Here is a 56,746-nt window from a genome sequence, read left to right as displayed (position 1 = left end):
GAGAACGAACCGGGCGCGTTATCGCGCGTCGTCGGGCTCTTTTCGGCACGCGGCTATAACATCGAAACGCTGACGGTGGCGCCGACCGAAGACAGTTCGCTGTCGCGGCTGACCATCGTCTCCATTGGCTCGGACGACGTGATCGAACAGATCACGAAGCACCTGAACCGCCTGATCGAGGTGGTGAAAGTGGTCGACCTGACAGAGGGCGCCCACATCGAGCGCGAGCTGATGCTCATCAAGGTAAGGGCGGTCGGCAAGGAACGCGAAGAAATGAAGCGCATGGCGGATATCTTCCGCGGCCGCATCATCGACGTGACCGAGAAGACCTACACGATGGAACTGACGGGCGCGTCCGACAAGCTCGACGCGTTCATCCAGGCGCTCGACGCCACGGCGATCCTCGAAACGGTTCGCACGGGCAGCTCAGGCATCGGCCGGGGCGAGCGGATTCTCAAGGTCTGACGCCTTTCCAGTCAAAACGAAGCAAAGTAGCGCAACCAAATTCAACGCACGATCAAGGAACCACCATGAAAGTTTTCTACGACAAGGACGCCGACCTCTCCCTCATCAAGGGCAAGCAAGTCACCATCATCGGTTATGGCTCGCAAGGCCATGCACACGCGCTCAACCTGAAGGAAAGCGGCGTGAACGTGACGGTCGGCCTGCGTAAGGGCGGCGCATCGTGGAGCAAGGCCGAGAACGCGGGCCTCAAGGTGAAGGAAGTGGCCGAAGCCGTGAAGGGCGCGGACGTGGTCATGATGCTGCTGCCGGACGAGCAGATCGCTGAAGTCTACAAGAACGAAGTGCATGACAACGCCAAGCAGGGCGCGGCGCTCGCGTTCGCGCACGGCTTCAACGTGCACTACGGTCAGGTGATCCCGCGCGCCGATCTGGACGTCATCATGATCGCGCCGAAGGCGCCGGGCCACACCGTGCGCAACACGTACACGCAAGGCGGCGGCGTGCCGCACCTGGTCGCCGTGGCGCAGGACAAGTCCGGCTCCGCGCGCGACGTGGCGCTGTCGTATGCGGTGGCGAACGGCGGCGGCCGCGCGGGCATCATCGAAACGAACTTCCGTGAAGAAACCGAAACGGACCTGTTCGGCGAGCAGGCCGTGCTGTGCGGCGGTACCGTCGACCTGATCAAGGCCGGCTTCGAAACGCTGGTGGAAGCCGGCTACGCGCCGGAAATGGCGTACTTCGAGTGCCTGCACGAACTGAAACTGATCGTCGACCTGATCTACGAAGGCGGCATCGCCAACATGAACTACTCGATCTCGAACAACGCCGAATATGGCGAATACGTGACGGGTCCGCGCATCGTCACGGAAGAGACGAAGAAGGCGATGAAGGCCGTGCTGAAGGACATCCAGACGGGCGAATACGCGAAGAGCTTCATCATCGAGAACCGCGCCGGTGCGCCGACGCTGCAATCGCGCCGCCGTCTGACTTCGGAGCATCAGATCGAGCAAGTCGGCGAGAAGCTGCGCGCGATGATGCCGTGGATCGCGAAGAACAAGCTCGTCGACCAGTCGAAGAACTAAATCTTTCGCTAGTCACGCTTTTTGCTGCATCGAAAGCCGCCCGGATGCCCTGTGCGCCGGGCGGCTTTTGCTATCCTACGGTTTTTATAAAACACAGAACTCGTTCATGAACTATCCTCATCCGATCATTGCCCGCGAAGGCTGGCCGTTCATCGCCATCGCGGCTGTCGTCGCCATCCTCGTTCAGGCGATCGGCGGCTTTGGCTTCGCCTGGATCTTCTGGCTGATCGTGATTTTCGTCGTCCAGTTCTTCCGCGATCCGGCCCGCCCGATTCCGACCCAGCCCAACGCGGTGCTGTGTCCGGCGGATGGCCGCATCGTCGCGGTCGAAACCGCGCACGATCCGTACGTGGGCCGCGAAGCGCTCAAGATCAGCGTGTTCATGAACGTGTTCAACGTACACTCGCAGCGCTCGCCGGTGGACGGCGCCATCACGAAGGTGCAGTACTTTCCGGGCGCGTATTTGAACGCAGCCGTCGATAAAGCGTCGACCGAGAACGAGCGCAACGCGGTCGTGCTGCAGACGGCGGGCGGGCATACCGTGACGTCGGTGCAGATCGCGGGCCTCATCGCGCGACGCATTCTCTGCTACGTGCATGTGGGCGAGCCGCTCACGCGCGGCCAGCGCTACGGCTTCATTCGCTTCGGCTCGCGTGTCGACGTGTATCTGCCGGTTGGCAGCCGGCCGCGCGTGTCGATCGGCGAGAAGGTTTCGGCTTCGTCGACGATCCTCGCCGAATTCGCGGAATAACGCGGAGGATTCGATGGCGGCATTCAAACCGCGCCGTAATCGCGCGAACGCGACGCCTCCGCGCGCGTTCCGCCGCAACAAGGCCGCGCAGGACGTCGGCGCCGTGGAGACGCGGCGCGCGAAGCGGCAGCAGTTCCTCAGAAAACGCGGCATTTACCTGCTGCCCAACGCGTTCACCACGGCCGCGCTTTTTTGCGGCTTCTTCGCCGTCGTTCAGGCGATGAACGTGCGTTTCGAGATCGCGGCCATCGCCATTTTCGTCGCGATGGTGCTCGATGGCATGGACGGACGCGTCGCGCGCATGACGCACACGCAGAGCGCGTTCGGCGAGCAGTTCGACAGCCTTTCGGACATGGTGTCGTTCGGCGTCGCGCCGGCGCTCGTCATGTACGAATGGGTGTTGAAGGATCTCGGGCGCTGGGGCTGGCTCGCCGCGTTCGTCTACTGCTCGGGCGCGGCGCTGCGGCTCGCGCGCTTCAATACGAACGTCGGCGTGGTCGACAAGCGGTACTTCCAGGGCTTGCCGTCACCGGCCGCGGCTGCGCTGATCGCCGGTTTCGTCTGGCTCGCGACCGACAATCGCGTGCCGCTCAAGCTCGTGTGGCTGCCGTGGGTCGCGTTTGCGCTGACCATCTACGCCGGCGTGACGATGGTATCGAACGCGCCGTTCTACAGCGGCAAGGCGCTCGACGTGCGCTATCGCGTGCCGTTCGCGGGCGTGTTGCTGATCGTGGTGGCGTTCGTGCTGGTGTCGTCGGATCCGCCGGTCATGCTGTTCTGCCTGTTCGTGCTGTACGGCTTCTCGGGCTATATCTGGTGGGGCTATCTCGCGATCCGCGGACGGCCGAATCCCGCGCGCAGTTCGCAGCGGGAACACTAGGCCTCGACGCTTTCAAACAAAAAAGGCGGCAACCGATGAGGTTCGCCGCCTTTTTGCTTTTTGCGCGCCGATCAACCCGCGACCAGCGTGCCGTTCTGAATATGCACGCGCTCGCCTTGCTGGAACGGCGGCGGATTCTTGTACGTGAAGGTCCGAGTCTTGCCGTTTTCCATCCGCACGTGCACCGAGTAATCGGTTTCGCTGCGGATATGCTTTTCGACCGAATTGCCGGCCAGACCGCCGCCGAGCGCGCCGAGCAGCGTCATCGCCGTGCGCCCGCCGCCACGGCCGAACTGATTGCCAACGACGCCGCCCGCCACCGCGCCGCCGACCGCGCCGATGCCGGTGCCGTGGCCTTCATGCTTGACGGCTGAAATCGACTCGACGGTGCCGCACGTCGAGCAATACGCCGGATGCTGCGGCGGTTGCTGCGCATACGATGGCTGCGCGGGTCGTGGCTGCGCCGGGGCCGGTTGCGCCTGCTGCTGTGCCGCTTGCTGTTGCTGGGCGGCTTGTTGCTGCGCCGCCTGCTGTTGAGCGGCGGCTTGCTGCTGCGCCGGGCTCGGCGCGGCGGAATCGACTACTGGCTGCTGCGCGACCGCCGCCGTCTGTGTCTGCGGGTTTTGCGAGGAATTGCTCGATGCCCTCGGGAACAGTCCCGTCATCGCGGCGGTAGCCACGAGGCTCGCGACGATGACTGCGCCCGCCGACGTGGCGATGAGCGGATGCAGACGCCGCTGCGGCGGCTGAGCGCTGCCGGAAGAGGGTGACGTGCTGAGTTTGCTGGTTCCGTTATCCATTATCGAACCTCCGTTTCGAGGCGAACTGCCGCTACCGATGTCGGCAATCACGCCCATTCTCGGGGAAGCGCCGACTTTCCGCTTTTTCGGCGTGTAACAAATTCGCGGAGATTGTCTCTTTCGATGAAAGCAGGAGCAATGCCAATCGCGATGGCTCGCGGCTGTGCGCCCTTCCGGGCCGAATACGGCTTGAAATTTTTACCAGCGGTTACAACAACGATCGTTCCATCGAAAAAAAAACGCGCCTCGAAAGGCGCGCTTTTTTCGCTGAAAACCGAGGCGAAAGCTCAGTCCTCGCGACGCAGATGCGGGAACAGAATCACGTCGCGAATACTCGGGCTGTCGGTCAGCAGCATCACCAGACGGTCGATGCCGATGCCGCAACCGCCCGTCGGCGGCATGCCGTATTCGAGCGCGCGGATGTAATCGGCGTCGAAGTACATCGCTTCTTCGTCGCCGGCGTCCTTCTGGTCGACCTGCTTCTGGAAGCGCGCGGCCTGATCCTCCGGATCGTTCAGCTCCGAGAAGCCGTTGGCGATTTCGCGGCCCGTGATAAAGAGCTCGAAACGCTCGGTGATGCCCGGCACCGAATCCGACGCACGCGCGAGCGGCGACACTTCGATCGGATAATCGACAATGTACGTCGGCTCCCACAATTGCGATTCCGCCGTCTCTTCGAACAGCGCGAGCTGCAGCGAACCGAGACCGGCGTTGAGGAACGCGGGCTGCGTCGTATCCACACCGAACTTCTTCAGTTCCGTGCGCAGGAAAGCGGCATCGGACAACTGCGCGTCGGTGTATTGCGGCGCGTACTTCTGAATCGCCTGATTGATCGTCAGACGATGGAACGGCTTGCTCAAATCAAGCTCGCGCCCCTGATACGTGATGGTGGCGGTGCCGAGCGCATCGATCGCGGCCTGGCGGATCAGTTGCTCGGTGAAGTCCATCAGCCAGCGGTAATCGGTGTACGCGGCGTAGAACTCCATCATCGTGAACTCCGGATTGTGACGCGGCGACACGCCTTCGTTCCGGAAGTTACGGTTGATCTCGAACACGCGCTCGAAACCGCCGACGATCAGCCGCTTCAGATACAGCTCGGGCGCGATGCGCAGGAACATTTGCATGTCGAGCGCGTTGTGATGCGTGGTGAACGGCTTGGCCGCCGCGCCGCCGGGAATGGGGTGGAGCATCGGCGTTTCGACTTCCATGAAGCTCGCCTGCGCCATGAAATTGCGGATCGACGTGACGGCTTTCGTGCGCGCCATGAAGGTCTTGCGCGATTCCGGCGTGACGATCAGATCGACATAGCGCTGGCGATAGCGCGTTTCCTGATCGGCGAGGCCGTGGAACTTGTCCGGCAGCGGACGCAGCGCCTTCGAGAGCAGACGCAACTCCGTGCAGCGCACCGACAGCTCGCCCTTGTTCGTGCGGAACAGCACGCCCTTGGCGGCGACGATATCGCCCAGATCCCACTTCTTGAATGCGTCGTAGGTTTCGGCGCCGACGTCCGCGGGCGTCACGAAGAACTGGATCTGGCCGCTGCCATCCTGAACCGTCGCGAAGCTCGCCTTGCCCATCACGCGCTTCAACATCATCCGGCCGGCGATCGCGACGGGCAGGGGATTCGCTTCGAGCGCGTCTTTATCCGTTTCGGCGTAGTCGCTCTGCAGCGCGGCGGCCTGATGCGTCGGGCGGAAGTCGTTCGGATAGGCGATGCCTTGCTCGCGCAACGCGCGCAGCTTGTCGCGTCGCTCGGCGATGATCTGGTTCTCTTCCAGTTCGGGAGCGGCGCCCGGTTGAATCGGTTCGGTCATGATGATTGTGGCTTTTTGATGCGAGGCGGGCTGAATTGAAAACGCGGATATCGAAGTCGATACCCGCGTCGGCGAATTAAACGCCCTGTTTCAGACTCGCGCTGATGAAGTCGTCGAGGTCGCCGTCGAGCACGGCGCGCGTGTTGCTCATTTCCACGTTGGTGCGCAAGTCCTTCACGCGGCTCTGGTCGAGCACGTAGGAGCGGATCTGATGGCCCCAGCCCACGTCGGTCTTGCTCGATTCGAGCTTGTCTTGCTCGGCCTGACGCTTGCGCATCTCGAATTCGTAGAGACGCGCCTTGAGCATTTGCATGGCTTCCGCGCGATTGCGGTGCTGTGAGCGGTCGTTCTGGCACTGCACGACGATGCCCGTCGGCGCGTGCGTGAGTCGCACGGCGGAGTCGGTCTTGTTGATGTGCTGGCCGCCCGCGCCGGATGCGCGATACGTGTCCGTGCGGATATCGGCGGGATTGATCTCGATCTCGATCGAATCGTCGATTTCCGGATACACGAACACCGACGAAAACGACGTGTGACGCCCACCCGACGAGTCGAACGGCGACTTGCGCACGAGGCGGTGAATGCCGGTTTCGGTGCGCAGATAGCCGTATGCGTATTCGCCCTCGACCTTGATCGTCGCGCTCTTGATGCCCGCGACGTCGCCTTCGGACTCTTCGAGCACTTCGGTCTTGAAGCCCTTGCGTTCGCAGTAGCGCAGGTACTGGCGCAGCAGCATGGACGCCCAGTCGCACGCTTCGGTGCCGCCCGCGCCCGCCTGGATGTCGATGAAGCAGTTGTTCGGGTCGGCCGGGTTCGAGAACATCCGGCGGAATTCCATGTCTTCGACGCGCAGGCGCAGCGCATCCGCATCGGATTCGGATGCGACGAGCGTGTCCTCGTCGTTTTCCTCGCGCGCCATGCCGAACAGTTCGTCCGCGTCGCGCAGGTCGTTGTCGAGGGCGGTGAGTGCGGAGACCACGCCGTCGAGCAGCTTCTTTTCGCGACCGAGCGCCTGGGCGTTCTTCGAGTCGTTCCAGACGTTCGGGTCTTCGAGTTCCTTATTGACTTCGGCTAGACGCGCGGACTTGGCGTCGTAGTCAAAGATACCCCCGTAGCTCGCCCGCGCGGCGGCGCAGGTCGGCCAGAAGGCTTTCGATCGCGTTGAGACGTTCCGCTTCCATTGTCGATCTTCGGCTTCGTAAAAAGATGAAATTATAGCCGATCGACAGGGTTTCCCCGGCCTTCGGGGTGCGCGGCGGGCCGCTCAGCCCGCGTGCTCCACGATCAGCTGCACCCGCGCGACGCCGTTCCACGAATCGCTGACGAGCCGGTACGCGACGGTCGCGCGCGGCGGCAGCGGATCGACGTGGTTGAACCAGATCGCGTTGAAACGCTGCCGCCCGCGCAACAGTGACAGCTTCAGATGCTTGTCCTTCACGAGCGCCTGCGACGCGACTTCGAACTCGCCGGAGAAGGTCGGCGCGGGAAAGCCCTGTCCCCAGACGGCGGCGTCGAGCATTTCGACGAATTGCGGCGTGAAGTACGCGTCTTCGAGTTCGCCATCGGTTTCGACGGTGCGCGACAGCGCTTCGGCCGTCAGCCATTCGCGCCCGATCGCTTCGAACGCGGCGGTGAAGCGCGGGATGTCGGCGGTGGAAAGCGTCAGGCCCGCGGCCATTGCGTGTCCGCCGAACTTGTGGATGAGGCCGGGCTCGCGTTTGGCGATCAGATCGACGGCGTCGCGCAGATGAAAGCCCGGAATGGAGCGGCCGGAGCCCTTGCTGAGCGTGCCGCTGTCGTCGGCGTGCGCGAACGTGAACGATGGCCGATGAAACCGCTCCTTCAGCCGCCCCGCGACAATGCCGATCACGCCCTGATGCCAGCTCGCGTCGTAGAGCGTGAGCGTGGCGCGCTCGCCCGGATCGATCGTCTGCAATTCGGCGAGCGCCTGCTGCTGCATGCCGGCTTCGATTTCGCGACGCTCGCGGTTCATCGAATCGAGTTGCTGCGCGAGCTCCCAGGCGCGGCCGACATCGTCGGTCGTCAGGCATTCGATGCCGAGCGACATGTCCGACAGCCGTCCCGCCGCGTTGAGGCGCGGCCCGAGTGCAAAGCCGAGATCGAAACCCGACGCCGCGCGCGCATCGCGGCCGGCGGCGCGAAAGAGCGCGGCGATGCCCGGCTGCATGCGGCCCGAGCGAATCCGCTTCAGGCCTTGCGCGACAAGAATGCGGTTGTTGCAGTCGAGCTTCACGACATCGGCGACGGTGCCGAGCGCGACGAGATCGAGCAGGCCATCGAGACGCGGCTCGGGTGTGCCATCGGCATAAGCGCCGCGCCGCCGCAACTCCGCGCGCAACGCGAGCAGCACGTAGAACATGACGCCGACGCCCGCGATGCACTTGCTCGGAAACGCGCAGCCCGGCTGATTCGGATTGACGATCGCGCGCGCGGCGGGCAACTCGTCGCCGGGCAGGTGATGATCGGTGACGAGCACGTCGATGCCGAGCGCGTTCGCCGCCGCGACGCCATCGACGCTCGCGATGCCGTTATCGACCGTGATGAGCAGATCCGGCAGGCCGCTCTTCGAACGCGACGCCAGCTCGACGATTTCCGGCGTCAGCCCGTAGCCGTATTCGAAGCGGTTCGGAACCAGATAGTCGATGTTCGCGCCGAACATCCGCAGCCCGCGCACGGCGACGGCGCATGCGGTCGCGCCGTCGCAATCGTAGTCCGCGACGACGAGCATGCGCTGTCCCGAGACGAGCGCATCGGCGAGCACGACGGCGGCGGCGTCGCAGCCTTTCAGGCCGGCGGGCGCGTGCAGGCGCTTGAATTCGGTTTCGACTTCATCGGGAGAAGTCACGCCGCGCGATGCGTAAAGACGCGCGATGACGGGATGCAGGCCGTGGCGCATCAGCGCTTCGGCATCGGCGGGAGAAGAAGCGCGCGTAACGATTCGCGTCATTGCAAAGTGCCTTATTCGATGAAGAGCGCCGCGATCGGACGGCGCCGCCAGAACTTGCGCAGATCGGCGCGCGTGACCGAGAGCGTGACCGAGCCGGTATCGCCGCAAAGCGTGAGACTCAGGCGGCCGAGCGAGCCGTCGAGAAGCGCCTGCAGCGCGGGCGCGAACCACGCGTTTTCCAGCGCCTTGAGCGCATCGTTCCAGCGCGCCCAATCCTGTTCGATGAACGGCGCGGAGAACGCATCGAGCTCGACGAGCGTCGCGTCCTGCGCGTCGTCTATCGAGAGCGATGCAAACGACGCCGGCGGCATCGACGGCTTCACGCCGGAAGCGAGCGCGAGACCGCGCGTCGCGGCCGCATCGGACATCACGCGCGCGAACGGGCTTTGCACGGGCCGCATCGCGCCTTGTCCGTGGAGCCAGATCGAATTGATCGCAGGCAGGCCGCGCGATTCGCGTTCCAGATTCAGCGGATGTTCGAACCATGCCATCTGCACTTCGTTCTGCAGCTTCATCCACGCGCGCGAGCGATCGCCGGTGCGGGCCTCGTGCGGCAGCCAGATTTCGATGTTGCGCCCGGTCGCGCGCAACGGCGATGCGCCCGCGAGCGCGCCCAGCGCTTCACCCGACACGTACCAGCGTAATGGCGTCGGCGCTTGCAGCGTCACGCCGAGCGCTTCGATCACCGGCCGCGCGGTCTGGAGCAGGGCGCGCGCTTCTTCCGTGTGCACGCCGAGCGTGTCGGGATCGATCAATACGAGATGATCGTGCGCGATACGGACATGAACCGGCTCGATGCAGGCCCAGAGCGCATCGCCGGGCGTGCCGCCGTCGGCGAGCAGCATGAAGGGCGCGAGCGGGGCGTCGTCGGCATAGCGCTGATCGGCGGGCGTCACCGCGCCGAAGCGGCGCGCGATCCAGCGTTCGTGCGGCAGCGTGCGCTGAAAATCCTCTCCGATGACGCGTTCTTCGAGCGTGGCGCGGGCGAGCAGCTTTTCGAGCGCCGCGCTCTCCAGTCCGTGCAGGGCGGTGGCGGCGTCCGCGGCCGAAGGCAGGGCGAACGGCAACAGGAGATGGAGATGATGAACGGGCATGATGCTCGGCATTGTAGGGCAAAGCGCCTTCTCCGATCAGGCGCGGCGCGCCGTTCCCGCCTCGCGGACGAAGGCTGCCAGTGCGTGGCTTTCGCGACATATGGCAAACTTTCGCAAATTTGCTTCACCGGACTCAACAACGCTGGAACAGCAGCAGAAAGGAATCGCTTGAAACTTCCGTACGAATGGCAGATCGGCTGGCGCTACACGCGCGCCAGCAAACGCACCACGGGCAACGGCTTCATCTCCTTCATCGCGCTCGTTTCGATGGCGGGCATCGCGCTCGGCGTCGCCGCGCTGATCGTCGTGCTGTCGGTCATGAACGGCTTCCAGAAGGAAGTGCGCGACCGCATGCTGTCGGTGCTCGCGCACGTCGAAATCTTCTCGCCGACGGGCTCCATGCCCGACTGGCAACTGACCGCGCAGGAAGCGAAGCGCAATCCGGAAGTGATCGGCGCCGCGCCTTATGTCGAAGCGCAGGCGCTGCTCACGCGTCAGGGCGCCGTGAGCGGCGTCGCGCTGCGCGGCGTGGAGCCCACGCTCGAGCCGGAAGTGTCCGACATCGGCAAGGAAATGCGCGCGGGCAAGCTCACGGACCTGAAGCCGGGCGAGTTCGGCATCGTGCTCGGCAAGGATCTCGCGGCCAACCTCGGCGTGACGCGGGGCGACAAGATCACGCTCGTCGCGCCCGAAGGCACCATCACGCCGGCCGGCATGATGCCGCGCCTCAAGCAGTTCACCGTCGTCGGCGTTTTCGAGTCGGGGCACTACGAATACGATTCGACGCTCGCGCTCATCGAAATCCGCGATGCCGAAGCGCTCTTTCGCCTACCCGCGCCGACCGGCGTGCGCCTGCGCCTGAAGGACATGCAGCGCGCGCCCGAAGTCGCGCGCCAGCTCGCGGGCACGCTGTCGGGCGATCTGTACATTCGCGACTGGACGCAGCAGAACAAGACGTGGTTCTCCGCCGTGCAGATCGAGAAACGCATGATGTTCATCATCCTCACGCTGATCATCGCGGTAGCGGCGTTCAATCTCGTGTCGTCGCTCGTGATGACCGTCACCGACAAGCAGGCCGATATCGCCATTCTGCGCACGCTCGGCGCGCAGCCGGGCTCGATCATGAAGATATTCGTCGTGCAGGGCGTGACGATCGGCTTCATCGGCACGGCCCTCGGCGTGACGCTCGGCTGTCTGATCGCGTGGAGCATTCCATGGCTCGTGCCGATGATCGAGCATCTTTTCAACGTGCAGTTCCTGCCGTCCTCGGTGTATTTCATCAGCGAACTGCCGTCTGAGCTCGTGCCGGGCGATGTCGTCAAGATCGGCGTCATCGCATTTTTGTTGTCGTCGCTCGCCACGCTCTATCCGAGCTGGCGCGGCGCGAAGGTTCGTCCGGCGGAGGCGCTGCGCTATGAGTGATCTGATTCCGGCCAACAACATCGTGCTGCGGGCATCGGCGATTTCGAAGACGTTCGTGCAGGGCGGCTTCAACGTGCAGGTGCTCAACAACGCGCAACTCGACGTGATGAAGGGCGAAAAGCTCGCGATCGTCGGCGCATCGGGCTCGGGTAAAAGCACGCTGCTGCATGTGCTCGGCGGGCTCGACGAACCGAGCGCGGGCAAGGTCTCGCTGCTCGGCAAGCCGTTCACCGAACTGAAGGAAAAGGAACGCAACGAGCTGCGCAATCGCGCGCTCGGTTTCGTGTATCAGTTCCATCATCTGCTGCCGGAATTCACGGCGCTCGACAACGTCGCGATGCCGCTGCGCATCCGCCGCATGCCCGAGGAAGACGCGCGCAAGGAAGCGCTCGTCATGCTGGAGCGCGTGGGCATCGGGCATCGGGCGAAGCATCGGCCGGGCGAATTGTCGGGCGGCGAGCGTCAGCGCGTGGCGATCGCGCGGGCGCTCGTCACGCATCCCGCATGCGTGCTCGCCGACGAACCCACCGGCAATCTCGACGGCGGCACCGCCGATACCGTCTTCAACCTGATGCTGGAGCTGTCGCGCACGCTCGAGACGAGCTTCGTGATCGTCACGCACGATCCCGATCTCGCCGCGCGCTGCGACCGCATCCTGCGCCTGCGCGACGGCGTGCTGCACGAAGAGCCGGTCGTGCCGGTCTGAATCTTTCGCGACGCGCGGAGGCCGCCATGTGGATCGATACGCACTGTCATCTGGATGCCGGCGAATTCGATGCCGACCGCGATGCCGTCGCCGATGCCGCGCTCGATGCGCTCGTGACGCGCATCGTGATTCCGGGCGTCGGGCGCTTCAACTTCGACACGGTGCGGGCGCTGGCGCATCGCATCGAAGGCGGCGCGTACGCGCTCGGCATTCATCCGCTCTTCACGCCGGGCGCGCACGAAGACGACCTGCGCGCGCTGCGCGAGGAAATCGAAGCGAGCATGGACGATCCGCGCTTTGTGGGCATCGGCGAAATCGGGCTGGATTACTTCGTGCCGACGCTCGACGACGCCCGCCAGCAGTTCTTCTACAACGAGCAACTGAAGCTCGCGCGCGAGTTCGATCTGCCGGTCATCTGTCATGTGCGCAAGTCGCAGGACAAGGTGCTGAAGGGCTTGCGCGCGCGCGACATTCATCGCGGCATCGCGCATGCGTTCAACGGCAGTTTCCAGCAGGCCGAGGCGTTCATCGCGCAAGGCATGCATCTCGGCTTCGGCGGCAATCTCACGTTCGAGCGCGCGCTGCAGATCCGCCGGCTCGCGACGGAGCTGCCGCTCGACGCGATCGTGCTCGAAACCGATGCGCCCGACATCGCGCCGTCCTGGCGCTACAAGCAACGCAACACGCCGGACCAGGTCGCGCGCATCGCGCAAGTGCTCGCGCAACTGCGCGGCATCGACGAAAACGTGCTTTCCCTAGGCACAACGGCTAACGCTCACGCTGCGCTCCCACGGCTCGCGCTCGCCTCTTCATAATCGTTTCGATGGACGCATCGGCTGCATGCGTTCGCCGTGACGAGGAACGAAGAGGGAAGACGTGCGGGCGATTCTGCTGGGATTTGCATTGGGTGTCTGGTGGTTGCAGCAGCAGGCTCGCTTGCCGGATGTCATCGCGTGGTGCGCGTGCTGCACGGCGTTCGTCATCGCGATTGCGTCGGGCGCGATCGAGCCGCGTGCGCGCATCGCGAGCTTCGCGCTGGCTGCTTGCGCGCTGGGTTTCGCGTATGCGGCGATACGCGCGGATCTGCGGCTGCGCGAACAATTGCCAGCACGCTACGAGCAGCGCGACATCGAACTGACGGGTTTCGTGCGCGGCATGCCCGAGCGACGCGCCGACGGTACGCGCTTTCTCTTCGAAATCGAGGCCAACGGCGCGAAATTGCATGAGTTTCCGCGCGTCGTGCGCTTGCTTTGGATGTCGGGCGATCATGTTCCGAACCTGCACGCCGGCGAGCGATGGAGCTTGGTGGCGCGTTTGAAGCGTCCGCATGCCAACGCCAACTTCGGTCTGCGCGATGCCGAAGCAACGCTGCTCGAACGCGGCATTCGCGCGACGGGTTATGTATCGGCAGCACGCGAGCCGCGCCGTTTGCACGCCGATGCGTCGGGTCCGCGGCTGACGATCGACCGGCTGCGTGCGCGCGCACGCGAACGCATCGAGACCGTGCTCGGCGATGCGCCGCATCGCGGGATCATCGTCGCGCTCGCGGTGGGCGCGCAGGACGCCGTCAGCGATGCCGACTGGACCGTCATGCGCGCGACCGGCACGAGTCATCTCGTTGCGATATCGGGCTTGCATATCGGCTTCGTCGCGGGGCTGGCGGCGTTGATCGTCGGATTCGTGTGGAAGCGCGTGCGCTTGCGCGGCCTGAGCGCGCCGTTGATCGCGGCCACGCCGAAAGCGGCGGCCATCGGCGCGACCGTGTTCGCTGCGTGCTATGCCGCGCTCGCCGGTTTCAACGTGCCCGCGCAACGCACGCTGTGGATGCTGCTGGTCGTTGCGCTCGCGTTTTTCTTCGGACGACGGCCGTTGTCGTCGCTCGTGCTGCTTTGGGCGCTCGCGTTCGTGCTGATCGCGGATCCGTGGGCGGTGACAGCGCCGGGATTCTGGCTGTCGTTCTGCGCGGTGGCGGCGATTCTGCATGCGATCGCGTCGGCGGGACGTCGCGCGTCGCGGGCGCAAACGGAAGAACAGGACGACGTCGATCAATGGGATCGCGTCGATCCGAGCGAAGTCGGTCATCGTCCGCAACATGTCGCGAAGCGCAGGCCGCTCGCGATCGTCGCGCGGTTCGCCGCGCGCGTGCGGCGGTATATCGCGTCGAGCGCGCGTGTGCAGTACGCGGTGACGATCGCGCTCGCGCCGCTCACCGCCTACTGGTTCTCGCAGATTCCGCTGCTCGGTCCGCTCGCGAATGCGTTCGCCATCCCGTGGATCAGCGCGCTCGTGACGCCCGCGACGCTCGCCGGTCTCATGCTTCCCGCACCGCTCGATGCGCCGATGCTTCACGTCGCCCATGCCGCGTTGTCCGTGCTCTGCGACATGCTCGCGCGTCTCGCGAATGCCGCGCCCGCGTCGCTGTGGCTTTTGCCCCGGCCGGATGCGTTCGCGCTCGCGGCATCGTGCGTCGGCGTCGCATGGGCGCTCGCGCCGCGCGGCTGGCCGTTGCGCTTCGCCGCGCCGCTGACGTGGCTGCCGCTGCTCGCGCCCGCGATGCATCCCGCGCCGGTCGGCGCGTTTCGCGTCACCGCGCTCGATATCGGCCAGGGCTCGGCGCTCGTCGTCGAAACGGCGCGGCACACGTTGCTCTTCGACGCCGGTCCCGGTCCCGAATCGACGCATGCGGGCGAGCGGATCGTGGTGCCGTATCTGCAGGCTGCGGGCGTGCGCGCGCTCGATGCGCTCGTCATCAGCCATTCCGATTCGGATCACGCGGGCGGCGCGCCGGCGGTGCTGCAATCGATCGCCGTGCGGCAACTGCTCGCGTCGCTGCCCGCGCAGGACGCGTCGTGGTCCGATGCGCGCGCACGCGGCGCGCAGACGCTGCGTTGCGCGGCGGGGCAGCGCTGGACGTGGGACGGCGTCGAATTCCGAATGCTGTGGCCCGAGCCGGGACCGCTTTCGGGCAAGCCGAATCGGCAGTCGTGCGTGCTCAAGGTGACGAACGCGGCGGGACGCTCGGCGCTCTTCGCCGCCGATATCGAAGCGGACGTCGAACGCATGCTGATCGCGCGCGACGCGTCAGACCTGCGCGCCGATGTGCTCATCGTGCCGCATCACGGCAGCCGCACTTCGTCCACCGAGCCTTTCCTCGATTCTGTCGGGCCGTTGGCCGCGATATTTCAGGTAGGCTATCGCAACCGTTTTCATCATCCGCATCCGACCGTTTTCGCGCGCTACCGGATGCGCGACATCGTGCTTTCGCGCAGCGACGAAGACGGCGCGGCGCGTATCGAAATCGGTTCGCAGATTACGTTCGAGCGCTACCGGCAAAGCCACGCGCGCTACTGGATGGCGCGCTAAACGCTAAAAAAACAAGAGACACGCTTGAAAGACATCATCCATTTCTCGCACGCGAACGGTTTTCCCGCATCGACGTATCGCACGATGTTCGCGGAGCTTTCCGACGAATACGAAGTTCGCAGCATCGAGCGCATCGGTCATGACGCGCGCTTTCCCGTGACACGCGACTGGCCGTATCTCGTCGATCAGCTCATCGACGACATGAGCCGCTATCGGCGCGAAGCCGACGGCGATCATCCGAAGGTGTGGCTCGTCGGGCATTCGCTCGGCGGCTATCTGTCGCTGATGGCGGCGCTGAAGCGTCCGGAATGGGTGAAGGGCGTGGTGATGCTCGATTCGCCGGTGATCGCGGGCTGGAAGAGCGGACTCCTGCGCGTCACGCAATGGACCGGGCTGGACGAGCGCCTGTCGCCCGCCGCCGCGACGCGCAAGCGCCGCACGCAGTGGGCGAGCCGCGACGAGGCGTGGCGGCATTTCCTGTCGAAACCGGCGTTCGCGCGCTGGGACGAACGCATGCTGTCGGACTATATCGATTTCGGCATTCCGCAGACCCATGCGAACGGCGCACGCTCGCTCGCATTCGATCGCCATGTGGAATATCTGATCTATCGCACGCTGCCGCACACGCTCGGCGCGCGGCTCGCGCACGGCGCGCCGGTGCCCGTCGGTTTCATCGCGGGGACGCATTCGCGCGAAGTGCGCCAGGTCGGGCTCGGGATGACGCGGCGCATCGCGGGCGAGCACATCGAATGGATGGAAGGCAGCCATCTCTTTCCGATGGAGCGCCCGATCGACACCGCGCGCGCCGTGCAGCGGCTGCTCACGGCCATGCAGACGGCGCGCTGAAAAGGGCGCGAGCACGCGCGCGGGACTTGACGAACGGCCCGCGTCACGTTCCGCAAAAATGACGCCGAAATGCGCGGATTTGTAGCCAATATCCGCGCCGGGCGCGCTTCGTGGGAACCGGCCTTTACGGTATAATCCGTTTTTCCCGCGAGCATCTAGCGATGACCAAATATGTATTCGTCACCGGCGGCGTAGTTTCGTCCCTTGGCAAGGGTATTGCCGCCGCCTCTCTCGCCGCGATCCTCGAATCGCGCGGTCTCAAAGTCACTCTCCTCAAGCTCGATCCCTACATCAACGTCGACCCCGGCACGATGAGCCCGTTCCAGCACGGGGAAGTGTTCGTGACGGAAGACGGAGCGGAGACCGACCTCGACCTCGGCCATTACGAGCGCTTCATCAGCACGAAGATGCGCAAGGCCAATAACTTCACCACGGGCCAGATCTACGAATCGGTGATCCGCAAGGAACGCCGCGGCGAGTATCTCGGCAAGACGGTGCAGGTCATTCCGCATATCACCAACGAAATCCAGGCATTCGTGGAGCGCGGCGCCGCTGCGGCGACGTGCGGCCAGCCGGACGTGGCGATCGTGGAAATCGGCGGCACGGTGGGCGACATCGAATCGCTGCCGTTCCTCGAAGCCGCGCGTCAGATGAGCCTGCGCATGGGCCGCAACAGCGCGTGCTTCGTGCACCTCACGCTCGTGCCGTTCATCGCGACGGCGGGTGAACTCAAGACGAAGCCCACGCAGCACAGCGTGCAGAAGCTGCGCGAAATCGGTATCTATCCGAACGTGCTCCTGTGCCGCGCCGACCGCCGCATTCCCGACGACGAGCGCGCCAAGATTTCCATGTTCTCGAACGTGCCCGAAGACGCGGTCATTTCCGTTTGGGACGCGGACAGCATCTACAAGATTCCGCAGATGCTCAACGACCAGCACCTCGACGACATCATCTGTGAAGAGCTGAAGCTCGCGCCGCCGCCGGCCGATCTGGCGATGTGGTCGAACCTCGTCGAGAAGCTCGAAAATCCGAAGCACGAAGTGACCATCGGCATGGTCGGCAAGTACGTCGAACTCACCGAATCGTACAAGTCGCTGATCGAAGCGCTGCGTCACGCGGCCATCCATACGTCGACGAAGGTCAACATCGAGTACATCGATTCCGAGCAGATCGACGCCGAAGGCACCGACGCACTGAAGCACCTCGACGCCGTGCTGGTGCCGGGCGGTTTCGGCCGTCGCGGCACGGAAGGCAAGATCAAGGCGATCCGCTACGCACGCGAATCGAAGACGCCGTATCTCGGCATCTGCCTCGGCATGCAGCTCGCGGTGATCGAGTTCGCGCGCGATGTCGCCGGTCTCGCCGATGCGAATTCCACCGAGTTCGATCAGGACACGGGCAACCCGGTCGTCGCGCTCATCACGGAGTGGTACGACCGCGCGGGCCGCATCGAAAAGCGCAACGAAGAGTCGGATCTCGGCGGCACCATGCGCCTCGGCTCGCAGAAGTGCCCGATCAAGCCGGGAACGATGGCCGAGCGCATCTACGGCAGCGATGTGAACGAGCGTCATCGTCACCGTTATGAAGTCAATAACCGTTTCGTGCCCCAGCTCGAAGCCGGCGGGCTTATCATCAGCGCCCGTACGCCGAGCGAGGATCTGCCCGAGATGATGGAGTTGCCGCAGTCGCTGCACCCGTGGTTCGTCGGCGTGCAGTTCCACCCCGAATTCACGTCGACGCCGCGCGACGGGCATCCGCTCTTCAAGGCATTCGTCGATGCAGCGCGCGCGCACGCCGAAGGCAATGGCGTGAAGGCGCCGGCGAAAGCCACCGCGGGAGCGCAAGCATGAAGCTGTGTCATTTCGAAGCGGGCCTTGACAAGCCGTTCTTCCTGATCGCGGGCACGTGCGTCGTCGAGTCGGAGCAAATGACCATCGACGTCGCCGGCCGGCTGAAGGAAATCACGCAGAAGCTCGGCATTCCGTTCATCTACAAGTCGTCGTTCGACAAGGCGAACCGCAGTTCGGGCAAGTCGTATCGCGGTCCGGGCATGGACGAAGGCCTGCGCATTCTCGGCGAAGTGAAGAAGCAGCTCGGCGTGCCCGTTCTCACGGACGTGCACACCGAGGAAGAAATCGAAGCGGTCGCATCGGTCGTGGACGTGCTGCAAACGCCCGCGTTCCTCTGCCGTCAGACCGACTTCATCCACGCGTGCGCGCGCTCGGGCAAACCGGTCAATATCAAGAAGGGCCAGTTTCTCGCGCCGCACGACATGAAGAACGTGATCGACAAGGCGCGCGACGCCGCGCGTGAAGCGGGTCTGTCGGAAGACCGCTTCATGGCGTGCGAGCGCGGCGTGTCGTTCGGCTATAACAACCTCGTGTCCGACATGCGCTCGCTCGCGATCATGCGCGAAACCAACGCGCCGGTCGTCTTCGATGCCACCCATTCGGTGCAGTTGCCGGGCGGGCAGGGCACGAGCTCGGGCGGTCAGCGCGAATTCGTGCCGGTGCTGGCGCGTGCGGCGGTCGCGACGGGCGTGGCGGGCCTCTTCATGGAGACGCATCCGGACCCGGCCTGCGCGAAGTCCGACGGCCCGAACGCGGTGCCGCTGCATCACATGGAAGCGCTGCTTTCGACGCTCATCACGATCGATCGCGCGGTGAAAAGCGGTTCGTTCCTCGAGAACGACTTCAACTGAGCGTCGGCAGCAAAAAGTAGTACGGCGCGGGCGTCATCATGGGCGCCCGTGTTGCGAGATCAGGCCGTCCGGCGTCATCCGGGCAACGGAGGAGCGTGCAACGCATCGGGGCGGCATCCGCAACCGGCGGATGAGACGCCCGCTCCCCACGAAAGCGATGCGGACCGGATTCGATCCGGTCCCGAAACGACCGCTCTTTGCGCCGGAGCTGAACCCGGCGGTCATCGAATGGGTCTGAGCGGAGCCAGTGAAGCGTGTATCGAAGTGTAAAAACAGGCGGCGCGCTTCGTTGTGACTGACAGAATTCATCGTCATTTCTTGAGGAAACCATGAGTGCTATCGTAGATATCATCGGCCGCGAGATTCTCGATTCGCGAGGCAATCCGACCGTCGAATGCGACGTGTTGCTCGAGTCGGGCACGATGGGCCGCGCGGCGGTGCCTTCGGGCGCATCCACCGGCTCGCGCGAGGCCATCGAATTGCGCGACGGCGAAGCGGGCCGCTACGGCGGCAAGGGCGTGCTTAAGGCCGTCGAACACATCAACACCGAGATTTCCGAAGCCATCATGGGCCTCGACGCCTCGGAACAGGCTTTCCTCGACAAGACCCTGCTCGAACTCGACGGCACCGACAACAAGTCGCGTCTCGGCGCGAACGCGATGCTCGCGGTGTCGATGGCGGTCGCGAAGGCTGCCGCCGAAGAAGCCGGCCTGCCGCTGTACCGCTACTTCGGCGGCTCGGGCGCGATGCAGCTTCCGGTGCCGATGATGAACATCGTCAACGGCGGCGCGCACGCGAACAACAGCCTGGACATCCAGGAATTCATGATCGTCCCGGTGAGCCAGCCGACGTTCCGCGAAGCGCTGCGTTGCGGCGCGGAAGTGTTCCACGCGCTGAAGAAGATCCTGGCCGAGCGCGGCATGAGCACCGCGGTGGGCGACGAAGGCGGCTTCGCGCCGAACTTCGGCAGCAACGACGAGTGCCTGTCGACGATTCTGCAAGCCATCGAGAAGGCCGGTTATCGCGCCGGTGAAGATGTGCTGCTCGCGCTCGACTGCGCGGCGAGCGAGTTCTATCACGACGGCAAGTACCAACTGGCTGGCGAAGGCTTGCAACTGTCGTCGACCGAATTCGCGGATTACCTCGCCACGCTCGCCGACAAGTTCCCGATCGTGTCGATCGAAGACGGCATGCACGAGTCGGACTGGGAAGGCTGGAAGACGCTGACCGACAAGCTCGGCAAGAAGATCCAGCTCGTCGGCGACGATCTCTTCGTCACGAACACGCGCATTCTGAAGGAAGGCATCGAGAAGGGCATCGCGAACTCGATCCTCATCAAGATCAACCAGATCGGCACGCTGACGGAAACCTTCGCGGCGATCGAAATGGCCAAGCGCGCGGGCTACACGGCGGTCATCTCGCACCGCTCGGGCGAGACGGAAGATTCGACCATCGCGGACATCGCGGTCGGCCTGAACGCCGGCCAGATCAAGACCGGCTCGCTGTCGCGCAGCGATCGCATCTCGAAGTACAACCAGTTGCTGCGCATCGAGGAAGATCTCGGCGATATCGCCAGCTACCCGGGCAAGTCGGCGTTTTACAACTTGCGCTAAAGCTTTTGCCGCTTTAGTCGATAAGGACGCTTAGTGGTCTTTGAAGCGTCATCTTTTGAAGCCCGTCGCCCGGGGCAGCTTGCCGCCGGGCGGCGCTTATTTCGGCTACGTGAATGCGGCTCGTAACTGTCGTTCTGGTTCTTTTGCTGGTGCTGATCCAATACCCGCTCTGGTGGGGACATGGCGGCTGGCTGCGCGTGCATGAATTGCAGCAGCAGCTCGCGCAGCAGACGGACAAGAACACGAATCTGAGACTGCGCAACGAGCGCGTCCAGGGCGAAGTGCAGGACCTGCAAAACGGCACCGCCGCCGTGGAAGAGCGCGCGCGCTACGAGATGGGCATGGTGAAGGACAGCGAGGTGTTCGTGCAGTTCGTCTCGCCGAATTCGAACGCGCCCGTCAATTCCGCGAACGTGCCGGGCATGAACGGCTCGACGCGCGGTCAGGTTTCAGCGGCGCCGCTGCGCGTGGTGCCGAATCCCGTGTCGCGCTCGAAGCAGGAGTTGCGCGAGCTGGACAAGAAGGCGCAGAAGGAAAAAGCGGCCGAAGCGAAGAAAAAGCAGCAGGGCGCGGCGCAGTAAGACGCCGGCTGGTTGAGAGAAAAAATGGCGCGGTCACGACCGCGCCATTTTTGTATTTGGCAGACAAAGGCGGATGGCCGCCTCGCCTACCACGAAGTGCCGAATCCGATGCCGGTGCCCCAGTACGGGCCGCCCCAGCCGCCGCTCGAATAGCCGCCGTAGACCGACACCGGCGCGGGCGCGTAGAACTGCGACATCGTCTTCGCGGCGTTGCCAGCCGCGGCTGCCTGCTGCGATTCGTTGAGCGCCTGCTTGTCGATGGCGTTGTAGCGGTCCATCTCCTGCTGCGGCGTGAGCGTCTGTTGCGGCGCAGGCGATGTGTCGGGCAAGCGGCTATAGATCGGCGACGGGCCGGGCGGATCCATCATGCAGCCGGCGACGAGCGCGACCCCGGCCAGACACGGCAGCAATTTCCAGTTGAGTGTTGCGGTTTTCATTTTGCGACCTTCAGCGGGCCGGACATCTGTGCAGGAGTCCCATCATAGCTTGCGGAATCTGTCGTGAGAGCCGGGCCGAAAGCAGGCCGCAAGCGGCGCGCCGTGCTTCGAGCGCCACCGGCGCGCGTGGCGAAACCTCGACTGGACAAGGCTTGCGCGGCGTTTCAGTGGCGCCGGTCCGACGCCGGGCTCACACCTTGTGAGAGTTCGTTTGCGACAAAAAGTTGCGCAACGTCGACGGAGTCGAAGTCATAGCGCTGGTTGCAGAACTCGCAATGCACTTCGACATTGCCGCGCTCAACGATCACGCTGTCGACTTCCTCGCGGCCGAGCATCTTCAGCATGCCGCCGACCTTCTCGCGCGAACACGTGCACTGGAAGCGCGCCGCTGCCGGCTCGAAGTGCTGGACGTTTTCTTGCCAGAAAAGGCGCTTGAACACGGTATCCGGCTCTTCCTTCAGCAATTCCTCGTTCGAAAGCGTGCTGCCGAGATGGCAGACGCGCTGCCACGTATCGGCGTCGTGCTCGCCCGGATGCGGAACGATGCCGCCATCGCCCGGCAGCTTCTGCAGCAGCAGGCCGACGGCGCGGTCGGTATCGGCGGCGAGCCACAAGCGTGTGTCGAGCTGCTCGGAGTGATGCATGTAGTGCTCGAGCACTTCGGCCATCGACTTGAGCGCGCCATGCTCGTCCGACAGCGGCACGATGCCCTGATACGGTTGCTGCCCCGGCTTTTTGTCGGAGGGATCGAGCGTGATGACGCAGCGGCCGCGCCCGTGACGGTTCAGCAGGTCCGGCAGCGACATTTCGCTGTCGAGCTCGCTCTCGCCGCCATCGGCCAGCTTCGCCGTGGCGCGCAGCGACAGGTTCGAATTGCACTGCACGACCAGCATCTTCACGGGACCGTCGCCGTAGATCTGCATGATGAGCGTGCCGTCGAACTTGAGGTTCGCGGACAGCAGCGCGCATGCGGCCATCATTTCGCCGAGCACGTTGCGCACGGCCACGGGATACGAGCGGCGCGCGAGCACTTCCTGCCACGTATGACGCAACGAGACGATCTCGCCGCGCACTGGCGCCGCGTTGAACATGAATTTCTGCAACTGGTCGTTCACAACTCTTCCTTGGGTGTTGAGGCTGCTGCGCCGTCTCGTGCGGCGTCCGTTCAGCCGATACGCACGAGGTGCGCCTTGTAATATTCGCGACGGTCGGCATAACTCGCCGTGGCCGCACGCATGCGGGCGATATCCGCCTCGCCGATTTCCCGCACTGCCTTGGCGGGCGCGCCGAGAATCAGCGTATTGTCCGGAAACACCTTGCCTTCGGTGACGACGGCGCCCGCGCCAACCAGACAGTTGCGGCCGATCACCGCGCCATTCAAGACCACCGCCTGGATTCCGATCAGCGAGCCTTCCTTGATCGTGCAGCCGTGCAGCATTGCCTGATGGCCGACGGTGACATCGCTCTCGATCGTCAGAGGAAAACCCGGATCGGCGTGGAGTACCGCGCCTTCCTGCACGTTGCTGCCGCGTCCGACGACGATCGGCTCGTTGTCGCCGCGCAGCGCCGCGCCGGGCCAGACACTCGCGTTTTCCTCGAGCGTCACTCGGCCGATGATGGTCGCGGTGTCCGCGAGAAACACGCTTTCGTGGATGGTCGGGGCGTCGTCGCCGAGTTTGTAGATGGCCACATTGTCTCCTGAGGCGTGATGTCGTGAAGGTGGGACTACAATGCGCGCCTGCCGGTGAGGCGGCGCGCGCGCATTGTTGCGCGTTTTGAGGCGTCCGCCGGGATTACCATTTTAGCTGTTTGCCGTAAGCGTCCGCTGGAACGCAGTGTTCGACGCCCGTTTTCGAGACAGTCCGATGCACGACCTTGTCATTTCCCCGGATGCCGATGACTGCGCCCGCCGCGCAGCGCTCGCGGTCCTGCGCGAGCGCGATCCCGCGACGAAAGCCGCGCGCGCCCGCGCACTTTTCGATGCGGCGCGCGCCCAGCCGTCGCGGATCGATCCACGAGCCGAGTTCGCGGAACCCCGCGATCTGCCTGGCCGGCCCGAGCGTCCGGCGCTCGTGGAGCCATCGTCGCTGAAGCGTCGCAGCATGCAGTCGGATGCGGGGCGCGCCGTGCTGTTGCACGCGCTCGCGCACATCGAATTCAACGCGATCAATCTCGCGCTCGATGCCGTCTGGCGATTTCCGTCGATGCCGCAGGATTTTTATCTCGACTGGTTGAAGGTGGCGGCGGAGGAGGCGCATCACTTTTCGCTGCTGAGCGCGCGCCTCGCCGATTTCGGCCACGCTTACGGCGACTTCCCGGCGCACGATGGGCTGTGGGACATGGCGCAACGCACGCGCGGCGATGTGCTGGCGCGCATGGCGCTCGTGCCGCGGACACTGGAGGCGCGCGGGCTCGACGCATCGCCGCCGATCAGAAAGCGTCTCGCGCAGGCGGGCGATCACGCGTCCGCGGCGATCCTCGACGTCATCCTGCGCGATGAAATCGGCCATGTGTTGATCGGCAATCGCTGGTTCCGATTTCTGTGCGACGCGCGAAATCTGGACCCGCACACGACTTACGAACGCCTCGCCGCGCAATATCGCGCGCCGAAGCTGCGCGGCCCGTTCAATTTCGAAGCGCGCCGCGACGCCGGTTTCGACGAAGCCGAACTGCGCGCACTCGCCGGCCTCGACGATGCGAAGTAGGGCAGGTTCTTCGTCGCTATAATCGAACGATCATCCTTTTTTACTTCGAGACGACACCATGAAAGATTCGCGCTCCGAATTCGTCGACGCGCGCGGCGTGCGCCTGCACGTACGCCGCTGGGGCTCGCCCGACGCCCCGATGCTCTTCATGCTGCACGGCTGGATGGATATCGGCGCGTCGTTCCAGTTCGTCGTCGATGCACTCGCGGGCGACTGGCAAGTGCTCGCGCCCGATGCGCGCGGCTTCGGGCTCTCCGACTGGCCGGTCGCGCAGAAGGGCGGCGGCCATTACTACTTTCCCGACTATCTCTCCGATCTCGACGTGCTGTTCGACCATTACGCGCCGGGCGGTCAGGTGAACATCGTCGGCCACAGCATGGGCGCGAACGTCGCGCTGCTGTACGCGGGCGTGCGGCCCGCGCGCGTGCGCCGCGTGGTCGATCTCGAAGGCTTCGGATTGCCGGCGGCGCGCGCGTCGCAATCGCCGGGGCGCATTTCGCAATGGCTCGACGATCTGCGCGCGCCGCCCGCGCTGCGCAGCTACGCGAGCCTCGACGAAGTCGCCGACCGGCTGATCCGCACGAATCCGCGTCTGCCGCTCGCGCGTGCGCGCTATCTCGCGCAACACTGGTCCCGCGAGGAAGCGGATGGGCGCTTCCATCTGCTTGCCGATCCGGCGCACAAATTGCGCGGACCGACGCTGTATCGGCTCGACGAGGTGAGCGCGGCGTGGGCGCGCGTGGCGGCGCCCGTGCTGCACGTCGAGGCGAAGGATTCGCCGACGCTCGCGGCTTTCGCGGGCGAGACGCCCATCGCCGAATTCAAGACGCGCTTTCAGGCGTTTCCCGACTGGCGCGAGGAAATCGTCGACGAGGCCGGTCACATGATCCATCACGATCAGCCGGAGCGCGTCGCGGCGCTCGTCGAATCGTTCTGCGCGTGAGCGGCGCAGCACGGAACGAAGGAACTACATAATCGGCTTGTCGCGCCGATACAGTTAGAATGTGAGTGAAGCCCGATAAACGACGATGAACGCCGATCTGCATTGCCATTCCACCGTGTCCGACGGACAGTTTGCGCCCGCCGATGTCGCCGCGCGCGCGCACGCGAACGGCGTCACGCTATGGTCGCTGACGGATCACGATCAGCTCGGCGGGCAGGACGAAGCGAAGAAGGCCGCCGAGGCGCTCGGCATGCGCTATCTGCCCGGCGTCGAGATTTCGGTGACGTGGGCTTCGCGCACGGTGCATATCGTCGGCATGAACGTCGATCCGCATAACGATGCGCTGCGCAAGGGGCTCGAATCGACGCGCAACGGGCGCGCGGCGCGCGGCGTGGCGATCGGCGAGGCGCTCGCGGCAGTCGGCATTCCGGATTGCTACGAAGGCGCGCTGCGCTTCACCGACGATCCCGACATGATCTCGCGCACGCACTTCGCGCGGTATCTGGTGGAGGCGGGGTATGCGCAGTCCACGTCGGATGTGTTCGCGCGCTATCTCGGCGACGGCAAGCCGGGTTTCGTCGGGCATTGCTGGGCGAAGCTCGCGGACGCCGTGAAATGGATCAAGGATGCGGGCGGCGAGCCGATCATCGCGCATCCGGGCCGCTACGACTTCACGCCGGTCGAGTTCGCCGCGCTCTTCGATGAATTCATCGAGCTCGGCGGCCGGGCCATCGAAGTCGTGACGGGCAGCCATACGCCCGACCAGTACCGCGAATACGCCGATGTCGCGCGCCGCTATGGGTTCGAGGCATCGCGCGGCTCGGACTTCCACGGCGCGGGCGAAGGGCGCGTCGATCTCGGCCTGCTTCCGCCGTTGCCCGACGATCTCACGCCTGTCTGGGAGCGCTGGCTTTAGCGTTCCCGCGGCGCGCGTCTTTCTGTTCGCGCGCACGGTCTTTGCATCACCTGTGATTTTCCGCACGCGCATCGCGCAGGGCGCGCTCGCGCGCGAGACAAGAAGTCGCGCGCCGCTCGGCCCATCGCGATAACGATCGAAACAATAAGGCGTCGCCATGTCTCAATTCTTTCGCATTCATCCGGATAATCCGCAGCCGCGGCTCATCAATCAGGCCGTGCAGATCATCAAGGACGGCGGTCTCGTCGCGTTGCCGACCGATTCGAGCTACGCGCTCGGCTGCCATCTCGACGACAAGGACGCGGTCGAGCGATTGCGACGCGTGCGCGGCATCGACGACAAGCAGTTGCTCTCCCTGCTCGTGCGCGACCTCTCCGAGCTGTCCAATTTCGCCATGGTCGACAACCAGCAGTATCGGCTGATCAAGTCGGTGACGCCTGGGCCTTACGTTTTCGTGCTGCAGGCGACCAAGGAAGTGCCGCGGCGGCTTTCGCATCCGTCGCGCAAGACGATCGGGCTGCGCGTGCCCGATCACGCGATCACGCTCGCGTTGCTGGAGGCGCTCGGCGAACCGCTGCTTGCATCGACGCTGATCCTGCCGCCCGACACCGAGCCGCTCAACGACGCCGAGGAAATCCGCGAACGCCTCGAAAAACAGATCGAACTCGTGATCGATGCCGGCGCGTGTCCGGCGGAGCCGTCCACGGTGATCGATCTTTCTTCGGGGGAGCCAGTGCTCGTGCGCGCGGGGAGAGGCAGTCTCGAACCGTTCGGGCTCACGGCGTAAGCGCCGCGCAGTAGCGCACACGGGCATACGACCCGATTAAGCGTTTGCTCACACCATGGGCGAAATAGTGCGCGCCCGGCGCCGCCGTGCGTGTCTGATCCAACCTGCCTGCTTGTTACAATACCGCCCTATGGATGCTTCCCTGATACAGACCATCGCGGTCTACGCGCTCCCCGTGATTTTCGCGATCACGCTGCACGAGGCCGCGCATGGCTATGCCGCGCGACTGCTCGGCGACAACACGGCCTACGTTCTCGGCCGCGTTTCGATGAACCCGATGCGCCACATCGACCCGATCGGCACGATCGTCATTCCGATCGTCCTTTACTTCGTGACGAGCGGTGCGTTCATGTTCGGCTATGCGAAGCCCGTGCCCGTGGCGTTCGGCAACCTGCGCAATCCGCGCTGGGGCAGCCTGTGGGTCGCGGCGGCCGGGCCTGGCAGCAACTTCGCCCAGGCGATCGTCTGGGGCGTGATCTTCGTGCTGCTGCGGGCCTTTCACATCGACGAGCCGTTCTTCACGGGCATGGCTCAGGCGGGCATCAGCGTGAATCTCGTGCTCGGCGTGCTCAATCTCTTTCCGTTGCCGCCGCTCGACGGCGGCCGTGTCGTCATGGCGCTTCTGCCGGTGCGCGCGTCCATCGCGTTTTCGAAGCTCGAGCCGTACGGCTTCTTCATCGTGATGGCGCTCGTCGTGACCGGCGTGCTGACGCGCTTCTGGCTCGGGCCGCTCGTGAACGTCGGCTATACGGCGGTGTCGGCTATCTTGAATCCCCTCGCTTCACTATTCCCATAACATCATGTTCCCTGACCGTATCTTCTCCGGCATGCGGCCCACCGGGTCGCTGCACCTCGGCCACTATCACGGCGTGCTGAAAAACTGGGTGCGGCTGCAGTCCGAATATCCGTGCTTCTTCGCAGTGGTCGACTGGCACGCGCTCACGACGCACTACGAGACGCCCGAGGTCATCGAGAAAAACGTCTGGGAAGTGCTCATCGACTGGCTGGCGTCCGGCATCGACCCGGCACAGGCGACGCTCTTCATCCAGAGCCGCGTGCCCGAGCACGCCGAACTTTCGCTGCTGCTCGGCATGGGCACGCCGCTCGGCTGGCTCGAACGCGTGCCGACCTACAAGGAGCAGATCGAAAAGCTGCGCGAAAAGGATCTGTCGACGTACGGCTTCCTCGGCTATCCGGTGCTGATGGCGGCGGACATCCTGCTGTATCGCGCGTCGCTCGTGCCGGTGGGCGAGGATCAGGTGCCGCACGTGGAAATGACGCGCGAGATCGCGCGCCGCTTCAACTATCTCTATGGCAAGGAGCCGGATTTCGAGGAGAAGGCGCTCGAAGCGGCCAAGAAACTCGGCGGCAAGCGCTCGAAGCTGTATCACGAGCTGCGCGTCGCGTATCAGCAGGAAGGCGACGACGAAGCGCTCGAACAAGCGCGCGCGATGCTGCAGGAATCGCAAAGCCTGTCGATGAGCGATCGCGAGCGTCTGTTCGGCTATCTCGAAGGCGCGCGCAAGATCATTCTGGTCGAGCCACAGGTTCTCCTGACCGAAGCGTCGCGCATGCCGGGCCTCGACGGCCAGAAGATGTCGAAGTCGTACGGCAACACCATCGGCTTGCGTGAGGACGCGGCGACCATCGAGCAGAAAGTCCGCAAGATGCCGACCGACCCGGCGCGCGTGCGCCGCACCGATCCGGGCGATCCCGACAAGTGTCCGGTGTGGCAACTGCATCAGGTCTACACCGACGAGAACACGCACGAATGGGTGCAGAAGGGCTGCCGCAGCGCGGGCATCGGCTGCCTGGAGTGCAAGCAGCCGGTGATCGAAGGCATCCTGCGCGAGCAGCAGCCGATGCTGGAACGCGCGCAGAAGTACATGGACGATCCGTCGCTGTTGCGCGCGATCGTCGCGGACGGCTGCGACAAGGCGCGCAAGTTCGCGACCGAAACGATGCGCGACGTGCGCGAGGCCATGGGGCTGTCTTACAACTGATGGAAAGCGCGATCAGTCCGTGGGTCGCGCGCTGGGCGCATCTCGTCGCGCCCGGCGGCGCGGTCCTCGACGTCGCCGCGGGCAGCGGGCGCCACGCGCGCTGGTTCGCGGCGCGCGGTTTTTCCGTGCTGGCGGTCGATCGTGACGCGGACGCGCTCGCGTCGATGGCGGCGCTCGAAGGCATCGAAACGCTTGCCGCCGATCTGGAAAACGGCGCGCCGTGGCCGCTTTCGGACGATCGAAAGTTCGATGCCGTCGTCGTCACCAACTATCTGCATCGGCCGCTGTTCGGGCACTTCATCGACGCGCTCGCACCCGGCGGCGTGCTGATCTACGAAACGTTCGCGGCGGGCAACGGCAGTATCGGCAAGCCGTCGAATCCGGCGTTTCTGCTCGAACCCGGCGAACTGCTCGAAGCGGTGCGAGGGCGACTGCGCGTGATCGGCTACGAAGACGGGTTCGTCGATGACCCGCGCCCTGCCTACGTGCAGCGAATCTGTGCGGTTCGCGCACCGCAGTCAGCGGAAAACCCACTCACGATTAGTAACATACCCCCGGGTCCGCCACGTTACGCGCTCGGCGGCTAATCCGCTACAATCGCGTAATATCGCTTTTTGCGATTAAATTCACGATTAAATTCATAGAGTTTCATGACAAACGGAACACACGGCGGCATCCAGATCCGCGGCAGTATCCCTGCCATCGTCACACCGATGCACGAGGACGGTAGTCTCGATCTGCCGGCGTTTCGAAAACTGATCGACTGGCACGTCGAACAAGGCTCGAACGGACTCGTCGTGGTCGGCACCAGTGGCGAGTCGGCCACTTTGTCGGTCGAAGAACACATCCTGATGATCCAGACGGCCGTCGAGCATACGGCCAAGCGCTTTCCGATCATCGCGGGCGCGGGCGGCAATTCGACCGCCGAAGCCATCGAGCTCTCGAAGCAGGCCAAAAAGGTTGGCGCCGACGCCACGCTGCAAGTCGTTCCGTATTACAACAAGCCGACGCAGGAAGGCATGTATCGCCATTTCAAGGCGATCGCCGAAGCCGTCGATCTGCCGGTGCTGCTCTACAACGTGCCGGGCCGCACCGTTGCCGACATGAGCAACGAAACGATCCTGCGCCTCGCGGACGTGCCGGGCATCATCGGCGTCAAGGAAGCGACGGGCAACATCGATCGCGCTGCGCATCTGATCAAGCACGCGCCGGCGCATTTCAGCATCTTCAGCGGCGACGATCCCACGGCGATCGCGCTCATGCTGCTCGGCGGACACGGCAACATCTCGGTGACGGCCAACGTCGCGCCGAAGGAAATGAGCCAGCTTTGCCGCGCCGCGATCGAAGGCGATGCGATCACCGCGCGCCGCATCCATCTGAAGCTGCTGTCGCTGCACAAGCAACTCTTCTGCGAATCGAATCCGATTCCGGCCAAGTGGGCGCTGCAGGCGCTCGGCCGCATGGAAGGCGGCATCCGGCTGCCGCTCACGCCGCTCGACGCGCGCTATCACGACGTGGTGCGTGGCGCGTTGCGCGACGCCGGGCTCCTCGCCTGATCGCATGGGGCGGCGCGCCGAGTCACAAGGAATCGAAAGCCGCGCCGCCGCACACGATCGAAATGAACCACACCTTCAGTCATCAACCGCCGCTCATTGGCCTCGACATTGGCCTCGCTGAGCCGCTCGCCTAGAGCGGGTTCGGCGCGAGGCAATGCGCATCAGCAGCAAAGAAGGACCTCATGAAACGTTCCGCTCTTCTTACTCGTGCCAAACGCCTGGGCGTGCTGTCGCTCGGCGCCGGTGCGGTCTTCGCGCTCGCGGGTTGCGACACGCTCAACGACTGGCTCGCGCCGGATCGCGTCAACTACAAGGCTGCTGAAACCGCACCCTCGCTGGCCGTTCCGTCCGACCTGACCACGGCCGACATCAGCCAGCGTTATGCCGCGCCGCCCAAGATCAACTCGCTCGGCGGCGCCGCGGAGCGAGCGGTCACGCCGGCCGGCAACGCGACGCTCGGCGTGCCGAACGCGCAGGATCCGTTCGGCATGCACATCGAAAGCGATGGCGATCACCGCTGGCTCGTCGTCGATGGCCGTTCGCCGGACCAGGTCTGGGGACCGCTGAAGGAGTTCTGGGAAGAGAACGGCTTCACGCTCAAGACCGATGCCCCGCAGACGGGCATCATGGCGACGGACTGGGCCGAAAACCGCGCGAACATTCCGAACGACTGGTTCAGGAACAGCGTGGGCAAGCTGCTCGACTTCGCGTACTCGTCGGGTACGCGCGACATGTTCCGCACGCAGGTCGATCGCGCATCCGATGGCTCGACCGACATCTCCGTCACGCACAGCGCGATGGAAGAAGTGCTGACGGGGCAGGACAAGACGTCGTCGCGCTGGGAGGCGCGTCCGCGTAATCCGCAGCTCGAAGCCGCGGTGCTCACGAAGCTGATGCAGAAGTTCGGCCTGACCGAAAAGCAGTCGCAGCAGTTGATGGCGCAAGCGCGTCCGATCGGCGCGAAGGTCGCGGTCGACCCGAGCGCGGGCGGCTCCACGCTCGATCTCGCCGAGCCGTTCGATCGCGCCTGGCTGCGTGTGGGCCTCGCGCTCGATCGCACCAACTTCACGGTCGACAATCGCGATCGCGACAAGGGCATCTATTACGTCCATTTTTCGGACTCCATGGCGGAGCTGAAGAAGGATGGCCTCTTCGGCAAGTTCTTCTCGAGCAACACGCCGAAGCCGACGCGCCAGTTCCTCGTCAACGTGAGGCCGAAGGCCGACTCGGTCACGCAAGTCGGCGTCGTCGATGCGAACGGCCAGCCGGACACGTCGTCCGATGCGCAGCGCATCGTTTCCTTGCTGCACGCGCAGTTGAACTAACGACATCCTGAAGTGAAGACATCGTGAGATTCGCCAGTCTCGGCAGCGGCAGCGAGGGCAATGCATTGCTCGTCGAGGCATCGAGCGGTACGACGACGACGCGCGTGCTGCTCGATTGCGGATTCTCCGGCAAGGAGGTCGAGCGCCGTCTCGCGCGTCTGAACTGCCGTGCCGAAGATCTCGACGCCATCGTCATCACGCATGAGCACACGGACCATATCGGCAGCGCGCTGACGCTGGCGCGCCGCTGGTCGATTCCGCTGTACATGAGCTGGGGCACGGCGCGCGCGATCGGCGCCGATGAAGCCAAGGTCGAATTGAACGTGCTATGGGGCGATGAAAGCGTCGCCATCGGCGATCTGAGCGTGCTGCCGTACACCGTGCCTCACGATGCGCGTGAGCCGCTGCAATACGTGTTCTCCGACGGCGCGAGCCGGCTCGGCGTGTTGACGGATGTCGGCGTGTCGACGCCGCATATCACGAGCGTGCTGAGCGGCTGCGACGCGCTCGTGCTCGAATCCAATCACGATGTCGAGATGCTTGCCGCGAGCCGCTATCCGCCGATGCTCAAGGCGCGTATTGGCGGCACGCATGGACACCTGAATAACGAAGCGGCGGCGGCCATTCTCGCGTCGCTGGATCGCTCCAAGCTGCGCCATCTCGTGGCCGCGCATCTGAGTCAGCAAAACAATCTGCCGCACCTCGCGCAGGCGGCGCTTGCGTCCGTGTTGGGCGCGAGTGCGGTGGACGTCGTCGTCGCGACTCAGGCGGAAGGCTTCGACTGGCTCACGCTCTGAATCGAAGACGCCTTGCGCGCCGACCGACGCCGCAAGCAGATACAAAAGCAGATACAAAAAAACCGGCCCAAGGGCCGGTTTTTTCGTTGGCAGACCGCATGAAGCGGCCTGCGGCGTAGCGCTAGCCTTACTGGCTTGCGCCCGATGCCGGAGCGGCAGCCGAAGCGGCAGCGTCCGAAGCTGCGCCAGCAGCCGAAGCTGCGTCGCTTGCAGCGGCCGAAGCGCTCGATGCAGCAGCGTTTGCGTCCGAAGCAGCAGCAGCCGGAGCCGAAGCAGCCGACGTATCGCTTGCAGCGCTCGGAGCAGCCGTTTCGCTAGACTTGTTGCATGCAGCCAGAGCAACAGCAGCCAACAGGGATGCTACGAGGAGGGATTTCTTCATGATCACGTCCTTTTATGGTTAAAGGTAAGCAACAGCGCAAAGTACCGGTAATGTGTGCTCCAACACCGACCTGGGCCGCTGTGGAGACTCACAATTCTTTTTTATGTGAGACTTCCTACGGCTTGGCCGGAAATTATAGGCACTTTCGTAACGACCGTCGATAAATCAGGGGACGATACGTTGTCTTTCTCATACAAATTTTCATATTGCGGAACAGCAAATTTCTAGCATCTGCTGTATTCCGTGAAATCCTGTAAAGGCACGCCCGTCAAGGCAAAGCGCCCAAAAGAATCCAGCCCGCACGATACCATTCGTGTAGCAGCGCTGTCATTGTCGATTCGTCTGTAAGTGTTACAAAGCGTTTCGCCTCCAGAGACCGAGTATCGGCCAATTCAGGGAGCCACTTTTTCAGCTTCGACGACAAGACTTCCGCTTCGCCATTTACGAAATAAGAACGGGCGTTGTAGAGCAAAATGGTCTTTCTATCCAGCCTGACGCCTGTCTTTTTCGCTCGTTCTACAAATTTTTGCTCATTCAGCGCACGGTCGGGTGCATCGAACACGACGTTCGCTTTCGGCTCGCTCAGATAAGTACCCAGAAACTCCGCGATGTCCTTTTCGTTCCAGTTCACGTTCGCAAGTATCGCGCCAACGCGGTCGATCAGCAGCGCGGGCAGCGCCGCCGGATTCGACACCGGCTCCTGCGCCGGATCGCGATACCGCGCGTTGCCGCGAGCACCCTCCGATGCTTCACCGGCGCGCTCGGCGAGGTGATAGAGGAACTGAGCCGTGAGCTCGTGCGACGAGGGCGCGCGAAAGCCTATCGATGCCGTCATGCATTCGCCCTCGGCGATGCCGTCGTGTGCGATATGCGGCGGCAGATAAAGCATGTCGCCCGGCTCCAGCACCCATTCTTCCTCGGGCTCGAAGTGCTGTAAAACTTTCAACGGCAGTCCGGGTTTTAGCGAAAGGTCGCGCTGCGCGCCGATTCGCCAGCGCCGCTTGCCATGAACCTGAAGCAAGAACACGTCGTAAGAGTCGAAGTGCGGTCCGACGCCGCCGCCATCGGTCGCATAGGAGATCATCAGATCGTCGAGGCGCGCGTCCGGAATGAAGCGGAACCGGTTCATCAGCGCGTGTGCGCGGTCGTGATGCAGGTTCACGCCTTGCACGAGCAGCGTCCATTCACGCTTTTTGACCGATGGCAATTCGTCGGGCGCGAACGGTCCGTGCTCCAGATTCCACGCATTGCGAAAATGCGTGATGAGCCGCGCCTCGACGTCGTCGAGATCGGCAAGTTCGAACAGTTCGTCGCGTGCGAGCGGCGCCGCGATATCGGGAATCGCCTGCCGGATCAAGAGCGGTTTCTTCTGCCAGTAACGCCGCATGAACTGTCGCGGCGTACGGTTGCCCAACAGCGGTGTGAGTTCGTCCGGCAAAGGCGCGCGGGCATGCTCGGGAAGGCCGGAAACGGGGGACGGTGTTGCGTATGAGGGCCGCTTGGGCATCGTATAATCGAGGCTTGTATCTTGGAGGATCCAATGAAAATTGCGAAAGACACTGTCGTTTCGGTCGCTTACAAGCTATCGGATGCGCAAGGCAATCTGATCGAGGAGAGCGACGAGCCGATGGTCTATCTGCACGGCGGCTATGATGGCACGTTCCCCAAGATCGAGGAAGCGCTCGACGGTCACGAGGCGGGCTATGAAACGCTCATTCAACTCGAGCCGCAGGATGCATTCGGCGAGTACGATCCCGAGCTCGTGAAGGTCGAAGAGCGCAGCCGTTTTCCGGAGCCGCTGGAAGTCGGCATGCAGTTCGAAGGCACGCCCGAAGACGGCGATGACGATATCGACTCGCTCATCTACACCGTGACCGACGTCGCCGAAGACAAAGTGGTGCTCGACGGCAATCATCCGCTCGCCGGCATGGCGCTGCGTTTCGCGCTGTCGGTGCAGGAAGTGCGCACGGCGACGGACGACGAAATCGAACATCAACACGCGCACGGCGCGGACGGCCTGCATGTCGTCGATGACGACGAAGACGATGACGACGCACCGCCCAAGGACGCAGGTCCGACGCTGCACTGAGCGCGTCGGCCGATGAAGAAAGCGCAGCTACGGCTGCGCTTTTTTATTGCCCGTTCGTCGCGCCGGTCCCGTTCTGCACGCCCGACGCGGGCACGGGATAGATCGGCGGCAACGACTGCGGCGGCGTGAGGATCGGCGGCAGGTCGGATGCCGGCAGGGGCATCGACGGCGGCGCCGGCAGCGACTCGGGCAGGTCGTTACGCGGCAACGCGGGCGGCGCTGATGCGGGCATCGTCGGCTGAGGCGCGGGGTAAGGAGCCGGATACGATGCAGCCGGCGTCTCTGGTGGCGCGACCGGTTCACGCGTGCGCGTGTCCTTCACATCGCGCACGCGCAGACGAAACGGCGGATGCCACTGCGCATCGCTCTGCACTTCGAGCCATTGCGATTGCGGCTTCTTGAACGCAATCGCGACGCGCGTGAGATTCGTAACGATCAAGCCCTTGTCGTTGCGCAAAGGTTGATCGATGTGAAAGCCGTTCGGCTCGGGCGCATCCGTGCCGTGAATCACGATCACGGGCCCGCGAAAACTTTCGGCCGCTTTCACGAGGCTGCGTTTCAATTCGAAAAAGCCATCGCGCGGCTGGTTCGTGCGCGAGAAGCGCAGCCACGCGAAGCGCTCGCGCCGTTCGTAGCGCGAAAAATCGGGATCGCCCTGCAACAGGATGACGAGCGCGCGCATCTCGGAACGTCGCGCCGATTCCGCCGCGTGTTCGAGCCAGAATGTTGTCGCGACGGCGCGATCCTCGAACTCGCCGTTGCGCCCGCCCGCGGTCAGATAGTGATTGTTCGGACTCGGTGCATTCAGCCCGATGAACGCGACGCCTTGCGCCTGCCAGCGCACGATTTCCCGGAAGGTCCGAAAGCGCGCGACATCGCTTTCGCGCGAGAGCGTAAGCGGGTTCTGCCCGAGCGACCCGGCATCGGCGAAAAAGAGCTGGCGCACGAAGTCGAGCCGCTCGACCGGATCGTAGGCACCCGCATGCGCGAGTCCGCAATCCGCCCAGTCGTGCTGGCCGAGCAGCAGCACGAGCGGCGTGCGCGACGCGTCGAGCAGATCGTGCCGCGACTGATAGACGCTGTCGCGGCACGGTTCGGCGCCGTCCTTCAAATTGCCGTCGTAGACGATGAACGCGATGTTGGGGTCGCGCCCGATCGCGTCGAGCATGCGGCGCACGGGCGCTTCGTCGGCGGGGCGGGAAATGGCGCCGGACAGAACCGCGAAGCCGAGCGGCGCGCTGCCCTCGGCGCGCGCCTGCGCGATCGTGCCGCACGCGAGTGCGGCGCCGATCGCCATGACGCGCGTCAAACGTGTCGCGGCACGCGCAACGCGCGAAGTGTCACGCTCAACGCGAGGCATCCGGCGCAAGCTTCGCCAGTTCATGCAGTTCGTAGAGCAGATCGAGCGCCTCACGCGGCCGCAGATCGTTCGGATCGAGCGCGCGCAGTTTTTCCATCACCGGATGTTCGGGCGCTTCCTTCGCTGGCGCTTCATCTTCATAAGGCGTGTAAGGCTGGCTCGCGAACAGGTCGAATTGCGCGGCGGGCTGGCTGATCGACTGCTGCTCCAAATGGACGAGATGCTTGCGCGCCGCGCGGATCACGGCGCCTGGCACGCCGGCGAGCTGCGCGACCTGCAGACCGTAGCTCTGATTGGCCGGACCTTCGCTCACCGCGTGCAGGAACACGATGCCGTGATCGTGCTCCACCGCCGACAGATGCACGTTGGCCGCCTGCGCAAATTCCGCGGGCAACTGCGTGAGCTCGAAGTAATGCGTGGCGAAGAGCGTGTAGCAGGCGTTGTGCGTGAGCAGATGCCGCGCGATCGCCCATGCGAGCGCGAGGCCGTCGAAGGTCGACGTGCCGCGTCCGATCTCATCCATCAAGACAAGGCTCGACGCGGTCGCGTCGTTGAGAATCGCCGCTGCCTCCGTCATCTCGACCATGAAGGTCGAACGTCCGCCCGCGAGATCGTCGGCGGCGCCGATGCGCGTGAAGATGCGATCCAGCGCGCCGAAACGCGCGCGCTTTGCGGGCACGTAACTGCCGACGTGCGCCATCAGCGCGATCAGCGCGGTCTGACGCATGAAGGTCGATTTACCGCCCATGTTCGGGCCGGTGATGAGCAACAGCTTGCGGTCCTGGCTGAGACAACAGTCGTTGGCGATGAACTGCTCGACCTGCGCCTCGACGACCGGATGCCGGCCCTGTTCGATATCGATGCCCGCGTCGGCGCTGAATTCCGGTGCGACCCAGTCGAGCGCGCGGGCGCGTTCGGCAAACGCGCACAGCAGATCGAGTTCCGCGAGCGCGCTTGCGACGCGCTGACAATCCGCGATGAAGGGCAACAGGTTCTGCAAGAGCGCGTCGTACAGCGCGCGTTCGCGGGCGAGGGCGCGTTCCTGCGCGGAAAGCGCCTTGTCTTCGAACGCCTTCAGTTCGGGCGTAATGTAGCGCTCGGCGTTCTTGAGCGTCTGACGGCGGCGATAGTCGTCGGGCACCTTGTCGGTCTGCCCGCGCGTGACCTCGATATAGAAGCCGTGCACCTTGTTGTACTCGACACGCAGATTCGCGATGCCGGTGCGCGTGCGCTCGCGCGCTTCGAGATCGATCAGGAACTGATCGCAGTTCTCCGAAATATCGCGCAATTCGTCGAGATCGGGATCGTAGCCGCGCGCGATCACACCGCCGTCGCGAATCAGCGCGGCGGGTTCCGCTGCGATGGCGTTCGTCAGCAGATCGAGACATTCGTGCGGCGGTTCAAGCCCGGCGTCGATGCGCTCGAGCGCCGGCGCATGCGTGGCGACTGCGGCGACGAGGGCGCGCAGATCGGGCAGCGCGGCGAAGGTATCGCGCAGGCTCGACAGATCGCGCGGACGCGCCGACAGCAACGCGAGACGGCCCGTGATGCGCTCGATGTCCGAAATCTTGCGTAGCGCGCCGCGCAGCGTGTCGAGGCCGCCGCTCGTGGGCGCGTCGAGCAATGCGCCGATCGCCTGCTGGCGCGCCTGAGCGATCGACGCATCGCGCGGCGGATGATGCAGCCAGTGGCGCAACAGGCGGCTGCCCATCGTCGTACAGCAAGTGTCGAGCAGCGAGAACAGCGTCGGCGATTCGGTGCCGCGCAGTGTTTCGGTGAGTTCGAGATTGCGTCGCGTGGCCGGATCGAGCCCGATGTACTCCGATTCGTATTCGACTTTCAGACTGCGCACGTGGCGCAACTGCTGGCCTTGCGTGGCGGCGGCATAGAGCAGCAGCGCGCCGGCCGCACCGCACGCGCAGGTGAGCGTTTGCGCGCCGAAACCGTCGAGGCTCGCGACATCGAGTTGCTCTCGCAAGCGCTGCGTGCCCGAGCCGACGTCGAAGTGCCACGCCGGCACGCGCGTGGTCGCGCCGGGATGCGTCACGCCGAGCGACGCCTGAACGTCGGTGATCGAATCGGCGATGAGCGTTTCCGCCGGACGAATGCGCTCGAGCGCCGCGCTGACCTGATTCGGCGCGACTTCCGCGAGACGCAATGCGCCGCTCGCGAGATTGAGCCACGCGAGGCCGACGCTCGTCACCACGCCGCGACGGTTGTGCGCGGGGCAGAGCGCCAGCAGATAGACATCGCTCTTATCGGAGAGCAGGGCTGCGTCGGTGAGCGTGCCCGGTGTGACGACGCGCACGACCTTGCGCTCGACCGGACCTTTAGATGTCGCCGGATCGCCGATCTGCTCGCAGATCGCCACCGATTCGCCCAGCTTCACGAGCTTCGCGAGATATTGTTCGCATGCGTGATGCGGCACGCCCGCCATCCTGATCGGATTGCCGCCCGATGCGCCGCGCTGCGTGAGCGTGAGATCGAGCAGACGCGCGGCTTTCTCGGCGTCGTCGAAGAAAAGCTCGTAGAAATCGCCCATCCGGTAGAAAACGAGCGTGCCGGGATGCTCCGCCTTGATGCGCAGATACTGCTGCATCATCGGCGTGTGCTGCGACAGGTCCGCGAGCGGCGCGGCGGTGTCTGGTAAGGTGTCGGGAGTTGCCGTTTGAGTGCCCATCTTGCGTGCTTTGAAGGCCAGAATGACTAAACGGCCGGGCGCGACGTGCGCCGGCCGTCGTTCAGCCGATAGAGCAGGAGTTTAACCTGTCGCGAGATGACGGCGAGTCGGCCGAATGGCCAACGAGATGTGCCTAGTCGATATGCATTGCCCACGCGAACGCCGCCGCCGGCACGGGCGCGATGCCGTGCCGGCGGCGATTTCCGATGACGCCGGAGCGCGTCACGCGCGCCCGGCGAGATATCCGACGAGCAATGCGAGACCCGCCACCGCGCCGAGCGTGTGCCACGGCTTGTCGTGAACGAACTCGTCGGCGTAACCGGCTGCGTCGTTCAGTCTGCCGGTGAGCGCCGTGCCCGCGCCGTTCATCTGCGAACGGGCGGTCTTGAGGCGCGATTGCAGCTCCTTGCGCAGCTTGTCGGCATCGACGTCCCTTGCGCCGGAGATCGAGCTTTCCAGATCATCGAGCAGGCTGCGCAACTGGCTGCTCGCCGAATCGACCGCGTCGCTCGCACCGCGTACCGCGCGCTGGCCGACATCGGCTGCGCCATTGATCTTGCTGTCGAGCGTCGAACGTGTGAACAATCCCATTTCCATGCTCCTTTATTGACGTTTGCCGAGGAATGGATATCGCCGGGTCCTTCCGCGATGCGCCATGCGGATGCCCGCGATCGGCCGCGCCGGGCCGTACATGGCGTTACGACCCGACCCCGCCGCCGGCGTTCCTCCCATGGTTTCCTCGTGAGCCGGCGCCGGGGCATGAACCCAGAATACACCGTTCACCGTGGAGCAAGGTTCATTCCTCGACGAGCGCGACGAGATCGGTTTCGCGCTCGTTGTGCGTGTGGCGGCGCATCGCCAGCGCCATCATCAGGCACACGAAGACGCCGAACGCGACGATGATCCACTGCACCGGCACCTTCTCCGTCAACAGCAAGGCGTAAGCGCCGAGCATCGCGAGCACGGCGAGATTCTGGTTGAAGTTCTGCACCGCGATGGAATGTCCGGCCGACAGCAGCGTCGCGCCGCGATGCTGCAGGATCGCGTTCATCGGCACGATGAAAAAGCCCGACAGGCCGCCGAGCGCGATCATCAGCGGATAGGCCATCAGGATGTACGCCGGCGCGAAGAGCGGACCGATATGCACGCCCGCGCCGGCCGGAAAGAGGTCCTTGTTGTAGAACGCCATCGCGACCGCGACCGCGCCGATCAGCACGCCGACCGGCAGCACTTTCAGCGACTGGCGCAGCACGATCCACGCGGACGCCGCCGCCGCGCCGAGCGCGATGCCCACGCCCGTCACGCCCTGCAGCACGGCGGCTTTGGAGAGCGACAGGCCGAGGTTCGCATCGGCCCATTTCAGCACGAGCAATTGCAGCGTGACGGCCGCGCCCCAGAGCAGCGTCGTGACCCACAGCGCGATCTGCGCGAGCTTGTCCTTCCACAGCACCATGAAGCAGTGCGAGAAATCGTGGACGAGCTTCGTCGGTTCGTTCAGCAGATTCGGATAGCGCGCGCCGGTATCGGGAATGAACACGTTGATGACGGCCGCCGACGCGTAGATCACCATCACGGCGAAGAGCGCGGCGTGCGCGGCGCTGCTCACGAACGGCAGATGCGCGTGCTCGACCCAGCGCCCGACGACCTGGCTCACGAGCGCGCCGCCGATCACGGTGCCGAGAATCGTCGAGCCGACCGTCGCCGATTCGAGCCACGCGTTCGCCGCGATCAGCTTTTGCGGCGGCAAGAGTTCGGTGAGAATGCCGTATTTCGCGGGCGAATAGGCCGCCGCGCCGAGGCCGACGACGCCATACGCGATCATCGGATGCACGCCCGCGATCATCATCGCGCAGCCGGCCGCCTTGAGCGCGTTCGACGTGAACATGACGTGGCGCTTCTGGATCGCATCGGCGAATGCGCCGACGAATGGCGCGAGCAGAACATACGAAATCGTGAAGAAGATCTGCAACAGCGGCGTGACCCACGGCGCGGAATGCACGACGGCGAGCATGGCGATCGCCGCGATCAGGAGCGCATTGTCGGCGAGCGACGAAACGAACTGCGCGGCGATGATCGTATAGAAGCCTTTCTTCATGAGCGGGAATAACGTGGGGCGCGGCGCGCGGCGTGAGAGCGGGGCGGGCGGAAGAAAGCGCGCATCGCCGTTGCCGGAACGAGGGCAAAGCTTGCACTGTAACGGAGCCCTGCATTCGGTGCAGAGCAGGCGGCGCGCCCGGGATGCGGAAGAGGTCAAACAAAAGGGGCGCAAGACGCGCCCCCTCGATGCGGCTTATTCGCCGGTCAGGCGCGTGCGCGAGTACATGTCGAGGATCTTGACCATCTGCGCGTAGACCTTCGGATTGGCGGCGACGATTTCGTTTCTGAACAGGAAATCCGATTCGCCGGTGTAGTTGCCGACGAGTCCGCCCGCTTCGGTCACGATGAGGCTGCCCGCCGCCACATCCCACGGATGGATGCCTTGCTCGAAGAAGCCGTCGAGACGGCCGGCCGCGACGTTCGCGAGATCCAGCGCCGCCGCGCCCGGACGGCGCAGCCCTGCGCACGACAGCGTCATTTCGCTGAAGAGGCGCATATAGGCGTTCAGACCCTGGCCGTCGCGGAACGGGAAGCCGGTGCCGATCAGCGCATCCGACAGACGGTCGAGCTTGCCCACGCGAATGCGTCGCTCGTTCAGATACGCGCCGCGGCCGCGCGATGCGGTGAAGAGGTCGTTGCGCGTCGGATCGTAGATGACCGCCTGCTGCACGACGCCCTTGTGCGCGAGCGCGATCGACACGCAGTAGTACGGAAAGCCGTGGATGAAGTTGGTGGTGCCGTCGAGCGGATCGATGATCCACTGAAACTCCGACTCGCGATCCGTCGCGCCGGATTCTTCGGCGAGGATCGAGTGATCGGGATAGGCGGTGTGCAGCGTCTCGATGATCGCGGCTTCGGACGCCTTGTCGACTTCCGTCACGAAGTCGTTGTGCTGTTTCTTGCTGACCTGGAGACGATCCAGATCGAGCGACGCGCGGTTGATGATCTGTCCGGCGCGGCGGGCGGCCTTGACAGCGATATTGAGCATCGGATGCATGAGCGAAATCCTCTGACCGCCCAGCAGCTTCGTGTGGACGGGAAAATTGGCGACAACGACTATGTCGACGAAAGACGAATTGAATAAGAGCGGGGCGTTCGCGCGAAGGTTCTTTGGAAGCCATGCAAGAACCGTTCGCCGCGCGCGAAGGCGCCATTTTACCCGAAAGTGGCCGCGCGGTTCCGGCGCATGGCCAAAGCGCGTTAACATATCGGGTCGCACTTTCTTCAAAATTCAGCACGAACCGCGCCTTGGAACCCAACGAACTTTCCGCGCCCGCCGGCGGCTTCACGTCGACGCGCTTCATCCTGGTCGAGCCGAGTCATCCGGGCAATGTCGGCGCGGCCGCCCGCGCGCTCAAGACGATGGGCTTCGCGCGCCTCGTCCTCGTCGCGCCGCGCGTGACCGACGTCAAGAACGAGCCCGAAGCCATCGCGATGGCCTCCGGCGCCGACGACGTGCTCGCGTCCGCGCATGTCGTCGACACGCTCGCCGATGCGCTCGTCGGCGTGCGCTGGTCGGTCGCGCTGACCGCGCGTATGCGCGAATACGGGCCGCCGCAGATGCCGCCGCGCGCGCTCGCCGAACGCGCGCATGAATTCGTGCGCCACGGCGATATCGCGCTCGTGTTCGGCAACGAGCGCACCGGGCTTTCCAACGCGGACGTCGAAAGATGCAGCGCGCTCGCACATATTCCGGCCAATCCCGCCTACAGCTCGCTCAATCTCGCGCAGGCCGTGCAGGTGCTCGCGTATGAACTACGCGTCGCGTTCCAGACGTCCGCGAGCCTGCTTGCCGTGGTGGAATCGGCGGGGCAGAGCGCATCGAGCGATGAAATCGAAGGCATGTACGCGCATCTCGAAGACGCGCTCGTCGCGCTCGATTTTCTCGATCCGGCCAATCCGAAGAAGCTGATGTCGCGCGTGCGGCGGATGTTCGCGCGTTCCCGGCTCGAGCGCGAAGAAGTGAATATTTTGCGCGGCATCGCGAAGCACATCCTCCTTCGGACGAAAAAGGACTGACCGCGCTGGCGTCGGGGGCATCGGGCAGACTGCGCGCGCTCGTCCTACAATCGGCGAAAAACGGCGAACGCCGATAAGCTTTGCGCGATTCGTGCAAAGCACTCGTCCCCCTTTCAGAGACATCGCCATGTTCGACCGACTTCGCGAAGACATCGCCGCCATCCGCGAGCGCGATCCCGCCGCCCGCAGCGCCTGGGAAGTCGTCACCTGTTATCCGGGGCTGCACGCGATCGTCCTGCATCGCATCGCGAACGCGTGCTGGCGCGGACAATGGCGCTGGCTCGCGCGGTTCGTGTCGCAGATCGCGCGCTTTCTCACCGGCATCGAAATTCATCCGGGCGCGACGCTCGGACGGCGCGTGTTCATCGATCACGGCATGGGCGTCGTGATCGGCGAGACGGCCGAAATCGGCGACGACTGCACGATCTATCAGGGCGTGACGCTCGGCGGCACGTCGCTCACGCGCGGCGCGAAACGTCATCCGACGCTCGGGCGCGGCGTGATCGTCGGTGCGGGCGCGAAGGTGCTCGGCGGCTTCACGGTCGGCGCCGATGCGAAGATCGGCTCGAATGCGGTCGTCGTGAAGCCGGTGCCGGCGGGCGGTACGGCGGTGGGCAATCCGGCGCGCATCGTGATGCCGGCCGTCGCGAAGAAGCCATCCGATGAAACCGCGAAGAGCGGCTTTTGCGCTTACGGCATTACGCCGAACGCGGACGATCCCGTGTCGCTCGCGATCCACGGGCTGATCGATCACGCGTCGACGCAGACGCAGCGCATCGACGACATCGTCGCGGCGCTCGAACGGCTCGGCGCGCGCGTGGAAGCGCTCAACGCCGTCGATGGCGCCGCGCTCGTCGATCTCAAGCGCCTGTGCACGTCGATGGATGGCAAGGCGGCGGACGAGCGCGCCGCGTCGCTCGAACGCGCGAGTTAAAGCGGCAGCGGGCGCACGCCTTCTTCATCGACGCGCAGATAGCCGCCGCGCGGCGGGTCCGCGTCGAGTTCCCAGTCGGGCAGAACCCAGCGCACGCCTGCGACTTCGCGATGCATCGCCGGACGATGCGTGTGGCCGTGAATCAGCGTGTTCGTGCGGCTATTGATGAAGAGTTCCGCGACCGCTTTCTTCGTCACGTCGTACTTCGCCTTGACGCCGGTGGTCACGCGCGCGCCCTCGCTTTTCGAGCGCATGCGCTGGCCGATGCCCAGGCGCGTGTCGAGCGGCAACGCCAGAAAGAGCCGTTGCGCGAGCTTGTTGCGCGCGAACGAGCGAAAGCCTTGATAGGCGCGATCGGCGGTGCACAGGCCATCGCCGTGGGCGAGCACGATGCGCTTGCCGAACGCGGTGATGACGAACGGATCGGGCAGCGGCAGCGCGCCTGCATCTTTCATGAAGCGCTTGCCCAGCAGGAAATCGCGATTGCCGTGCATCACATATAGGCCGATGCCGCGTTCCGAGAGCGTATGCATGAGGCGCGTCATGCGGCGCGCGAAGCTGGCGCGCGGGTCGGTCGCGGGGCCGTCGAGAATGTCGTCGCCGATCCAGAACTCGAACAGGTCGCCGAGGATGAAGACCGAATCGGCATCGTTCGCCGTGACCTCGATGAAATGCTCGAAGGCCGCAACGGTTTTCGGAATCGCTTCGGAGAGATGCAGATCGCCAATGAAAAACAGCGGGCGCGCGTTTTTCGCTGTGCCCGCTGCTTCGCGATCGAATGAAGTCTTCGTATCGATCATGCAATGACCGTGATCAGACCACGACGGCCTTCTCGATCACCACGTCGTCGACCGGAACGTCCTGGTGGAAGCCCTTCGAGCCGGTCTTCACCTTCTTGATCTTCTCGACCACGTCCATGCCTTCGACGACCTTGCCGAACACGGTGTAGCCCCAGCCTTGCGGCGTCGGCGACGAGTGGTTCAGGAAGTCGTTGTCCTTCACGTTGATGAAGAACTGTGCAGTCGCCGAATGCGGGTCGTTCGTGCGCGCCATCGCGATCGAGCCGTTTTCGTTCTTGAGGCCGTTGTTGGCTTCGTTGTCGATCGGCGCATCGGTCGGCTTCTGCTTCATGCCCGGCTCGAAGCCGCCGCCCTGGATCATGAAGCCATCGATCACGCGATGAAACACGGTGTTGTCGTAATGACCCTTCTTCACGTAGTTGAGGAAGTTCTCGACCGTCTTCGGGGCCTTGTCGGCGTCCAGTTCAATCTTGATGACGCCGTGGTTCGTATGCAGTTCGACCATGATGATGTTCTCTCCATTGTGTTTGATTGAGCCCTGGCGCAGCGCGCGCCAGGTCAGCGACAGGCGCTTACGGATTACTGCGGGACCACGGTGGCCGACTCGATCACGGTCGGCTTTTGCGGCACGTCCTGCATCGGGCCGCGCGTGGTGGTCGGGCTGCCTTCGATCTTCTTCACGACGTCCATGCCCGCGACGACCTTGCCGAACACGGCGTAGCCGTTGCCGTCCGGGCTCGGATAGTCGAGACCCGCATTATCGACGGTATTGATGAAGAACTGCGCGGTGGCCGAATTCGGATCGCTCGTGCGCGCCATCGCGAGCGTGCCGGTGGCGTTCTTCAGACCGTTCTTGCTTTCGAGCGGAATCGGCGCGCGCGTCGGCTTCTCGGCGAAGCTCGTGCTATAGCCGCCGCCCTGGATCATGAAGCCCGGAATCACACGATGAAAGATCGTGCCGCTGTACTGACCGGACTTCACGTAGTCGAGAAAGTTCGCGACCGTCTTCGGCGCTTTCTCGGGATACAGCTCGACCTTGATGTCGCCTTGCGTGGTCTTGAAGAGCACGGTGGGGTGCGCGGCCTGCGCGTTCGGCTGCGCTAACGCAGGCGTGGTCGCGATCAGGGCAGCGCTCGACAGCGCCAACATCAGGAATTTCATGAAGGATCGATCCTCGTGTGGTGAATGCAAACAGTCGGCCGCGAATGCGCCTGCTTATGGCTGCGCTTGCGGCGCGACGTATGGCGTGGCCGGCAGCGGGCTCGTCGGGCCGCCGAACGGCGCGTAATCGTCGGGACCGGGCATCGTCTGCGAGGCGGCTCCGGATGCCGGTGCCCATTCGTCCGCGGCCGGACTTGGCGCAATTGCCGCGCCCGTTCCCGATGCGCCTTCTGCCGCGCCCGCGCGCTTCTTCGGCGGGTTGTAGATGTTCTGAATCGCCGTGATGCGCTGGCGCGTGAGCGGACTCTTCGAGCCGAGCGATTGCGCGCGCTTGTACGACTCGCTCGCGAGACGAAGATAAAGATCGCCCAGGTTGTCATAGGCGAGCGCGTAGCCTGGATTCGCCTTGACCGCGGTTTCGAGCGCGACGCGTGCATCCTCGTAGCGGCCCTTCTTCGCGTAGAGCGCGGCGAGGTTGTTGTACGGCTCCGGCAATTCTGGATAGGCTTGCGTGAGCTCGGTGAAGGCGGCGATGGCTTCGTCGTCGCGATTCAGGCGCGCGAGCACGGTGGCGCGCTTGAACTTTGCCTGCACGTCGCGCGGGTTGCTCGCGATGCGCGCATCGAGTTGTGTTAGCGCGGCGTTCCAGTCCTTGCCCGCGATGGCCGAATCGATCTGCGGCGTGTCGTCGCGAGTTGCGGTCGAGGTCTGCGCGAGCGCGGCCCCGGACATGCCGACACATGCGAAGCCGAGCGCCGCGATGGCGAGCGTCCGGGAAACGAGCCGGCAAGAGAGTTGCAGAGGCGTGCGCGCGTGGCGATGAGTCACTTGGAATCGAGTCAATGAATGAGGCGGCGAAAGAAGCCGTGAAAGCGGCGAAAGGGACGGCGAGCGCCCGAGCACGCGAAGGCGTGCGAGCACTGGAGAACGAGCGGAAATGCCCGATGCGGCGTCGTGTCCGGCAGTGCTTTCGGCCCGGCCCGGAGCGCGGCTTGCCATGCCCGCCGCGCGGCCGCTTCGAGATTTCATAGGCTCAAGTCCCGGTGTTATACTCCGACCCATTCTAACAAAAGGTCTGCACGTCCCGCGCACGAGTCTTGCGCCTGGATCTCCAGGCGAGCATCTCGCGCCGACTCCAGACTGTCTTTCGCCACTCGTGGCCGTCTCCGTCCTGGTCGCATGACCGTCGTGTTCGCGCTCGCGTGTGGGTCTCTTCGCTCCCGCGCGTATCGCTCACGGCGCTCGCTGCCCGGCACACGGTTGATTCCGGCCCATGCTTCGCCTTCTATGAACTCGCTGCGCATCTACAACACGCTCGCGCGTGACAAGCAAACCTTCACGCCGCTTCGCGCCGGCGAGGTACGCATGTATGTCTGCGGAATCACCGTGTATGACTACTGTCACGTCGGGCACGCGCGCATGTTCGTGGTGTTCGACATCGTTCAGCGATGGCTGCGCGAGATCGGCTACAAGGTGACTTACGTCCGCAACATCACCGACATCGACGACAAGATCATTCGCCGCGCGGTGGAGAACAACGAATCGATCAAGTCGCTCACGCAGCGTTTCATCGAGGCGATGTATGAGGACATGGACGCGCTCGGCGTCGCGCGTGCGGACATCGAGCCGCGCGCGACCGAGTTCGTGCCGCAGATGCTCGGCATGATCGATGCGTTGCACGCCAACGGTTATGCATATCAGGCCAAAGACGGCGACGTGAATTACTCGGTGCGCAAGTTCGCCGACTACGGCAAGCTGTCCGGCAAGTCGATCGAAGACTTGCGCGCCGGCGAGCGCGTCACGGCCAACGACGCCAAGGAAGATCCGCTCGACTTCGTGCTGTGGAAGCAATCGAAGGCGGGCGAGCCGGAAGACACAGGCTGGAACTCGAAGTGGGGCCGCGGGCGTCCCGGCTGGCACATCGAATGTTCCGCGATGGGCTGCACGTTGCTCGGCGAACAGTTCGACATCCACGGTGGCGGCATGGATCTCCAGTTCCCGCATCACGAGAACGAGATCGCGCAAAGCGAAGGCGCAACCGGAAAGCAGTTCGTGAACTACTGGATGCACAACGGCTTCGTGCAGATCGACAGTGAAAAGATGTCGAAGTCGCTCGGCAACTTTTTCACGATCCGCGAAGTTCTTGAAAAATTTGATGCTGAAGTCGTGCGCTTCTTTATTGCGCGGGCACACTATCGGTCGCCGCTGAATTACAGCGACGTGCATATCGACGACGCAAAGAACGCGTTGACGCGCCTATATACGGCGTTGAAGGATGTCGAGCCGGACAATCAGCAACTTGACTGGAGCGAGGCGAACGCGCAGCGTTTCCAGTCTGCGATGAACGACGACTTCAACACGCCGGTGGCCGTGTCGGTGTTGTTTGATCTCGCGAGCGAAGTGAATCGTACGCGCGATGCCGCGCTCGCTCGTCAGCTCAAGGGTCTTGCGGGCGTGCTCGGACTGCTTCAGCGCGAGCCGCGTGCGTTCCTGCAGCGGGCGAGCGGCGCAGGCTCGAGCGAGGGACTCTCGCCGCAAGAGATCGAAACGAAGATCGCCGAGCGCATCGCCGCGAAGCAGGCGAAGAACTATGCCGAAGCAGACCGGATTCGCGCTGCATTGCTCGAAGCCGGTATTGCGCTTGAAGACAAACCGGGTGGGTCGACCGAATGGCGCCGCGTTTGAGCGCGGCCCTTCGAACCCTCTGATCGACTCACCAGGCAGGAGGCAAGATGGCAACGGCCAGGAAGACGCCGGTCAAGCGACCCGCGTCTGTCAGCGATGCGTCGGGCGCAACGAAGCGCGCGAGCAGCGCACAAACGAAAGTGAACACGCAGAAGATCGATGGCGCAGGTGCGGCGGCCGGCAAGACGGCGAAGCCGGCGCGCAGCGTTGCGCTCAAGGCCGCGAAGCCGGAGACGGCAACGCGCCTGAACGGCGCTGCGCGCGCATCGAAAGCGGGCACGGAAGAAGCCGAAGCGTCGCCCGCGAAGGGCAACGGCCGCGCGGTCGCAGGCGATGGCGCGCGCGCTCAGGCGCTCGTCGCCGAACGCGGCGAAGTGGTGCGCAAGTCGCGCGTCGTCACATCGGATGCCGCGGTGCCCGTGCAGATCGGCGGACTCACGCGCGAAGCCGTTCGTCCCGACTACTGGGACCGCGCGTGCGCAGATTTGATGCGACGCGACCGCATACTCAAGAAGCTGATTCCGAAGTTCGGCGAGATTCATCTCGTCAATCTCGGCGATCCGTTCTCCACGCTCGCGCGTTCCGTTGCCGGCCAGCAGATTTCGGTGAAGGCCGCGCAGGCGATCTGGGAACGGGTGAAGGGCGCATGTCCCGAGGTTCATCCGGCGCACTTCATCAAGCTCGGTCACGAGAAACTGCAGGCGTGCGGCTTATCCAAACGCAAGGCCGAGTACATTCTCGATCTCGCGCAGCATTTCGAATCGGGCGCGCTGCACGTCGACGCATGGACGTCGATGGACGACGAAGCCGTCATCGCCGAGCTCACGCAGATTCGCGGCATCGGCCGATGGACGGCGGAGATGTTCCTCATCTTCAATCTGTCGCGCCCGGACGTCCTGCCGCTCGACGATCTCGGCCTGATTCAGGCGATCAGCGTCAACTACTTCAGCGGCGAGCCGGTGACGCGCAGCGAGGCGCGCGAAGTGGCGGCGAACTGGGAACCGTGGCGCACGGTCGCGACGTGGTACATGTGGCGCAGCCTTAATCCAATTCCGTCAGATCACTAAAATAACCACGCGAAAAGCGCGCGCTATCGTTGCTTTATAATCGATAGTTCACGCGCGAATTTTTGAGGGGCGGACGCGGTTAGAATACGCGCTGCCCGATGTTCCCAGGACTCGAACATATGAAGACCACGTTTCTGGATTTCGAGCAGCCGATCGCTGAACTCGAAGCGAAGATCGAAGAACTCCGCTTCGTTCAGGACGATTCCGCTGTCGATATTTCGGAAGAAATCGAGCGGCTGTCGAAGAAGAGCCAGCAGCTCACGAAGGATCTCTACGCAAACCTGTCGCCGTGGCAGGTTTCGCAGATTGCGCGTCACCCGCAGCGTCCGTACACGCTCGATTACGTCAGCGAGCTTTTCACCGATTTTCATGAATTGCACGGCGACCGCGCATTCGCGGACGACCTCGCGATCGTCGGCGGCTTCGCGCGCTTCAATGGCCAGCCGTGCATGGTGATCGGCCATCAGAAGGGCCGCGACACGAAGGAACGCGCGCTGCGCAACTTCGGCATGCCGCGTCCGGAAGGCTATCGCAAGGCGGAGCGCCTGATGCGTACCGCCGAGAAGTTCAGCTTGCCCATTTTCACGTTCGTCGATACGCCGGGCGCGTACCCGGGCATCGGCGCGGAAGAGCGCGGCCAGTCGGAAGCCATCGGCCGCAATCTCTATGTGATGGCGGAGCTCAAGACGCCGATCATCACGACGATCATCGGTGAAGGCGGCTCGGGCGGCGCGCTGGCGATCGCCGTCGCCGATACCGTGATGATGCTGCAGTTCTCCACGTACTCGGTCATTTCGCCGGAAGGCTGCGCGTCGATCCTGTGGAAGAGCGCGGCGAAGGCGCCGGAAGCGGCCGAAGCGCTCGGCCTCACGGCGCATCGTCTTAAGGCGCTCGGTCTCATCGACAAGATCGTGAACGAGCCGCTCGGCGGCGCGCATCGCGACGCGAAGGGCATGGCCGCGCTCCTGCGCCGCGCACTCGCCGATTCGCTGCGTCAGTTCCAGGGCATGAGCGTCAACGACTTGCGCGAGCGCCGCTTCGAAAAGCTGATGGCGTACGGCAAGTTCAAGGAATCGCTGCCGGGCGCGTAATCCGTTCCCGTCATCTTCGTCATCTCATCCATCACGAACTCTCGTGACATCCGATAACGAAACCCCGGCCGGCCGCCTCGTGTTACAGGCGGTGCGCGCGGCGGTTTCGGACGCGGACCTTTCCCCGGATTCACTTCTCGCGGTCGCATTGAGCGGCGGGCTCGACTCCACCGTGCTGCTCGACGCGGCCGTGAGTTGCTTCGGCGCGCGACGTGTGATCGCGCTGCATGTTCATCACGGTCTGAGTCCGAACGCCAACGCGTGGGCCGCGCATTGCGAGCGCTTTGCGGCGTCGCTCGGCGTGCGGTATGACGCGCGTCATGTCGATGTCGCGCGGACCGGCGGCGAGAGCCTCGAAGCCACGGCGCGCGACGCGCGTTATCGCGCGCTCGACGAGCTCTGCGATCAGCATGGCGCGGCGGCGCTGCTCATCGCGCATCATGCCGACGATCAGGCCGAAACCGTGCTGCTGCAACTGCTGCGCGGCGCGGGCGTCGCGGGCCTCGCGGCGATGGCGCCGCAACGCGCGGACGGCGCCGCGCCGCGTGTGCGTCCGCTGCTGCGCCTGCTGCGCGCGCAACTGGAGCAATACGCGCACGAGCGCGACCTGAGCTGGATCGACGACGAATCCAACGCCGACACGCGCTATTCGCGCAACGCGCTGCGCCATGACGTGCTGCCGATGCTCGCGGTGCATTTTCCCGGCTTTCGCGATGCCCTCGCGCGCACGGCATCGCATGCCGCGTCGGCGCAGCGGCTTTTGGATCAGCTTGCGCGCATCGATCTGGGACACGTTCAGAGCGCCGACGAAGAGGGCGCGCTCGTGCTCGACGCGTTTCTCGCACTCGACGACGAGCGCGCGATCAATCTCATGCGTTTCTGGATCCGCTCGCGCGGTTTGATGGCGGCATCGACGGCGCGCATCGCCGACATGTTGCGTCAGTTGCGCGATGCCGCCGCCGCGCGCGATGGCCACGCGCTGCGCGTCGATCATGCGGGGCACAGCTTGCGCGTGTATCGCAATCTGCTGTTCTGGGAAGCCGGCGACAGCGCCGATGCGCCCGATCTCGATGAAGGCGCGGCCGCGCTCAAAGTCGCGGCGGAACTGCTATGGCAGGGCGAAGAGGTGTGGCGTCTGCCGCAATGGCGCGGCTCGTTCGTGTTCGAGCCCGCTGATTCTTCCGCCGACGATGTCGTCGGGGAGGGCGTATTGCGCGCCGCGCCGCTCGTCGCGCGTTCGCGTGCGGGCGGCGAGCGCATGCGCGTCGCGGCCGAAGCGCCGAGCCGCACGCTCAAGAACCTCTTTCAGGAGCGCGGCGTGCCGGCCTGGAAGCGCGACGTACCGCTGCTTTTCATCGGCGAGGCGCTGCTGTTCGTGCCGCATGTCGGCGTGAACCGCGAGGCCGCGCCGAGCGCCGCGCACGGACCGCTGCGGCGCATTTCGTGGCGGCCGGATTTGCTGCTCGTGTGAGGCGCTTTGGGCAAACGTTGCGCCGAAGCCGGTAAAATCGCCGTCACCGGTGCCTCATCTTGTAATTTCAGCCTCGATCGGGTACGGTAACTCGTTTTCGCCCAAGCGCGTTTTTGCGCGGCATCTGCGTTCAAAAGACTCGATTTCGCCCGCAACGACGCATCCGCTCGCGTCGCTTATCAATGGCGCGAGCGTGCGAAGGGCGTGCGGCAGCGCCCGCGTATCGTAGCCGGCTTCGACATCCCCTGAAGCGATCGAGCGCGAGTCTCGAGCGTTCTCGCGTCAAAGCGCGTGAAGCGCGGTTTTCTCTCCAGTTCAAGAACGACAATGGCACTCATCGTACACAAATACGGCGGCACTTCGATGGGCTCGGTCGAGCGCATCAAGAACGTCGCCAAGCGCGTCGCCAAATGGCATAAGGCCGGCCACAAGATGGTCGTCGTGCCCTCGGCGATGTCCGGCGAAACCAATCGCCTGCTCGGTCTCGCGAAAGACATCAAGGCCGATCCGGACCCGCGCGAACTCGACATGATTGCCTCCACCGGCGAGCAGGTCAGCGTGGGCTTGCTGGCCATCGCGCTGCACGCGGAAGGCCTCGACGCCGTGAGTTATGCCGGCTGGCAAGTGCCGATCAAGACGGACAGCGCGTTCACGAAGGCGCGTATCAGCGAAATCGACGGCGAACGCGTGCTGAAGGACCTCGACGCGGGCAAGGTCGTGGTCATCACGGGCTTTCAGGGCGTCGATCCGGAAGGCCATATCGCGACGCTCGGACGCGGCGGCTCGGACACGTCGGCGGTTGCGATCGCGGCGGCGATGAAAGCGGACGAATGCCTGATCTACACCGACGTCGACGGCGTCTACACGACCGATCCGCGCGTGGTGGAAGAAGCGCGCCGGCTGGACCGCGTGACCTTCGAGGAAATGCTGGAGATGGCGAGCCTCGGCTCGAAAGTGCTGCAAATCCGCTCGGTGGAATTCGCCGGCAAGTATCAGGTGAAGACGCGTGTGCTCTCCAGCCTGACCGACCCGCTGATGCCGCTCGAAGCCGAAATGCACTCCGGCACCCTGATTACTTTTGAAGAAGACGAGAACATGGAAAAAGCAGTGATTTCTGGCATCGCGTTCCAGCGCGACGAAGCGCGCATCGCGGTCATGGGCGTGCCTGACAAGCCGGGCGTCGCGTATCAGATTCTCGGCCCGGTCGCCGATGCGAACATCGACATCGACATGATCATTCAGAACCAGAGCGTGAACGGCAAGACCGACTTCACGTTCACGGTCGGCCGCGGCGACTATCAGCGCGCGCTCGAAATCCTGAACAACCAGGTGAAGGGCCACGTCCAGGCCGAAACCGTGCTGGGCGACCCGAAGGTGTCGAAGGTGTCGGTGGTGGGCGTCGGCATGCGCTCGCACGTGGGTATTGCTAGCACGATGTTCCGCACGCTGTCGGAAGAGGGCATCAACATCCAGATGATCTCGACGTCCGAAATCAAGATCTCGGTGCTGATCGACGAGAAGTACACCGAACTCGCCGTGCGCGCGCTGCACAAGGCGTTCGAGCTGGATCGCGCGTAAGCGTGTAAGCGTGTGACGGAGATGTGAAGGCTCGCGGGCCTTCACATCGTTGCGGTTCGCTGAACGCGCGATTCCATATTGGCCGTTTCGAAAAAAATCGTCGTGTGAATTTGACCCCGGCCTGCGAACACGCTATTATCTCGATCTCGTTGCACTGCACTCCCGGTGCGGCGAAAAGTTTGGGAGACGTGGCCGAGAGGTCGAAGGCACTCCCCTGCTAAGGGAGCATCTGGCTAAAAACTGGATCGAGGGTTCGAATCCCTCCGTCTCCGCCAGTTGTCGTAGAAAGGCCCCGCAAGGTTAAAAACTTGCGGGGCTTTTTCTTTTTGCCGCGTTAGTCGGCGAAGTGCATTGCGACGAAGTGCATTGCGACGAAGTGCATCGCTTCGTCATCCTTCTGAATCGTCGCCGAAGAGAACGCGAGCGTCGCCGCTCGCGCTCAGTCACATCCTTACTTCCCTGACGCGATCCGGTCCTCGATATGCTTCGCGCGCGCCGGCGACGACGGATGCGAACTCAGCATGCTCGACTTGCCGCCATCGATGGTCGCGAGCTTCTGGAACGCCGTGACCAGTCCCTTCGGGTCGTAGCCCTTCTTCTTCTGCGTATCGAAGGAGTAATCGTCAGCGGCCGATTCCTGCGTTTGCGAGAACTGCGCGTTGACGAATTTTTCCGACAGATCGCCGAGCTGCGACGCCGACAGGCTTCCGACCATACCGCCCGCCGCCGAAGCCACCGTGCGCGCCGCCGACGTCGCGTACGCCACCTGCATCGCTTTCTTCGTATGGCCGAGCGCGACGTGCCCCATTTCGTGCCCGACGACACCGCGCACTTCGTCATCGTTCATCAGGTCCATGAGGCCGCTGTAAACGCGCACGCAGCCGTTCGCCATCGCCCACGCGTTGACGTCCTTCGTCAGATAAACCTTGTAATTGACCGGCACGCCGTTGATGTTGTCGCCGAGCTGCTTCGAAATCTTGTTCAGGCGCTGGGTGTACGGGCTGTTGGCCGCCGCGACTTTGTTTTCCTTGTCGAGTTCGGCACAGGACTTGTCGGACAGCGTGCGGACATCGGAGTCGCTCAGCGACAGCGCCTGAGTCGCCATTTGCCCGGATTGCATCAATTGGTTCGGATCCATGCTGCTCATGCTGCTGCACGACGCAAGTGTGAACACAGCGGAGGCCGCCAGCGCGATGCGGAAGATCGTCATAGTTTTACCTTTCGAATGTTGTTGTGATCGTCGTTCTGCGCAGATTGCGCGAACGCAGCGAAATGCTAATGACAGTCGATTCGTAAGCTATTCGAAAATTCCGATTTTGTCGGCAAAAAAGATGAAAACGCCAGCGGAAACCGTGCATCAGTCGCGCACGAAACGCGAATCAATCGGTCGCGCGCCTGCAGGCGGCGCGCACGCGTGCGGCGACGGATGCGGCGGGTGCGGCGTCCATCGCGATCGAAGCCGCGTCCGGCAAGGCTTCGGCGGCAAGCTGCGTGAGCGTCTGTCCCGGCGGCATCTCGACGAACAACTTCGCGCCGAGTTCGGCGAGCGCGATCGTCGATTCGTGCCAGCGCACCGGATAGCGCAGATTGGTGGCGAGGTCTTCGCGAATGGCGTCGGCGCGACGCAGCACGCGCGCGCCGCGATTGCCGATGTAGGCGATGCGCGGCGCCTCGATCCGCACCTTGCTCGCCGCTTCGCCGAGCCGTTGCGCGGCGCTTTCCAGCAGCACGCAATGCGAGGGCACGCTCACGCACAGCCGTTCGGCGCGCCGCGCGCCGCGCGACAGGGCGATGTCGCGCACTTGCGCGAGCGCGGCGTCGCTGCCCGAAAGGACGATCTGACGCGGCGCGTTCAGATTGCCGATGTAGGCGTCGGCGCCGCAATCGGCGATCGCGCGGGCGATCTCCCTTTCGTTGAGCCCGAGCACGGCGAGCATGCCGTAGCCGCTCGGATACGCGTCTTCCATCAGCCTGGCGCGCAGGCGCACGAGTTCGAGCGCATCGTCGAAGCGAATCGCGCCGCACACGACCGCCGCGCCGAACGCCCCGACCGACAAGCCCGCGACGGCTTCCGGCTCGACGCCTTCCTCCGCGAGCGCGCGCGCCGCGGCCACGCCCGCGACGACGAGCGAAATCTGCACGGCGACGGTCGATTTGAGCGCGTCGGCGCTGTCGAGATCGCGGACGTCCGCGCCGAGCACATCGGATGCTTCGTCGAGCGTGCGGACGATCGCCGGATGCGGCTCGCCGCCGCCGAGCCGATGCAGAAAGCCCGGCGCTTGCGCGCCCTGTCCGGGAAAGAGATAGGCGATCATGCCGCTGCCCACGGATTCGCGACGAGGCGCGGGCCGTCGGCGTGCCGCAGCATGACGCGTAGTCCGACGCGCGCGAACTCCGCGAGCGAGAAAGCCGCGTCGCATGTTTCGATCTGCACGTCGATGCGCGTGTCTTCCTTCTGCGCCGCTTGCGAGAGCGCATCGAAGAGCGCCGATGCGTCTTCGCGGGGCAAGGGCGTCGGCGCGCGCACGACGATATCGAGGTCGCTGTCGCGCGTGATCGCCGGCATCGCGCACGCGAGCTCGAAGCCCGCGCTGCCGGCCGGGCCCCATTCGAGACCGCATCCGTCGATGATCGGCGCGACCGCGCGCAACAACGCGAACGCGGGCAGGTCGCGACGCGCCGGATCGGGCTCGCGCGTGCGCAGCGCTTCGGGCGTGAGCATCGCGTCGATGTGACGCGTCTCGATCCACGCGCCGAAGCGTTCGCCGCGCGCCATT

The 56,746-nt window shown here is 64.3% G+C and carries 53 protein-coding genes and 1 tRNA gene (2 of these 54 running past the window's edge); 32 read left to right on the top strand and 22 right to left on the bottom strand.

What is annotated here, in order from left to right; genetic code table 11:
* From ilvN to pssA, 4 genes are all read left to right on the top strand, one after another.
* Positions 1-465: the 3' portion of an acetolactate synthase small subunit gene (ilvN, locus tag NCS03_RS09440; protein WP_008341906.1), read on the top strand. It extends 27 nt beyond the left edge of the window; the window shows 465 of its 492 coding nt (coding positions 28-492); its start codon lies beyond the left edge, outside the window; it ends in the stop codon at positions 463-465.
* A 65-nt stretch (positions 466-530) separates the two neighbouring features.
* On the top strand, positions 531-1,547 hold the full coding sequence (ilvC, locus tag NCS03_RS09435) for a ketol-acid reductoisomerase (protein ID WP_008341903.1): 1,017 nt from the start codon (positions 531-533) through the stop codon (positions 1,545-1,547).
* 106 nt (positions 1,548-1,653) lie between these two features.
* Positions 1,654-2,298: a phosphatidylserine decarboxylase gene (locus NCS03_RS09430; protein WP_034473054.1), complete on the top strand. Its 645-nt coding sequence runs from the start codon at positions 1,654-1,656 to the stop codon at positions 2,296-2,298.
* 13 nt (positions 2,299-2,311) lie between these two features.
* Positions 2,312-3,178 carry a CDP-diacylglycerol--serine O-phosphatidyltransferase gene (gene pssA, locus NCS03_RS09425; protein ID WP_008341899.1) on the top strand — a complete coding sequence of 289 codons (867 nt, stop codon included), beginning with the start codon at positions 2,312-2,314 and terminating at the stop codon, positions 3,176-3,178.
* 71 nt (positions 3,179-3,249) lie between these two features.
* Here pssA and NCS03_RS09420 read toward each other — a convergent pair whose 3' ends face one another.
* The 5 genes from NCS03_RS09420 to NCS03_RS09400 all read right to left on the bottom strand — a co-directional run bounded on the left by NCS03_RS09420 (position 3,250) and on the right by NCS03_RS09400 (position 9,866).
* Positions 3,250-3,978, bottom strand: a complete 729-nt coding sequence (locus tag NCS03_RS09420) for a glycine zipper 2TM domain-containing protein (protein ID WP_250529092.1) — start codon at positions 3,976-3,978, stop codon at positions 3,250-3,252.
* Between the two features lie 287 nt (positions 3,979-4,265).
* Positions 4,266-5,792 (bottom strand): lysine--tRNA ligase, encoded by a 1,527-nt coding sequence (gene lysS / locus NCS03_RS09415; protein WP_008341896.1) that lies wholly within the window; start codon positions 5,790-5,792, stop codon positions 4,266-4,268.
* A gap of 76 nt (positions 5,793-5,868) precedes the next feature.
* Positions 5,869-6,973 (bottom strand): peptide chain release factor 2 gene (gene prfB, locus NCS03_RS09410; protein WP_144403574.1). Its coding sequence is split into 2 segments (ribosomal slippage): positions 5,869-6,891 and positions 6,893-6,973, totalling 1,104 coding nucleotides; the frame shifts between segments, so codons are not numbered across the junction.
* An 83-nt stretch (positions 6,974-7,056) separates the two neighbouring features.
* The gene (recJ, locus tag NCS03_RS09405; protein WP_008341891.1) at positions 7,057-8,760 is read right to left on the bottom strand and encodes a single-stranded-DNA-specific exonuclease RecJ; all 1,704 of its coding nucleotides are present in this window, start codon (positions 8,758-8,760) and stop codon (positions 7,057-7,059) included.
* Positions 8,761-8,771: 11 nt separating this feature from the next.
* On the bottom strand, positions 8,772-9,866 hold the full coding sequence (locus NCS03_RS09400; RefSeq protein WP_250529091.1) for a regulator: 1,095 nt from the start codon (positions 9,864-9,866) through the stop codon (positions 8,772-8,774).
* Between the two features lie 156 nt (positions 9,867-10,022).
* On the opposite strand from NCS03_RS09400, the gene NCS03_RS09395 reads away from it, so the two are divergent.
* From NCS03_RS09395 to ftsB, 9 genes are all read left to right on the top strand, one after another.
* On the top strand, positions 10,023-11,276 hold the full coding sequence (locus NCS03_RS09395; protein WP_033535777.1) for a lipoprotein-releasing ABC transporter permease subunit: 1,254 nt from the start codon (positions 10,023-10,025) through the stop codon (positions 11,274-11,276).
* Complete coding sequence (gene lolD / locus NCS03_RS09390; RefSeq protein WP_008341887.1) at positions 11,269-11,982, top strand: lipoprotein-releasing ABC transporter ATP-binding protein LolD; 714 nt, start codon at positions 11,269-11,271, stop codon at positions 11,980-11,982. The genes NCS03_RS09395 and lolD overlap by 8 nt, the downstream gene beginning before the upstream one ends.
* Positions 11,983-12,008: 26 nt before the next feature.
* Positions 12,009-12,797, top strand: coding sequence for a TatD family hydrolase (locus NCS03_RS09385; protein ID WP_250529090.1), 789 nt, complete (start codon positions 12,009-12,011; stop codon positions 12,795-12,797).
* Positions 12,798-12,858: 61 nt separating this feature from the next.
* Entirely contained in the window at positions 12,859-15,345 is a 2,487-nt protein-coding gene (locus NCS03_RS09380; protein ID WP_250529089.1) for a DNA internalization-related competence protein ComEC/Rec2, read from the top strand.
* Between the two features lie 24 nt (positions 15,346-15,369).
* A complete protein-coding gene (locus NCS03_RS09375) occupies positions 15,370-16,191 on the top strand; it encodes an alpha/beta fold hydrolase (RefSeq protein ID WP_008341881.1) in 822 nt (273 codons plus the stop codon).
* A gap of 161 nt (positions 16,192-16,352) precedes the next feature.
* Entirely contained in the window at positions 16,353-18,041 is a 1,689-nt protein-coding gene (gene pyrG / locus NCS03_RS09370; RefSeq protein ID WP_008341880.1) for a CTP synthase, read from the top strand.
* Positions 18,038-18,892, top strand: coding sequence for a 3-deoxy-8-phosphooctulonate synthase (gene kdsA / locus NCS03_RS09365; protein ID WP_008341878.1), 855 nt, complete (start codon positions 18,038-18,040; stop codon positions 18,890-18,892). Before pyrG ends, kdsA begins: the two co-directional genes overlap by 4 nt.
* Positions 18,893-19,221: 329 nt before the next feature.
* The gene (gene eno / locus NCS03_RS09360) at positions 19,222-20,505 is read left to right on the top strand and encodes a phosphopyruvate hydratase (RefSeq protein ID WP_008341877.1); all 1,284 of its coding nucleotides are present in this window, start codon (positions 19,222-19,224) and stop codon (positions 20,503-20,505) included.
* A gap of 113 nt (positions 20,506-20,618) precedes the next feature.
* On the top strand, positions 20,619-21,086 hold the full coding sequence (ftsB, locus tag NCS03_RS09355; RefSeq protein WP_008341875.1) for a cell division protein FtsB: 468 nt from the start codon (positions 20,619-20,621) through the stop codon (positions 21,084-21,086).
* Between the two features lie 86 nt (positions 21,087-21,172).
* On the opposite strand, the gene NCS03_RS09350 is transcribed toward ftsB, so the two are convergent.
* The 3 genes from NCS03_RS09350 to NCS03_RS09340 form a co-directional block, all read right to left on the bottom strand.
* Positions 21,173-21,523, bottom strand: coding sequence for a hypothetical protein (locus NCS03_RS09350; RefSeq protein WP_008341874.1), 351 nt, complete (start codon positions 21,521-21,523; stop codon positions 21,173-21,175).
* A 164-nt stretch (positions 21,524-21,687) separates the two neighbouring features.
* Positions 21,688-22,638 (bottom strand): Hsp33 family molecular chaperone HslO, encoded by a 951-nt coding sequence (gene hslO / locus NCS03_RS09345; RefSeq protein ID WP_008341872.1) that lies wholly within the window; start codon positions 22,636-22,638, stop codon positions 21,688-21,690.
* A gap of 50 nt (positions 22,639-22,688) precedes the next feature.
* Positions 22,689-23,213: a gamma carbonic anhydrase family protein gene (locus tag NCS03_RS09340; protein WP_008341871.1), complete on the bottom strand. Its 525-nt coding sequence runs from the start codon at positions 23,211-23,213 to the stop codon at positions 22,689-22,691.
* A 175-nt stretch (positions 23,214-23,388) separates the two neighbouring features.
* Between NCS03_RS09340 and NCS03_RS09335 the strand changes: the two genes are divergently transcribed.
* The 10 genes from NCS03_RS09335 to NCS03_RS09290 all read left to right on the top strand — a co-directional run bounded on the left by NCS03_RS09335 (position 23,389) and on the right by NCS03_RS09290 (position 32,555).
* A complete protein-coding gene (locus tag NCS03_RS09335; protein WP_250529088.1) occupies positions 23,389-24,228 on the top strand; it encodes a ferritin-like domain-containing protein in 840 nt (279 codons plus the stop codon).
* A gap of 58 nt (positions 24,229-24,286) precedes the next feature.
* Complete coding sequence (locus NCS03_RS09330) at positions 24,287-25,171, top strand: alpha/beta fold hydrolase (protein WP_008341868.1); 885 nt, start codon at positions 24,287-24,289, stop codon at positions 25,169-25,171.
* Positions 25,172-25,256: 85 nt separating this feature from the next.
* Positions 25,257-26,087 carry a 3',5'-nucleoside bisphosphate phosphatase gene (locus tag NCS03_RS09325; RefSeq protein ID WP_008341867.1) on the top strand — a complete coding sequence of 277 codons (831 nt, stop codon included), beginning with the start codon at positions 25,257-25,259 and terminating at the stop codon, positions 26,085-26,087.
* A 157-nt stretch (positions 26,088-26,244) separates the two neighbouring features.
* On the top strand, positions 26,245-26,874 hold the full coding sequence (locus tag NCS03_RS09320) for an L-threonylcarbamoyladenylate synthase (RefSeq protein WP_008341865.1): 630 nt from the start codon (positions 26,245-26,247) through the stop codon (positions 26,872-26,874).
* 130 nt (positions 26,875-27,004) lie between these two features.
* Positions 27,005-27,670 carry a site-2 protease family protein gene (locus NCS03_RS09315; protein ID WP_008341863.1) on the top strand — a complete coding sequence of 222 codons (666 nt, stop codon included), beginning with the start codon at positions 27,005-27,007 and terminating at the stop codon, positions 27,668-27,670.
* Positions 27,671-27,674: 4 nt separating this feature from the next.
* Entirely contained in the window at positions 27,675-28,877 is a 1,203-nt protein-coding gene (locus tag NCS03_RS09310; protein ID WP_008341861.1) for a tryptophan--tRNA ligase, read from the top strand.
* Positions 28,877-29,464 carry a class I SAM-dependent methyltransferase gene (locus NCS03_RS09305; protein ID WP_250496875.1) on the top strand — a complete coding sequence of 196 codons (588 nt, stop codon included), beginning with the start codon at positions 28,877-28,879 and terminating at the stop codon, positions 29,462-29,464. Before NCS03_RS09310 ends, NCS03_RS09305 begins: the two co-directional genes overlap by 1 nt.
* Before the next feature lie 63 nt (positions 29,465-29,527).
* Positions 29,528-30,433: a 4-hydroxy-tetrahydrodipicolinate synthase gene (gene dapA / locus NCS03_RS09300; RefSeq protein ID WP_008341856.1), complete on the top strand. Its 906-nt coding sequence runs from the start codon at positions 29,528-29,530 to the stop codon at positions 30,431-30,433.
* Between the two features lie 182 nt (positions 30,434-30,615).
* Complete coding sequence (bamC, locus tag NCS03_RS09295) at positions 30,616-31,758, top strand: NlpB/DapX family lipoprotein (RefSeq protein ID WP_008341855.1); 1,143 nt, start codon at positions 30,616-30,618, stop codon at positions 31,756-31,758.
* A gap of 23 nt (positions 31,759-31,781) precedes the next feature.
* Positions 31,782-32,555 (top strand): MBL fold metallo-hydrolase, encoded by a 774-nt coding sequence (locus NCS03_RS09290; protein WP_008341854.1) that lies wholly within the window; start codon positions 31,782-31,784, stop codon positions 32,553-32,555.
* 127 nt (positions 32,556-32,682) lie between these two features.
* On the opposite strand, the gene NCS03_RS09285 is transcribed toward NCS03_RS09290, so the two are convergent.
* A complete protein-coding gene (locus NCS03_RS09285) occupies positions 32,683-32,937 on the bottom strand; it encodes a hypothetical protein (protein ID WP_074168913.1) in 255 nt (84 codons plus the stop codon).
* Positions 32,938-33,205: 268 nt separating this feature from the next.
* Complete coding sequence (locus NCS03_RS09280; protein ID WP_033535775.1) at positions 33,206-34,444, bottom strand: cupin domain-containing protein; 1,239 nt, start codon at positions 34,442-34,444, stop codon at positions 33,206-33,208.
* Positions 34,445-34,477: 33 nt separating this feature from the next.
* On the opposite strand from NCS03_RS09280, the gene NCS03_RS09275 reads away from it, so the two are divergent.
* A complete protein-coding gene (locus NCS03_RS09275) occupies positions 34,478-35,026 on the top strand; it encodes an FKBP-type peptidyl-prolyl cis-trans isomerase (protein WP_008341850.1) in 549 nt (182 codons plus the stop codon).
* A gap of 43 nt (positions 35,027-35,069) precedes the next feature.
* On the opposite strand, the gene NCS03_RS09270 is transcribed toward NCS03_RS09275, so the two are convergent.
* The 5 genes from NCS03_RS09270 to NCS03_RS09250 form a co-directional block, all read right to left on the bottom strand.
* Positions 35,070-36,323, bottom strand: coding sequence for a hypothetical protein (locus NCS03_RS09270; protein ID WP_250529087.1), 1,254 nt, complete (start codon positions 36,321-36,323; stop codon positions 35,070-35,072).
* Positions 36,324-36,372: 49 nt separating this feature from the next.
* On the bottom strand, positions 36,373-39,066 hold the full coding sequence (mutS, locus tag NCS03_RS09265) for a DNA mismatch repair protein MutS (RefSeq protein ID WP_502801517.1): 2,694 nt from the start codon (positions 39,064-39,066) through the stop codon (positions 36,373-36,375).
* A 222-nt stretch (positions 39,067-39,288) separates the two neighbouring features.
* Complete coding sequence (locus NCS03_RS09260) at positions 39,289-39,657, bottom strand: ElaB/YgaM/YqjD family protein (protein ID WP_008341847.1); 369 nt, start codon at positions 39,655-39,657, stop codon at positions 39,289-39,291.
* 205 nt (positions 39,658-39,862) lie between these two features.
* Positions 39,863-41,161 carry a lysophospholipid transporter LplT gene (lplT, locus tag NCS03_RS09255; RefSeq protein ID WP_250529086.1) on the bottom strand — a complete coding sequence of 433 codons (1,299 nt, stop codon included), beginning with the start codon at positions 41,159-41,161 and terminating at the stop codon, positions 39,863-39,865.
* A gap of 195 nt (positions 41,162-41,356) precedes the next feature.
* Positions 41,357-42,160, bottom strand: coding sequence for an inositol monophosphatase family protein (locus NCS03_RS09250; protein WP_008341842.1), 804 nt, complete (start codon positions 42,158-42,160; stop codon positions 41,357-41,359).
* A gap of 122 nt (positions 42,161-42,282) precedes the next feature.
* On the opposite strand from NCS03_RS09250, the gene NCS03_RS09245 reads away from it, so the two are divergent.
* Together NCS03_RS09245 and cysE are read left to right on the top strand one after the other, a co-directional pair.
* Positions 42,283-43,182: an RNA methyltransferase gene (locus NCS03_RS09245; protein ID WP_250529085.1), complete on the top strand. Its 900-nt coding sequence runs from the start codon at positions 42,283-42,285 to the stop codon at positions 43,180-43,182.
* A 127-nt stretch (positions 43,183-43,309) separates the two neighbouring features.
* On the top strand, positions 43,310-44,116 hold the full coding sequence (cysE, locus tag NCS03_RS09240; protein ID WP_008341838.1) for a serine O-acetyltransferase: 807 nt from the start codon (positions 43,310-43,312) through the stop codon (positions 44,114-44,116).
* Here the strand turns inward: cysE and NCS03_RS09235 are convergent.
* The 4 genes from NCS03_RS09235 to NCS03_RS09220 all read right to left on the bottom strand — a co-directional run bounded on the left by NCS03_RS09235 (position 44,113) and on the right by NCS03_RS09220 (position 46,809).
* On the bottom strand, positions 44,113-44,916 hold the full coding sequence (locus NCS03_RS09235) for a UDP-2,3-diacylglucosamine diphosphatase (RefSeq protein WP_250439948.1): 804 nt from the start codon (positions 44,914-44,916) through the stop codon (positions 44,113-44,115). The genes cysE and NCS03_RS09235 overlap by 4 nt on opposite strands.
* Positions 44,917-44,929: 13 nt before the next feature.
* Positions 44,930-45,421, bottom strand: a complete 492-nt coding sequence (locus NCS03_RS09230) for a peptidylprolyl isomerase (RefSeq protein WP_008341836.1) — start codon at positions 45,419-45,421, stop codon at positions 44,930-44,932.
* A gap of 74 nt (positions 45,422-45,495) precedes the next feature.
* Entirely contained in the window at positions 45,496-46,077 is a 582-nt protein-coding gene (locus NCS03_RS09225; RefSeq protein ID WP_008341835.1) for a peptidylprolyl isomerase, read from the bottom strand.
* Between the two features lie 54 nt (positions 46,078-46,131).
* The gene (locus NCS03_RS09220; RefSeq protein ID WP_175982736.1) at positions 46,132-46,809 is read right to left on the bottom strand and encodes a tetratricopeptide repeat protein; all 678 of its coding nucleotides are present in this window, start codon (positions 46,807-46,809) and stop codon (positions 46,132-46,134) included.
* A gap of 555 nt (positions 46,810-47,364) precedes the next feature.
* Here NCS03_RS09220 and cysS point away from each other — a divergent pair.
* From cysS to NCS03_RS09190, 6 genes are all read left to right on the top strand, one after another.
* Positions 47,365-48,762 (top strand): cysteine--tRNA ligase, encoded by a 1,398-nt coding sequence (gene cysS, locus NCS03_RS09215; RefSeq protein WP_250529084.1) that lies wholly within the window; start codon positions 47,365-47,367, stop codon positions 48,760-48,762.
* Between the two features lie 47 nt (positions 48,763-48,809).
* The gene (locus NCS03_RS09210) at positions 48,810-49,829 is read left to right on the top strand and encodes an endonuclease III domain-containing protein (protein WP_175982698.1); all 1,020 of its coding nucleotides are present in this window, start codon (positions 48,810-48,812) and stop codon (positions 49,827-49,829) included.
* 119 nt (positions 49,830-49,948) lie between these two features.
* Positions 49,949-50,920, top strand: a complete 972-nt coding sequence (locus NCS03_RS09205) for an acetyl-CoA carboxylase carboxyltransferase subunit alpha (RefSeq protein WP_008341830.1) — start codon at positions 49,949-49,951, stop codon at positions 50,918-50,920.
* Positions 50,921-50,963: 43 nt separating this feature from the next.
* A complete protein-coding gene (gene tilS, locus NCS03_RS09200) occupies positions 50,964-52,391 on the top strand; it encodes a tRNA lysidine(34) synthetase TilS (RefSeq protein WP_250434896.1) in 1,428 nt (475 codons plus the stop codon).
* A 327-nt stretch (positions 52,392-52,718) separates the two neighbouring features.
* Positions 52,719-53,969: an aspartate kinase gene (locus NCS03_RS09195; protein ID WP_175982697.1), complete on the top strand. Its 1,251-nt coding sequence runs from the start codon at positions 52,719-52,721 to the stop codon at positions 53,967-53,969.
* A gap of 182 nt (positions 53,970-54,151) precedes the next feature.
* A tRNA-Ser gene (locus NCS03_RS09190) sits at positions 54,152-54,244 on the top strand.
* 176 nt (positions 54,245-54,420) lie between these two features.
* On the opposite strand, the gene loiP is transcribed toward NCS03_RS09190, so the two are convergent.
* From loiP to NCS03_RS09175, 3 genes are all read right to left on the bottom strand, one after another.
* Complete coding sequence (loiP, locus tag NCS03_RS09185) at positions 54,421-55,179, bottom strand: metalloprotease LoiP (RefSeq protein WP_175982696.1); 759 nt, start codon at positions 55,177-55,179, stop codon at positions 54,421-54,423.
* Between the two features lie 169 nt (positions 55,180-55,348).
* The gene (gene mdcH, locus NCS03_RS09180) at positions 55,349-56,284 is read right to left on the bottom strand and encodes a malonate decarboxylase subunit epsilon (protein ID WP_250529083.1); all 936 of its coding nucleotides are present in this window, start codon (positions 56,282-56,284) and stop codon (positions 55,349-55,351) included.
* On the bottom strand, positions 56,281-56,746 hold the 3' portion of the coding sequence (locus tag NCS03_RS09175) for a malonate decarboxylase holo-ACP synthase (RefSeq protein WP_250521189.1). 176 nt of this gene lie beyond the right edge of the window; 466 of the gene's 642 nt are visible here — the last part of the coding sequence; its start codon lies beyond the right edge, outside the window; the stop codon is at positions 56,281-56,283. The genes mdcH and NCS03_RS09175 overlap by 4 nt, the downstream gene beginning before the upstream one ends.

The sequence above is a fragment of the Caballeronia sp. ATUFL_F1_KS4A genome (assembly GCF_023630905.1).
In the GTDB taxonomy this organism is placed as follows: domain Bacteria; phylum Pseudomonadota; class Gammaproteobacteria; order Burkholderiales; family Burkholderiaceae; genus Caballeronia; species Caballeronia zhejiangensis.
This window is presented reverse-complemented; position numbering and strand designations above follow the sequence as displayed.

Excerpts from the sequence above, each read along its gene's own strand:
- recJ (WP_008341891.1), bottom strand. The coding sequence starts at position 8,760 with ATGACGCGAATCGTTACGCGCGCTTCTTCTCCCGCCGATGCCGAAGCG.
- dapA (WP_008341856.1), top strand. The coding sequence starts at position 29,528 with ATGACAAACGGAACACACGGCGGCATCCAGATCCGCGGCAGTATCCCT.
- NCS03_RS09350 (WP_008341874.1), bottom strand. The coding sequence starts at position 21,523 with ATGAAAACCGCAACACTCAACTGGAAATTGCTGCCGTGTCTGGCCGGG.
- NCS03_RS09280 (WP_033535775.1), bottom strand. The coding sequence starts at position 34,444 with ATGCCCAAGCGGCCCTCATACGCAACACCGTCCCCCGTTTCCGGCCTT.
- NCS03_RS09335 (WP_250529088.1), top strand. The coding sequence starts at position 23,389 with ATGCACGACCTTGTCATTTCCCCGGATGCCGATGACTGCGCCCGCCGC.
- NCS03_RS09250 (WP_008341842.1), bottom strand. The coding sequence starts at position 42,160 with ATGCATCCGATGCTCAATATCGCTGTCAAGGCCGCCCGCCGCGCCGGA.
- NCS03_RS09305 (WP_250496875.1), top strand. The coding sequence starts at position 28,877 with ATGGAAAGCGCGATCAGTCCGTGGGTCGCGCGCTGGGCGCATCTCGTC.
- NCS03_RS09275 (WP_008341850.1), top strand. The coding sequence starts at position 34,478 with ATGAAAATTGCGAAAGACACTGTCGTTTCGGTCGCTTACAAGCTATCG.
- NCS03_RS09325 (WP_008341867.1), top strand. The coding sequence starts at position 25,257 with ATGAACGCCGATCTGCATTGCCATTCCACCGTGTCCGACGGACAGTTT.
- eno (WP_008341877.1), top strand. The coding sequence starts at position 19,222 with ATGAGTGCTATCGTAGATATCATCGGCCGCGAGATTCTCGATTCGCGA.
- NCS03_RS09220 (WP_175982736.1), bottom strand. The coding sequence starts at position 46,809 with ATGTCCGGGGCCGCGCTCGCGCAGACCTCGACCGCAACTCGCGACGAC.
- NCS03_RS09315 (WP_008341863.1), top strand. The coding sequence starts at position 27,005 with ATGGATGCTTCCCTGATACAGACCATCGCGGTCTACGCGCTCCCCGTG.
- NCS03_RS09195 (WP_175982697.1), top strand. The coding sequence starts at position 52,719 with ATGGCACTCATCGTACACAAATACGGCGGCACTTCGATGGGCTCGGTC.
- NCS03_RS09385 (WP_250529090.1), top strand. The coding sequence starts at position 12,009 with ATGTGGATCGATACGCACTGTCATCTGGATGCCGGCGAATTCGATGCC.
- mutS (WP_502801517.1), bottom strand. The coding sequence starts at position 39,066 with ATGGGCACTCAAACGGCAACTCCCGACACCTTACCAGACACCGCCGCG.
- NCS03_RS09245 (WP_250529085.1), top strand. The coding sequence starts at position 42,283 with ATGCAAGAACCGTTCGCCGCGCGCGAAGGCGCCATTTTACCCGAAAGT.
- lolD (WP_008341887.1), top strand. The coding sequence starts at position 11,269 with ATGAGTGATCTGATTCCGGCCAACAACATCGTGCTGCGGGCATCGGCG.
- NCS03_RS09230 (WP_008341836.1), bottom strand. The coding sequence starts at position 45,421 with ATGGTCGAACTGCATACGAACCACGGCGTCATCAAGATTGAACTGGAC.
- NCS03_RS09310 (WP_008341861.1), top strand. The coding sequence starts at position 27,675 with ATGTTCCCTGACCGTATCTTCTCCGGCATGCGGCCCACCGGGTCGCTG.
- NCS03_RS09205 (WP_008341830.1), top strand. The coding sequence starts at position 49,949 with ATGAAGACCACGTTTCTGGATTTCGAGCAGCCGATCGCTGAACTCGAA.
- cysS (WP_250529084.1), top strand. The coding sequence starts at position 47,365 with ATGAACTCGCTGCGCATCTACAACACGCTCGCGCGTGACAAGCAAACC.
- lplT (WP_250529086.1), bottom strand. The coding sequence starts at position 41,161 with ATGAAGAAAGGCTTCTATACGATCATCGCCGCGCAGTTCGTTTCGTCG.
- NCS03_RS09270 (WP_250529087.1), bottom strand. The coding sequence starts at position 36,323 with ATGGCGATCGGCGCCGCACTCGCGTGCGGCACGATCGCGCAGGCGCGC.
- NCS03_RS09400 (WP_250529091.1), bottom strand. The coding sequence starts at position 9,866 with ATGCCGAGCATCATGCCCGTTCATCATCTCCATCTCCTGTTGCCGTTC.
- NCS03_RS09225 (WP_008341835.1), bottom strand. The coding sequence starts at position 46,077 with ATGAAATTCCTGATGTTGGCGCTGTCGAGCGCTGCCCTGATCGCGACC.
- mdcH (WP_250529083.1), bottom strand. The coding sequence starts at position 56,284 with ATGATCGCCTATCTCTTTCCCGGACAGGGCGCGCAAGCGCCGGGCTTT.
- NCS03_RS09320 (WP_008341865.1), top strand. The coding sequence starts at position 26,245 with ATGTCTCAATTCTTTCGCATTCATCCGGATAATCCGCAGCCGCGGCTC.
- NCS03_RS09420 (WP_250529092.1), bottom strand. The coding sequence starts at position 3,978 with ATGGATAACGGAACCAGCAAACTCAGCACGTCACCCTCTTCCGGCAGC.
- kdsA (WP_008341878.1), top strand. The coding sequence starts at position 18,038 with ATGAAGCTGTGTCATTTCGAAGCGGGCCTTGACAAGCCGTTCTTCCTG.
- ilvC (WP_008341903.1), top strand. The coding sequence starts at position 531 with ATGAAAGTTTTCTACGACAAGGACGCCGACCTCTCCCTCATCAAGGGC.
- bamC (WP_008341855.1), top strand. The coding sequence starts at position 30,616 with ATGAAACGTTCCGCTCTTCTTACTCGTGCCAAACGCCTGGGCGTGCTG.
- NCS03_RS09430 (WP_034473054.1), top strand. The coding sequence starts at position 1,654 with ATGAACTATCCTCATCCGATCATTGCCCGCGAAGGCTGGCCGTTCATC.
- NCS03_RS09260 (WP_008341847.1), bottom strand. The coding sequence starts at position 39,657 with ATGGGATTGTTCACACGTTCGACGCTCGACAGCAAGATCAATGGCGCA.
- pssA (WP_008341899.1), top strand. The coding sequence starts at position 2,312 with ATGGCGGCATTCAAACCGCGCCGTAATCGCGCGAACGCGACGCCTCCG.
- NCS03_RS09285 (WP_074168913.1), bottom strand. The coding sequence starts at position 32,937 with ATGAAGAAATCCCTCCTCGTAGCATCCCTGTTGGCTGCTGTTGCTCTG.
- pyrG (WP_008341880.1), top strand. The coding sequence starts at position 16,353 with ATGACCAAATATGTATTCGTCACCGGCGGCGTAGTTTCGTCCCTTGGC.
- cysE (WP_008341838.1), top strand. The coding sequence starts at position 43,310 with ATGTTCGACCGACTTCGCGAAGACATCGCCGCCATCCGCGAGCGCGAT.
- lysS (WP_008341896.1), bottom strand. The coding sequence starts at position 5,792 with ATGACCGAACCGATTCAACCGGGCGCCGCTCCCGAACTGGAAGAGAAC.
- ftsB (WP_008341875.1), top strand. The coding sequence starts at position 20,619 with ATGCGGCTCGTAACTGTCGTTCTGGTTCTTTTGCTGGTGCTGATCCAA.
- loiP (WP_175982696.1), bottom strand. The coding sequence starts at position 55,179 with ATGACGATCTTCCGCATCGCGCTGGCGGCCTCCGCTGTGTTCACACTT.
- NCS03_RS09210 (WP_175982698.1), top strand. The coding sequence starts at position 48,810 with ATGGCAACGGCCAGGAAGACGCCGGTCAAGCGACCCGCGTCTGTCAGC.
- NCS03_RS09235 (WP_250439948.1), bottom strand. The coding sequence starts at position 44,916 with ATGATCGATACGAAGACTTCATTCGATCGCGAAGCAGCGGGCACAGCG.
- NCS03_RS09330 (WP_008341868.1), top strand. The coding sequence starts at position 24,287 with ATGAAAGATTCGCGCTCCGAATTCGTCGACGCGCGCGGCGTGCGCCTG.